At 73.5% G+C, this 56,003-nt stretch carries 53 protein-coding genes and 1 tRNA gene (1 of these 54 running past the window's edge); 23 read left to right on the forward strand and 31 right to left on the reverse strand.

The features are described 5' to 3' along the window. Positions 1–166: 166 nt before the first annotated feature. A complete protein-coding gene (locus ABKW28_RS05355; RefSeq protein ID WP_348607011.1) occupies positions 167–2,866 on the reverse strand; it encodes a penicillin acylase family protein in 2,700 nt (899 codons plus the stop codon). A 120-nt stretch (positions 2,867–2,986) separates the two neighbouring features. Here ABKW28_RS05355 and ABKW28_RS05360 point away from each other — a divergent pair, with 120 nt between their 5' ends. The 3 genes from ABKW28_RS05360 (at position 2,987) to ABKW28_RS05370 (ending at position 4,464) form a co-directional block, all read left to right on the forward strand. Next, positions 2,987–3,325, forward strand: a complete 339-nt coding sequence (locus ABKW28_RS05360; RefSeq protein WP_348607014.1) for an FmdB family zinc ribbon protein — start codon at positions 2,987–2,989, stop codon at positions 3,323–3,325. A gap of 65 nt (positions 3,326–3,390) precedes the next feature. Beyond that, positions 3,391–4,056, forward strand: coding sequence for an SAF domain-containing protein (locus tag ABKW28_RS05365; RefSeq protein WP_348607017.1), 666 nt, complete (start codon positions 3,391–3,393; stop codon positions 4,054–4,056). 48 nt (positions 4,057–4,104) lie between these two features. Beyond that, positions 4,105–4,464 carry an MscL family protein gene (locus ABKW28_RS05370; protein WP_193668603.1) on the forward strand — a complete coding sequence of 120 codons (360 nt, stop codon included), beginning with the start codon at positions 4,105–4,107 and terminating at the stop codon, positions 4,462–4,464. An 11-nt stretch (positions 4,465–4,475) separates the two neighbouring features. On the opposite strand, the gene ABKW28_RS05375 is transcribed toward ABKW28_RS05370, so the two are convergent. From ABKW28_RS05375 to ABKW28_RS05385, 3 genes are all read right to left on the reverse strand, one after another. Next, positions 4,476–4,646 carry a hypothetical protein gene (locus ABKW28_RS05375; RefSeq protein WP_193668604.1) on the reverse strand — a complete coding sequence of 57 codons (171 nt, stop codon included), beginning with the start codon at positions 4,644–4,646 and terminating at the stop codon, positions 4,476–4,478. Continuing rightward, positions 4,643–5,872 carry an LCP family protein gene (locus ABKW28_RS05380; RefSeq protein WP_348607020.1) on the reverse strand — a complete coding sequence of 410 codons (1,230 nt, stop codon included), beginning with the start codon at positions 5,870–5,872 and terminating at the stop codon, positions 4,643–4,645. Before ABKW28_RS05380 ends, ABKW28_RS05375 begins: the two co-directional genes overlap by 4 nt. A 71-nt stretch (positions 5,873–5,943) precedes the next feature. Further along, positions 5,944–6,915: a hypothetical protein gene (locus ABKW28_RS05385; protein WP_348607023.1), complete on the reverse strand. Its 972-nt coding sequence runs from the start codon at positions 6,913–6,915 to the stop codon at positions 5,944–5,946. 97 nt (positions 6,916–7,012) lie between these two features. Here ABKW28_RS05385 and ABKW28_RS05390 point away from each other — a divergent pair. Continuing rightward, positions 7,013–7,085: transfer RNA gene (locus ABKW28_RS05390), tRNA-Arg, on the forward strand. A 24-nt stretch (positions 7,086–7,109) separates the two neighbouring features. Here ABKW28_RS05390 and ABKW28_RS05395 read toward each other — a convergent pair. From ABKW28_RS05395 to ABKW28_RS05405, 3 genes are read right to left on the reverse strand one after another with little or no spacing between them, the layout of a single operon-like run. After that, positions 7,110–8,051, reverse strand: coding sequence for a hypothetical protein (locus tag ABKW28_RS05395; protein ID WP_348607026.1), 942 nt, complete (start codon positions 8,049–8,051; stop codon positions 7,110–7,112). Further along, complete coding sequence (locus tag ABKW28_RS05400) at positions 8,048–9,133, reverse strand: hypothetical protein (RefSeq protein WP_348607029.1); 1,086 nt, start codon at positions 9,131–9,133, stop codon at positions 8,048–8,050. The genes ABKW28_RS05395 and ABKW28_RS05400 overlap by 4 nt, the downstream gene beginning before the upstream one ends. A 59-nt stretch (positions 9,134–9,192) precedes the next feature. After that, positions 9,193–10,404 (reverse strand): saccharopine dehydrogenase NADP-binding domain-containing protein, encoded by a 1,212-nt coding sequence (locus ABKW28_RS05405; protein WP_348607032.1) that lies wholly within the window; start codon positions 10,402–10,404, stop codon positions 9,193–9,195. Positions 10,405–10,476: 72 nt separating this feature from the next. Between ABKW28_RS05405 and ABKW28_RS05410 the strand changes: the two genes are divergently transcribed. Further along, entirely contained in the window at positions 10,477–10,746 is a 270-nt protein-coding gene (locus ABKW28_RS05410) for a DUF2277 domain-containing protein (protein WP_193668607.1), read from the forward strand. After that, positions 10,743–11,558 carry a Sir2 family NAD-dependent protein deacetylase gene (locus ABKW28_RS05415; RefSeq protein WP_348607035.1) on the forward strand — a complete coding sequence of 272 codons (816 nt, stop codon included), beginning with the start codon at positions 10,743–10,745 and terminating at the stop codon, positions 11,556–11,558. The genes ABKW28_RS05410 and ABKW28_RS05415 overlap by 4 nt, the downstream gene beginning before the upstream one ends. Here the strand turns inward: ABKW28_RS05415 and ABKW28_RS05420 are convergent. Continuing rightward, entirely contained in the window at positions 11,555–12,241 is a 687-nt protein-coding gene (locus ABKW28_RS05420) for a metal-dependent transcriptional regulator (protein ID WP_193668609.1), read from the reverse strand. The genes ABKW28_RS05415 and ABKW28_RS05420 overlap by 4 nt on opposite strands. Before the next feature lie 95 nt (positions 12,242–12,336). On the opposite strand from ABKW28_RS05420, the gene ABKW28_RS05425 reads away from it, so the two are divergent. The 3 genes from ABKW28_RS05425 to ABKW28_RS05435 are packed head-to-tail and all read left to right on the forward strand — an operon-like array spanning position 12,337 to position 16,081. Further along, on the forward strand, positions 12,337–13,689 hold the full coding sequence (locus ABKW28_RS05425) for a deoxyribodipyrimidine photo-lyase (RefSeq protein ID WP_348607038.1): 1,353 nt from the start codon (positions 12,337–12,339) through the stop codon (positions 13,687–13,689). Further along, complete coding sequence (locus ABKW28_RS05430) at positions 13,686–14,408, forward strand: hypothetical protein (RefSeq protein WP_193668610.1); 723 nt, start codon at positions 13,686–13,688, stop codon at positions 14,406–14,408. The genes ABKW28_RS05425 and ABKW28_RS05430 overlap by 4 nt, the downstream gene beginning before the upstream one ends. Positions 14,409–14,446: 38 nt before the next feature. Further along, entirely contained in the window at positions 14,447–16,081 is a 1,635-nt protein-coding gene (locus ABKW28_RS05435; RefSeq protein WP_348607041.1) for a glycoside hydrolase family 13 protein, read from the forward strand. A gap of 18 nt (positions 16,082–16,099) precedes the next feature. On the opposite strand, the gene ABKW28_RS05440 is transcribed toward ABKW28_RS05435, so the two are convergent. Together ABKW28_RS05440 and ABKW28_RS05445 are read right to left on the reverse strand one after the other, a co-directional pair. Then, positions 16,100–16,519 (reverse strand): MarR family transcriptional regulator, encoded by a 420-nt coding sequence (locus ABKW28_RS05440; RefSeq protein ID WP_227491592.1) that lies wholly within the window; start codon positions 16,517–16,519, stop codon positions 16,100–16,102. 23 nt (positions 16,520–16,542) lie between these two features. Then, entirely contained in the window at positions 16,543–18,210 is a 1,668-nt protein-coding gene (locus tag ABKW28_RS05445) for an MDR family MFS transporter (RefSeq protein WP_348607044.1), read from the reverse strand. Between the two features lie 357 nt (positions 18,211–18,567). Here ABKW28_RS05445 and ABKW28_RS05450 point away from each other — a divergent pair, with 357 nt between their 5' ends. Further along, positions 18,568–18,762: a GNAT family N-acetyltransferase gene (locus ABKW28_RS05450; protein ID WP_348607047.1), complete on the forward strand. Its 195-nt coding sequence runs from the start codon at positions 18,568–18,570 to the stop codon at positions 18,760–18,762. Here the strand turns inward: ABKW28_RS05450 and ABKW28_RS05455 are convergent, their stop codons facing one another. Further along, positions 18,763–19,335, reverse strand: a complete 573-nt coding sequence (locus ABKW28_RS05455) for an HNH endonuclease signature motif containing protein (protein ID WP_348607050.1) — start codon at positions 19,333–19,335, stop codon at positions 18,763–18,765. It abuts the gene before it with no gap. Positions 19,336–19,423: 88 nt separating this feature from the next. Between ABKW28_RS05455 and ABKW28_RS05460 the strand changes: the two genes are divergently transcribed. Next, positions 19,424–20,110: a hypothetical protein gene (locus ABKW28_RS05460; RefSeq protein WP_348607053.1), complete on the forward strand. Its 687-nt coding sequence runs from the start codon at positions 19,424–19,426 to the stop codon at positions 20,108–20,110. A gap of 170 nt (positions 20,111–20,280) precedes the next feature. Here the strand turns inward: ABKW28_RS05460 and ABKW28_RS05465 are convergent, their stop codons facing one another. The 3 genes from ABKW28_RS05465 to pdxH all read right to left on the reverse strand — a co-directional run bounded on the left by ABKW28_RS05465 (position 20,281) and on the right by pdxH (position 22,032). Next, on the reverse strand, positions 20,281–20,862 hold the full coding sequence (locus ABKW28_RS05465) for a GNAT family N-acetyltransferase (RefSeq protein WP_348607058.1): 582 nt from the start codon (positions 20,860–20,862) through the stop codon (positions 20,281–20,283). A gap of 1 nt (position 20,863) precedes the next feature. Next, positions 20,864–21,133: a hypothetical protein gene (locus ABKW28_RS05470; RefSeq protein WP_348607060.1), complete on the reverse strand. Its 270-nt coding sequence runs from the start codon at positions 21,131–21,133 to the stop codon at positions 20,864–20,866. A 224-nt stretch (positions 21,134–21,357) separates the two neighbouring features. Next, entirely contained in the window at positions 21,358–22,032 is a 675-nt protein-coding gene (gene pdxH, locus ABKW28_RS05475; RefSeq protein WP_348607065.1) for a pyridoxamine 5'-phosphate oxidase, read from the reverse strand. Between the two features lie 125 nt (positions 22,033–22,157). On the opposite strand from pdxH, the gene ABKW28_RS05480 reads away from it, so the two are divergent. Then, positions 22,158–23,261 carry a citrate synthase 2 gene (locus ABKW28_RS05480; protein WP_348607068.1) on the forward strand — a complete coding sequence of 368 codons (1,104 nt, stop codon included), beginning with the start codon at positions 22,158–22,160 and terminating at the stop codon, positions 23,259–23,261. A gap of 48 nt (positions 23,262–23,309) precedes the next feature. On the opposite strand, the gene ABKW28_RS05485 is transcribed toward ABKW28_RS05480, so the two are convergent. Continuing rightward, the gene (locus tag ABKW28_RS05485) at positions 23,310–24,788 is read right to left on the reverse strand and encodes a DUF2252 family protein (protein ID WP_348607071.1); all 1,479 of its coding nucleotides are present in this window, start codon (positions 24,786–24,788) and stop codon (positions 23,310–23,312) included. An 87-nt stretch (positions 24,789–24,875) separates the two neighbouring features. On the opposite strand from ABKW28_RS05485, the gene ABKW28_RS05490 reads away from it, so the two are divergent. Next, the gene (locus tag ABKW28_RS05490) at positions 24,876–25,484 is read left to right on the forward strand and encodes a class I SAM-dependent methyltransferase (RefSeq protein ID WP_193668620.1); all 609 of its coding nucleotides are present in this window, start codon (positions 24,876–24,878) and stop codon (positions 25,482–25,484) included. Here the strand turns inward: ABKW28_RS05490 and ABKW28_RS05495 are convergent, their stop codons facing one another. From ABKW28_RS05495 to ABKW28_RS05505, 3 genes are all read right to left on the reverse strand, one after another. Next, positions 25,485–25,952 (reverse strand): nuclear transport factor 2 family protein, encoded by a 468-nt coding sequence (locus ABKW28_RS05495; RefSeq protein ID WP_348607074.1) that lies wholly within the window; start codon positions 25,950–25,952, stop codon positions 25,485–25,487. It lies immediately after the preceding gene. Between the two features lie 64 nt (positions 25,953–26,016). Continuing rightward, a complete protein-coding gene (locus ABKW28_RS05500; RefSeq protein ID WP_193668622.1) occupies positions 26,017–26,511 on the reverse strand; it encodes a GNAT family N-acetyltransferase in 495 nt (164 codons plus the stop codon). Further along, the gene (locus ABKW28_RS05505; RefSeq protein WP_193668623.1) at positions 26,492–26,932 is read right to left on the reverse strand and encodes a zinc ribbon domain-containing protein; all 441 of its coding nucleotides are present in this window, start codon (positions 26,930–26,932) and stop codon (positions 26,492–26,494) included. Before ABKW28_RS05505 ends, ABKW28_RS05500 begins: the two co-directional genes overlap by 20 nt. 76 nt (positions 26,933–27,008) lie before the next feature. On the opposite strand from ABKW28_RS05505, the gene serC reads away from it, so the two are divergent. Then, the gene (gene serC / locus ABKW28_RS05510; RefSeq protein WP_348607077.1) at positions 27,009–28,139 is read left to right on the forward strand and encodes a phosphoserine transaminase; all 1,131 of its coding nucleotides are present in this window, start codon (positions 27,009–27,011) and stop codon (positions 28,137–28,139) included. 12 nt (positions 28,140–28,151) lie between these two features. Here the strand turns inward: serC and ABKW28_RS05515 are convergent, their stop codons facing one another. Both ABKW28_RS05515 and ABKW28_RS05520 read right to left on the reverse strand, forming a co-directional pair. Continuing rightward, the gene (locus ABKW28_RS05515) at positions 28,152–28,481 is read right to left on the reverse strand and encodes a DUF202 domain-containing protein (protein WP_348607080.1); all 330 of its coding nucleotides are present in this window, start codon (positions 28,479–28,481) and stop codon (positions 28,152–28,154) included. Then, on the reverse strand, positions 28,478–28,837 hold the full coding sequence (locus tag ABKW28_RS05520) for a DUF202 domain-containing protein (protein ID WP_193668625.1): 360 nt from the start codon (positions 28,835–28,837) through the stop codon (positions 28,478–28,480). Before ABKW28_RS05520 ends, ABKW28_RS05515 begins: the two co-directional genes overlap by 4 nt. A 56-nt stretch (positions 28,838–28,893) precedes the next feature. Here ABKW28_RS05520 and ABKW28_RS05525 point away from each other — a divergent pair, with 56 nt between their 5' ends. Next, positions 28,894–29,814 (forward strand): formylglycine-generating enzyme family protein, encoded by a 921-nt coding sequence (locus ABKW28_RS05525; protein WP_348607083.1) that lies wholly within the window; start codon positions 28,894–28,896, stop codon positions 29,812–29,814. On the opposite strand, the gene ABKW28_RS05530 is transcribed toward ABKW28_RS05525, so the two are convergent. The 6 genes from ABKW28_RS05530 to ABKW28_RS05555 form a co-directional block, all read right to left on the reverse strand. Next, entirely contained in the window at positions 29,798–30,289 is a 492-nt protein-coding gene (locus ABKW28_RS05530) for a macro domain-containing protein (RefSeq protein ID WP_193668627.1), read from the reverse strand. The genes ABKW28_RS05525 and ABKW28_RS05530 overlap by 17 nt on opposite strands. A gap of 8 nt (positions 30,290–30,297) precedes the next feature. Continuing rightward, positions 30,298–31,302: a DNA topoisomerase IB gene (locus ABKW28_RS05535; protein WP_348607086.1), complete on the reverse strand. Its 1,005-nt coding sequence runs from the start codon at positions 31,300–31,302 to the stop codon at positions 30,298–30,300. Positions 31,303–31,363: 61 nt separating this feature from the next. After that, entirely contained in the window at positions 31,364–32,380 is a 1,017-nt protein-coding gene (locus ABKW28_RS05540) for a hypothetical protein (protein ID WP_348607089.1), read from the reverse strand. After that, on the reverse strand, positions 32,373–33,626 hold the full coding sequence (locus ABKW28_RS05545; RefSeq protein ID WP_348607096.1) for an SAM-dependent methyltransferase: 1,254 nt from the start codon (positions 33,624–33,626) through the stop codon (positions 32,373–32,375). Before ABKW28_RS05545 ends, ABKW28_RS05540 begins: the two co-directional genes overlap by 8 nt. 99 nt (positions 33,627–33,725) lie before the next feature. After that, positions 33,726–36,584, reverse strand: a complete 2,859-nt coding sequence (locus ABKW28_RS05550; protein WP_348607099.1) for an FAD-binding and (Fe-S)-binding domain-containing protein — start codon at positions 36,582–36,584, stop codon at positions 33,726–33,728. 69 nt (positions 36,585–36,653) lie between these two features. Further along, positions 36,654–37,922: a hydroxyacid-oxoacid transhydrogenase gene (locus ABKW28_RS05555; RefSeq protein WP_348607102.1), complete on the reverse strand. Its 1,269-nt coding sequence runs from the start codon at positions 37,920–37,922 to the stop codon at positions 36,654–36,656. Between the two features lie 66 nt (positions 37,923–37,988). On the opposite strand from ABKW28_RS05555, the gene ABKW28_RS05560 reads away from it, so the two are divergent. The 8 genes from ABKW28_RS05560 to ABKW28_RS05595 all read left to right on the forward strand — a co-directional run bounded on the left by ABKW28_RS05560 (position 37,989) and on the right by ABKW28_RS05595 (position 47,817). Continuing rightward, positions 37,989–39,155, forward strand: a complete 1,167-nt coding sequence (locus ABKW28_RS05560; RefSeq protein WP_348607105.1) for a cellulase family glycosylhydrolase — start codon at positions 37,989–37,991, stop codon at positions 39,153–39,155. Positions 39,156–39,323: 168 nt separating this feature from the next. Then, positions 39,324–39,578 carry a hypothetical protein gene (locus ABKW28_RS05565; protein WP_348607108.1) on the forward strand — a complete coding sequence of 85 codons (255 nt, stop codon included), beginning with the start codon at positions 39,324–39,326 and terminating at the stop codon, positions 39,576–39,578. After that, the gene (locus tag ABKW28_RS05570) at positions 39,575–41,725 is read left to right on the forward strand and encodes a glycosyltransferase (RefSeq protein ID WP_193668635.1); all 2,151 of its coding nucleotides are present in this window, start codon (positions 39,575–39,577) and stop codon (positions 41,723–41,725) included. Before ABKW28_RS05565 ends, ABKW28_RS05570 begins: the two co-directional genes overlap by 4 nt. Next, the gene (locus ABKW28_RS05575) at positions 41,725–43,416 is read left to right on the forward strand and encodes a hypothetical protein (RefSeq protein ID WP_348607111.1); all 1,692 of its coding nucleotides are present in this window, start codon (positions 41,725–41,727) and stop codon (positions 43,414–43,416) included. Before ABKW28_RS05570 ends, ABKW28_RS05575 begins: the two co-directional genes overlap by 1 nt. Beyond that, positions 43,416–44,132 carry a hypothetical protein gene (locus tag ABKW28_RS05580; protein WP_348607114.1) on the forward strand — a complete coding sequence of 239 codons (717 nt, stop codon included), beginning with the start codon at positions 43,416–43,418 and terminating at the stop codon, positions 44,130–44,132. Before ABKW28_RS05575 ends, ABKW28_RS05580 begins: the two co-directional genes overlap by 1 nt. Next, positions 44,129–45,316 (forward strand): hypothetical protein, encoded by a 1,188-nt coding sequence (locus ABKW28_RS05585; RefSeq protein WP_193668638.1) that lies wholly within the window; start codon positions 44,129–44,131, stop codon positions 45,314–45,316. Before ABKW28_RS05580 ends, ABKW28_RS05585 begins: the two co-directional genes overlap by 4 nt. Further along, entirely contained in the window at positions 45,313–46,755 is a 1,443-nt protein-coding gene (locus ABKW28_RS05590) for a substrate-binding domain-containing protein (protein WP_348607116.1), read from the forward strand. The genes ABKW28_RS05585 and ABKW28_RS05590 overlap by 4 nt, the downstream gene beginning before the upstream one ends. 102 nt (positions 46,756–46,857) lie before the next feature. Further along, positions 46,858–47,817: a hypothetical protein gene (locus ABKW28_RS05595; protein ID WP_348607119.1), complete on the forward strand. Its 960-nt coding sequence runs from the start codon at positions 46,858–46,860 to the stop codon at positions 47,815–47,817. 22 nt (positions 47,818–47,839) lie between these two features. On the opposite strand, the gene ABKW28_RS05600 is transcribed toward ABKW28_RS05595, so the two are convergent. The 5 genes from ABKW28_RS05600 to rpoB form a co-directional block, all read right to left on the reverse strand. After that, positions 47,840–48,682 (reverse strand): lysophospholipid acyltransferase family protein, encoded by an 843-nt coding sequence (locus tag ABKW28_RS05600; protein WP_348607121.1) that lies wholly within the window; start codon positions 48,680–48,682, stop codon positions 47,840–47,842. Further along, positions 48,625–49,893: a geranylgeranyl reductase family protein gene (locus tag ABKW28_RS05605; protein WP_348607124.1), complete on the reverse strand. Its 1,269-nt coding sequence runs from the start codon at positions 49,891–49,893 to the stop codon at positions 48,625–48,627. Before ABKW28_RS05605 ends, ABKW28_RS05600 begins: the two co-directional genes overlap by 58 nt. Positions 49,894–49,941: 48 nt before the next feature. Then, entirely contained in the window at positions 49,942–50,181 is a 240-nt protein-coding gene (locus tag ABKW28_RS05610) for a hypothetical protein (RefSeq protein ID WP_348607127.1), read from the reverse strand. An 81-nt stretch (positions 50,182–50,262) separates the two neighbouring features. Further along, the gene (locus ABKW28_RS05615; RefSeq protein ID WP_193668644.1) at positions 50,263–54,147 is read right to left on the reverse strand and encodes a DNA-directed RNA polymerase subunit beta'; all 3,885 of its coding nucleotides are present in this window, start codon (positions 54,145–54,147) and stop codon (positions 50,263–50,265) included. 121 nt (positions 54,148–54,268) lie between these two features. Next, positions 54,269–56,003 carry the 3' end of a DNA-directed RNA polymerase subunit beta gene (gene rpoB / locus ABKW28_RS05620; RefSeq protein ID WP_341230659.1) on the reverse strand. 1,739 nt of this gene lie beyond the right edge of the window, so only the last 1,735 of its 3,474 coding nucleotides appear in the window; its start codon lies off the right edge, out of view; it ends in the stop codon at positions 54,269–54,271.

Below are 56,003 nucleotides of genomic sequence, written 5' to 3' on the forward strand. Positions count from 1 at the left end.
TCTGTGACCACTCCACACGCCGCAAGCACCCGTTGGTCGAGCAGCGAGGGCCGAAGGCTCGAGCGACGCCGAGACCCCGCAAGCCCCCGGCGTACGGCGACCACGACGGTCACCGGGTCTCGGCGACGCTCCTCGCTGGCGCTCGTCGCTGCTCGACCGACGGGGGTCAGTCGGGGGGCTGCAGGACCAGCCGGTCCTCGGTGGCCGCCTCGACGGCGTCGTCGCTGAAGCGCCAGGGCAGCGTCTCGCCGGCGGCCCACAGGTCGGTCTGGTCGGTGTAGTGGGAGCTGGCGGGGTGCCCGGAGACGCCGGTGAGGTTGATCCAGCGCGAGGCGTCCCAGTCGCCGGGGCTGGTGACCAGGCGCATCGAGGGGGCCGCGGTGACGGCGTAGCCCTCGGCGGCGTCCCACGAGGTGGCGTCGACGATCGCGGAACCGCCGCCCACGCCCCAGTCGTCGCGGTTGAGCAGCGCCTCGACCGGGCCGATGCCCGACTCCCCCAGCGTGGCCGAGCGCAGGTCCAGGCGGTGCAGGTGGCCCCAGGTCCAGCTCTCGGCGTCGCGGGCCTGCCGGCGCACCAGCTCGTCGCGGGCCTCGGTCATGGCCCGGGCGAGGGTGTCGTCGCGGGTCTCGACCTCCTCGGTCACCACGTCGTCCCACCAGGGGTCGTCGGGCTCGTCGAGCAGGTCGGTGACCACGGCCATCCAGCGCTGCCCGCCGTCGGCGGCCAGGTCGGCGGGCAGCTCGTCGTCGAAGACGAGGTCGAGCAGGTTGGCCCACACCACGTTGTAGTACGCCGCCGCGGCGGAGTGCTCGCCCTCGGCGGGCTGGCTGAAGTCCCAGTCGCCGAGCAGCTCCTGCCCGTCGTCGGCGTACCCGCCGTCCAGCGGCACGTCGAGCAGGTGCGGCACGAGCACCGGGGCCATCGGGTTGCGCGTGTCGAGCTGCACCTCGAGCATGTCGTCGGCGTCGACCGGGCCGGCCGCGAGGCGCTCGGTCAGCAGGTCGCGGATGCGCTCTGAGCGCGCTCCGCGGTCCCAGTCGTCGGTGAGGAAGTAGGGGTAGCCCGGCCCCACGACCGCCTGGTTGGCGGTGACCACGAACCCCTCGTCGGGGTCGAGCACGCTGGGCAGCGCGTCGTACGGCACGACGCTGCCGGTCCAGTCGTTCTCGGGCAGCCAGCCGGCCGAGGGCACCGTGCCGTCGTTGCCCGACTTGCGGATCGGGATGCGCCCGGGCGCCTGGTAGCCGATGTGGCCCTCGGTGTCGGCGTAGACGAGGTTCTGGGCGGGCGCCTCGAAGTCGGCGGCCGCGGCACGGAAGGAGTCCCAGTCGGTGGCCAGGTTGAGCGCCAGGATCGCGTCGGCGGTGGTGCCTGGCTGCAGCGCGGTCCACTGCAGTGCCACGGCGGCCTCGCCGCCCTCGGGCACGATCGTGCCGAGCCTGCCGGAGGCGACGTCGGCGACCTCGGCCAGCTGCTCGGCGACGTCGGAGACCAGCGGGCCGTGGCTGCCGGTGCGCACCGTGATGCGCACGTCCTCGCCGCCCTGCACGCGGATCACCTCCTCGCGGATCCGCAGCGGGCGCAGCTCGCCGTCACGGAGCACGTCCTCGCCGCTGACCCGCTCGACGAAGAGGTCGGCGACGTCGGGGCCCAGGTTGGTGAAGCCCCAGGCGACGTCGGCGTTGTGGCCGATGATGACGCCGGGCACGCCGGAGAAGGTGAAGCCGCTGACGTCGAGCGGGCACTGCGGCCCGACGTCGCGGCAGTGCAGCCCCATCTGGGTCCACACCCCCGGCAGGCTGGTGCCCAGGTGCGGGTCGTTGGCCAGGAGCGGGTCGCCCGACTCGGTCAGCTCGCCGGAGACGACCCACGAGTTCGAGCCGATGCCCTCGCCGCGGCCCAGCCAGGCCGGCATCCGCTCCAGCCCGTCGCGCAGGTCGCGCAGGGCAGCGCGCTGGTCGGCCTCGAAGCCCGGACGCAGCGGCAGCCGGGTCTGGCCGCGCTCGGCGTCCTGCTCGTAGACCTGGTCGACCACGGCGCCCTGGGTGACGATCGGGGTCACCTCGTCGTAGGGGTAGGCGGGGAAGAGCCCCGCCGCCCGCTCGGTGCCCACGGCGTCGGCGCTGAGCACCCGGTCGATCTCGTCGCCCATGTTGCCGCGCAGGTCCCAGGCCATCGCCTTGAGCCAGGCCAGGGAGTCCACGGGCGTCCAGTCCTCGGGCTGGTAGTCCAGGCCGCCCAGGCGCAGCACCGTGTACTCGACGGAGATGCTGGAGGTGCCACGGTCGTCGAGGTAGGCGTTGACGCCGTCGGCGTAGGCCTCGAGGAAGGCGCGGGTGTCGGGGGTCAGCAGCGCGACCTCCTTCTCGGCCACGCGGCGCCAGCCCATCGTGCGCACGTAGGCGTCGCTCTCGACCGCCTCCTCGCCGAAGAGCTCGGCCAGCCGGCCGGCCGTCGCGTGGCGGCGCACGTCCATCTCGAAGAAGCGGTCCTGGGCGTGCACGTAGCCCTGCCCGCGGGCCAGGTCGCCCATCGTGTCGGCGTAGACCTGCGCGATGCCGTGCTCGTCGCGCAGCACCTCCACCTCGCCGTCGAGCCCCGCGATCTCGACGCTGCCGGCGGTCTGGGGCAGCGGACGGCGTACCAGCACGGTCGTGGTGGCCGTCGCCAGCACCAGCAGCAGCACCAGCCCGAGGGCGACGTACGCCGTCAGGCGCATCGGCAGCGGGAGCGAGCGGAACCCGCGCCAGGTGCCGACCACGAACGCCGCCACCGCCCCGGCCGGGCCGCCGGGCGCCGCGGGGCTGGGGCCGGTGGCCGGGTCGGGCTGCTGGGCGCTGGCGCTCGAGGTGGTGTCGGTCATGGTGGCGGCCATTCTGCCCTGACGTAGGATTAGCAGTCGGCGCAGCCGAGTGCCAGCGCCGCGTCACGATCGACCGTCACAGTTCCACGCGCCCACGGGCGCCACCCCTGCGGAGACACGATGCCGACCTACCAGTACGCCTGCACCGAGTGCGGCCACGCCTTCGAGCAGTTCCAGAGCTTCTCCGACGACGCGCTGACCACGTGTCCCGAGTGCGAGGGCCGGCTGCGCAAGCTCTTCAACGCCGTCGGCGTCGTCTTCAAGGGCTCCGGCTTCTACCGCACCGACAGCCGCAGCGAGTCGGGCTCCGGCAGCAACGGCTCGAGCGGCTCGTCGGCCCCGTCGACGTCCCCGAGCAAGGAGTCGACCTCGAGCAGCGGCTCGTCCGGCTCGACCTCGTCGGGGTCGGCGGGGTCGTCGAGCAGCACCTCGAGCAGCACCCCCGCCGCCTCCTCCTGAGCCGCGCCTGTCGGGGCTGTGGAGGAGCAGAGCGGCAGCGGCCCCGCACGGCCTAGCGTCGCCGGGTGCTCTCCGCCGACCCGCGCCACCCCGACCCGCCGCTGACCCGCCTGCGTCGCGCCGCCCTCAGCGTACGCCGCTCGCTGCTGGCCCGGCGCCGCCCACTCGCCGCCCTGCTCGGCGCGGTCGCGGTGCTGGCCGGGCTGCAGGCGGCCACCCAGCCTCCCCCGCCCGGCGTGGCGGTGCGGGTCGCCGCCCACGACCTGCCCGGCGGCGCGGTCATCGCGGCCGACGACCTGACGACGGTCGACTTCGCGCTCGACAGCGTGCCCTCCGACCTCGTGGCGGAGCCCGTCGGGGAGGTGCTGGCCTCGCCGCTGACCCGGGGCGAGCCGGTGAGCCGCGCGCGGCTGGTCGGGCCCGGGTTGGGCGAGCACGCCGGCGCGGGCGTGGTCGCGCTGCCGGTGCGCCTGCCCGACCCCGAGGCGGCCGCACTGCTGGCGGTGGGCGACCGCATCGACCTGGTGGCCACCGACCCCGCCGAGGGCGGCTCGGGCGTGGTCGCGCCCGGGGTCACGGTGCTCGCGCTGCCGGAGCCGTCGGTGACCGCGGGCAGCCCCGCGACCGGGCTCGGCGGGCGGGTGGTGGTGCTCGGCGTCGACCCGGCGGGCGTCCCCACGATCAGCGAGGCCGCGGCGAGGTCCTTCCTGTCCTACGCCTGGTCGCACTAGGGTCGAGGTGGCCCAGACGGGCTGCACGCACACAGAAAGGCTTCGTCAATGGGTGGGTTCAAGAGCTTCGTCCTGCGCGGCAACCTGGTCGACCTCGCGGTCGCCGTCATCATCGCCACATCGTTCGGTCTCGTGGTCACCACGTTCACCAACTGGCTCACCGCACAGCTCCCCGACAGCGCCAGCGACATCTTCACCAACGACGAGAACTCGTTCGGCGCCTTCATGAACGCGGTGATCTCGTTCCTGATGCTGGCCGCGATCGTCTACTTCCTCGTCGTGCTGCCCTACACCAAGGCCAAGGAGAAGTACTTCCCCAGCCCCGCGCCGGGCACGCCGGAGGACACCGTGCTGCTGCGCGAGATCCGCGACGCGCTCCTCGCCGGTCGGGACACCCCGACCGCCTGAGGCTCGCGCCGCTAGTCGCCGTGGTGCGGCGGCACCTGGGCCCGCAGCCAGGCGTCGCCGTCCCGGCGCTCGCGCTCGTCGTCGGAGCGCTCGTCGCTGGTCGTCTCGGGCAGCGCGTCGCCGAAGACCTCGGCCAGCCGCTTGCGGCGCTCCCAGGCGCTCTCGCGCTCCGGCGCGCTCACGTGCACAGCCCCGCGGCCTCGAGCGCCTCGTCGCTCGCCAGCCCGTTCCCGCCGCCGTTCCCGCCGCCGGAGCCACCCGAGTCGCCCGAGTCGCCCGAGGAGGAGCCGGGCACCTTGCCGGCACTGATGACGTCGCTGCGCAGCTTCTTGGTCAGCGGCTCGTCCTCGGCCAGGGCGTTCCAGACCCCGGCGGCGTCCTCGGTCCACACCAGCTTGTTGGGGTCCTGGGGGTCGACGGTGTTGGGGATGGTCATGAACTGGACCTTGTCGGCCCCGATGCCGCGGAACTCGTAGCCGAGCCGGGCGATCCTCACCAGGTTGCCGAGCCCCTCGTCGAGGGTCAGCGACTCGGTGGCGGCCTCGAGGAAGGCCAGCAGCCGGTCGGGACGGGCCAGGGTGTCGGAGGAGAGCACGGTGCTGGCCATCGAGGCGATGAACGCCTGCTGGCGCTTCATCCGGCCGATGTCGGAGCCGCCCGAGAGCGCGTAGCGCTCGCGCACGTAGTTCAGCGCCTGGATGCCCTCGAGCTTGCGGGTGCCGGCCTCGAGGTAGATGCCGTGCGCACGGTCGTCGATGGTCTCGGGGATGCACACCTCGACGCCGCCGACGGCGTCGACCATCCCCTGGAAGCCCTCGAAGTCGACGACGACGAAGTGGTCGAGGCGGATGCCGCTGAGCTCCTCGAACTGCTGGATGGTGCAGGCGGGCCCGGCGAGCTGGAAGGCCTCGTTCCACATCGTGTAGGACTCGGCCGGGATCTCGGTGCCGTCCTCGGTGCGGCAGGTGGGCCGGTCGACCATCGAGTCGCGCGGGATGCTGACGCCGTACGCGCGCTCCCGGTCGGCCGAGAGGTGCAGCAGCAGCGTGGTGTCGGAGCGCTCGCCCCCGCCGGTGAGCCCGTCGATGTTGTTGCCCTCGCCGTCGCGGCTGTCGGAACCCATCACGAGCACGTTGAGCGGCTCCTGCGGCCCGGCGACCTCGACCTTGTCGGGGCGCTCGCCGACCAGCTGGTCCTCGATGTCGAGGACGGTGAGGTTGTCGCTGTAGTGCCGGTAGAGGTAGGTCACCGAGAGCCCGGAGACCATGCCCAGGACGACCAGGGTGGCGACCAGCACCCGGCCCACGGTGTGCGAGCGGCGTGGCTTGGCCCGCCGGCGACCGGCGCGGGCACCGGCGGCGACGGGGGTCGCCACCTCGGCGTGCGGCGTCGGGTCGGGGTCGGTCACGCCTCGATTGTGCGGCGCGCCCCATCGCTGGTCCAACTCCGCTCAGCGACCTCTCAGGCTCGCGCGAGACGTCAGCGGTAGAGGCGCACCGTGGCCTGCAGCGGCCGGTGGTCGGAGCGGAAGCCGCCGAGGCTGCGGTGGGCGGCCAGCTGGGCCCGACCCTCGTCGACGGTGCGCTGGGCCAGGAACACGTAGTCGACCCACCGGCCGGCCAGGGTGGGCTTCACACCGGCCAGGCCGAGCGCCTCGTACGAGGACACCGCGCGGCCCTCGAACTCGCGGGTGATCCCGCCCCGGGGCCGGGCGTCCCGGTCGTCGGCGTGGTCGAAGTTGTAGTCGCCGGTGCCGACCACCACGTCGCCGGACCAGGTGTCCCACCGCTCGGCCAGCCAGGCGAGGTGGGTCTTGGCGTAGCGGGCGTTGATGTTGCGGCGGAAGCGCTGGCCGGTCTCGATGAAGTGGTTGACGTGGGTGTTGACCACGCGCACGGTGAGACCGCTCTCGCGGTGGCGCAGCAGCACCGTGGTCACCCAGCGCGCCGCGAAGGGTCGCTGGGTGGCGCGCGGACCGGCCCCCGGGTGCATCGGCCAGGCGTCGCGCGAGACGAGCGCGAACCGGTCGCTGCGCCACGAGATCGCGTCGCCCTGGCTGCCCTTGGCCTGGTCGAAGTACGCCGTGCGCCACCCCTGGGCGCGGTAGCGCGGGTGCAGCGCCACGAAGTGCTCGGTGTGCGCCTCCTGCCAGGCCACGACGTCGACGCCGCCCCGGGCGAAGATGCGGCTCATGTCGTGCTCGGTGTCAGCCCGGTCGAGGTCGTGGAAGACGTTCTGCGAGACGACCCGGATGGTCGCGGCGAGCTCGTGCCCCTCCAGCCGCGCCACCCGCTGGCGCCCCTCGGGCTCCGGCTCCGCCTTGCCCGCCGGCACCAGTCCCGCCACGGACACGCCGACGACCGCACCCACCAGCACCACCGCAGCGACCACGGCAGCCAGCACGGCCCACGGCCGCCCCGAGGCCGCTGGGGCTCCTTCTCGCTCGCTCACCTGACCATCATCGCCCATCTCTTTACCTGCGGCACGGCCGCCCGGTGCCCGCCCTGCTTTCGTGCCAGGCACGCGGTGCTGCCAAAATAGCGGCGCAGCCCCAGTAGCTCAGCGGATAGAGCAGCCGCCTCCTAAGCGAAAGGTCGCAGGTTCGACTCCTGCCTGGGGCACCCACTTCTTCGTGACGCGTGGCCTCACAGGTCGAGGTGCAGCTGCGCGTCGGGCTCCTCGGCGCGGGCCGCCAGCGCCTCCCCGGGCACGCTGACCCCCGGACCGTCGGGCAGGGGGCCCTCCAGCAGCCCGTGGCGAACGGCGGCGGCGTGCAGGTCGGCGCGGAAGGCGTCGAGGTCGGCCAGGGCGTAGAGCCCGTCGATGCGGTGCTGCTCGAGCAGGGCGTGCATCCGCCGGAAGTCGCCCTGGCGGCTGAGCCAGCCGATCCCGTCGACGACGGCCAGCACGTACTGGTGGGCGAAGGAGACGCTCGCCATGTCCATCACCTCGGTCACGGCCGCGGTGAGCTTGGAGCCGGTGGAGTCGAAGCCCTTGCAGGCCACCGCGATCAGCGCGCCGTCGAAGCCCGGCACCGCCAGGTCGGCCGGCCCCGTCTCGCCGTTGCGGCCCACGAAGCGCCCGCGCATCTCGTAGGGCAGGCCCAGGTCGCGCACCACCTGCTCGACGGCGTCCTCGATCATCTTCCCCGCGACCCCGGCCCTGCTGGCGGTCTGACGGCTGGTGCCGCGCGCGGCCAGCACGTCGCCGAAGGTGTAGGTGCGGTGCCGCTGGGCCTCGAGGGCCTCCAGCAGGCCGAGCTCCTCGTCGAGCCACACCACGACCCCGCGGGCGTCGGCGGCGACCGCCTTGACCCACGAGGTGGTGCCGAACGCGACCCGCAGCAGGTTCTTCAGCTTCTCCTGCGACAGCCCCACGGCCAGGCCCAGGGCGTAGACGTCGGCCGGGCGGGCGCGCACCCAGCGGGTCAGCGACTCGACCGAGACCTCGTCGAGCTCGCTCAGGCTCGCGCCGGCGGCCACGATCGCGTCGGCCTGCTCGGAGGCCTCGTCGACCGCGACGTGGGTGGTCAGGCGCCGCAGCCGGGTCAGGTAGGCCTGCATCGCCTCCGTGTCGGCGGCGCTCATCGGGCGAGGAAGAGGTACTCGTCGACCGAGCGGCGTACGGCGGAGCGGTGGGTGCCGTAGTGGTAGGTGTGGGGCACCCGGCGCACCTCCACCTCGTCCTTGACCTCGCGCAGCAGCCGCACCAGCGTCTCGAGGTCGGGCAGCGCGTTGGAGGAGTAGGAGAGCACCAGCGGCGAGTCGTGGAACTGCTTGAACACCTCGCGGAAGGCCTCCTCGATGGTGCGCCGCGAGGAGTACTTGGTGACCCGCTTGGGCAGCTTGCGGCTCTTGGTGTCCCACATGATCGTGTCGCCCACCCAGTAGCGCGAGAGCCCCTCGAGGAAGTGGAAGCGCTTGGTGTAGTCGTTGTCGTCGGCCGGCGGCGCGTACGGGGGGTCGAGGTAGACCAGGTCGTGGCGGCGCTGCGGCAGCTCGCCGACCTCCAGCGAGGAGACCGTGCACTCGCGCGGCCCGGCGAAGACGGCCGCGTTGTAGTCGGCGACCCGCTCGACGAAGTGCTCGCGCAGGCTCAGCCGCAGGTCGCGGCGCCCGTCGTCGTAGCGGCTCAGGTCACCGGTGAGCGTGAAGACCCCGCGGGGCTGCTTGCGCGCCGCGGCCAGGCACAGCGCGGCGATCGCCACCGCGCGGCCCCCGCCGCTCATCGTGTCGATGTGGCTCCACGCCGAGTCGAGGAAGGCCAGGTCGTCGGGGGTGAAGTAGACGCCGGTGAAGGTGCGGCGCACGAAGTCGCGCTCGTCGGCGGCCGGGCCCAGGATGCGCTCGACGTCGTCGCCCGAGAGCACCGTGTCGTGGTTGACCACACCGGCGCTGGCCACCACGCCGGGGAAGCCCAGGTAGTCGTTGCTGTGCACCGACCAGCCCTGGTGCTTGAGCAGGTAGGACACCACGCCCGAGCCGCTGAAGGCGTCGAGCGCCGAGCCGGGCCCCGCCGCGGGCGCGACGTCGGCGAAGGCCTGGGCCAGGTGCGGCAGCAGCTTGTGCTTCGAGCCCATCCAGCGCACCCGCGGGAAGATCGCCGCCCGGGCCGCCGCGTCGGAGGCCGCCGGCGTGGTGAGCGGGGCGGTGGGCAGGCGGGGAGGCACGAGGACCATCTTGCCGCAGCGCACCGACAGTCCCCGCCAGCCGCGCCCCGCGCGGCCGCTCAGCCCTCGCGCTGGCCCTCGACCGTCTCGAAGCGGATGCCGGCGGCCATCAGCCGGGCGGTGAGGTTCTCCCCCATCGCCTGGGCCGTGGTCACGCAGCCGGCGGTGGTCGGGTTGTCGTCGTGGAGCAGGCACAGCGCCGACTCCGCGAGCATCTTGGAGGTCTCGCCGTAGCCGGGGTCGCCGCCGGAGACGCGCGTGTGGATGGTGCGACCGTCGCCCTCGCCGACGAAGTCGACGGTGAACCAGCTCTTCTCCCGGCGCGCCGCCGAGGGGCCCTCGCCCTGCTTGATGCGGCTCTTGAGCAGGTTGCGCACGGGCGGCACCTGCGCGGCCACACCGATCCCGACCAGGCCGGCCATCCCGCCCACCGCGTAGCGCAGCGTCCTGGTGCCGATGTAGTGGGAGTAGCGGAAGTCGGGGCCGTAGGAGTCGAGTGCTGCGCCGCTGCGCGCGACCACCATCGGGTCGAGGGTGGGCAGCGGCAGCAGGTAGTAGCCCAGCTCGCCGTCGCGGTGCGGCTTGCCGGCGACCGGGCGGCTGCGCCGGCCCTCGGGGCGCTTCTCGACCTCGCGGCGCTGCTTGGCGGCCTCACGGGTCTGCTTCATCCGCGAGGTCGCCCCCATCGCGGAGTGGAAGGTGCCGCCGGAGAAGGTGCCCGAGGCGCGCACCACGCCACGCACCGTGACCGGGCCGGTGGCCTGCAGCTGCTGGACGGTGTACCAGGCCCCCAGGTCGTGGGGGATCGAGTCGAAGCCGCAGGCGTGCACGATGCGCGCGCCGGTGCGCTCGGCGGCCTCGTGGTGGGCCAGGTACATCCGGTCGACGAACTCGGGCTCGCCGGTGAGGTCGACGTAGTCGGTGCCCGCGGCGGCGCAGGCGGCCACCAGCGGCTCGCCGTGCTCGAGGTAGGGCCCGACGGTGGTGATCACGACGCGGGTGCTGCCGGCCAGCGCGGCCAGCGACGCGGCGTCGCCGGAGTCGGCGGTCACCAGCGGCAGCTCGCCCAGCGCCGGGTCGATGGCGGCCAGGTCGGCGCGCACCCCCGCCAGCTTCTCCGGGTTGCGTCCGGCCAGCGCCCAGCGCAGGCCGGCGGGGGCGTTGCGCGCCAGGTACTCCGCGGTCAGCCGACCGGTGAAACCGGTGGCGCCGAGCAGCACCAGGTCGTGCTCGCGCTCGGAGCGGGAGGCGGGATCAGGGGTGGCAGCCATGTCCCCATCGAACCAGCACGGCCCTCCTCGCGGCAGCACCGGTCCACGTGGCGGCGACGTACTCTCGTGGGCATGTGCCGCAACATCCGCCAGCTCCACAACTTCGAGCCGCCGGCGAGCACCGACGAGGTCGAGGCCGCGGCGCTGCAGTACGTGCGCAAGGTCAGCGGGTCCACCAAACCGTCCCAGGCCAACCAGGCCGCCTTCGACCGGGCCGTGGCCGAGGTCGCCGAGGCCACCCGGCACCTGCTCGACGCCCTGGTCACCACCGCACCGCCCAAGGACCGCGAGGTCGAGGCCGCCAAGGCACGGGCCCGGGCCGCGGAGCGGTACGCCCGGTGAACGACGCGCTCGGGCTGCTGGCCGGCCGGCCGCTGGTGGTGCTCACCGGCGCCGGGCTGTCGACCGACTCGGGCATCCCCGACTACCGCGGCCCGGGCGCCCCGCGGCGCACCCCGATGACCTACCAGGAGTTCGTCTCCGGGCCCGGCCCGCGGCGTCGCTACTGGGCCCGCAGCCACCTGGGCTGGGGCCGGATGCGCCACGCCGAGCCCAACCCCGGCCACCTCGCGGTCGCCCGGCTGGGCGCCGACCTGGTGATCACCCAGAACGTCGACGGCCTCCACGAGCGCGTCGGCACCCTGGGCCTGGTCGCCCTGCACGGCCGGATCGCCGACGTGGTGTGCCTCTCGTGCCGCGCCACCAGCTCACGCGCCGACCTGCACCAGCGCCTGACCGCACTCAACCCCGGCTTCGCCGAGCAGCACGCCGACGTGGCCAGCAACCCCGACGGCGACGTGGCCCTCGAGGAGACCGACGGCTTCGTCGTGCCCGACTGCGAGTGCGGTGGGCTGCTCAAGCCCGACGTGGTCTTCTTCGGCGAGAACGTGCCGCCGGCGCGGGTGGCGCGCTGCTACGAGGCCGTCGAGGCGCTCGGGCCGAGCGGCGGCGCGCTCCTGGTCGCCGGCTCCAGCCTGACGGTGATGAGCGGGCTGCGCTTCGTCAAGCGGGCCGCCAAGGCCGGCACCCCCGTGGTCGTCCTCAACCGGGGCGCGACCAGGGGCGACGACCTGGCCACCCGCACGGTGCACGCCGGCTGCAGCGAGTTCCTCACCGCCCTGGCCGACCTGCGTGCCGAGGCGGTCCCGGCCTAGAGCCTGCGCACGAAGATGTGGTCGGCGGCCTCGGGCACGATCTCGGCGCTCTCGCCGGCCGCGCCGACCAGCACCCCGGCCTCGGTGGCCACGATCGTCACGGTCTTGTCGGGCAGCGCGCCGACGCGGCGCAGCGCGCTCATCAGCTGCTCGTCCTTCTGCATCTCCTCCGAGATGCGGCGCACCAGCACCCGGCCCTCCTCGGGGCTGGCGGCGCTGGTCAGCGACTCGACGCCGCTCATGAAGGTCTCAGCGGTGCTGGTCTGGCCGAGCTCGTCGAGGCCCGGGATCGGGTTGCCGTACGGCGACTCGGTGGGGTGGTCGAGCAACTCGAGCAGGCGGCGCTCGACGGTCTCGGACATCACGTGCTCCCAGCGGCACGCCTCCTCGTGCACCAGCTCCCACTCCAGGCCGATGACGTCGATCAGCAGGCGCTCGGCCAGGCGGTGCTTGCGCATCACCCGGGTCGCCAGCCGCAGCCCGTCCTCGGTCAGCTCGAGGTGGCGGTCGCCCTCGACGGTGAGCAGCCCGTCGCGCTCCATGCGCGCCACCGTCTGCGACACCGTCGGCCCGCTCTGGTGCAGCCGCTCGGCGATCCGGGCGCGCAGGGGCACGATCCCCTCCTCCACGAGCTCGTAGATCGTGCGGAGGTACATCTCGGTGGTGTCGATCAGGTCGCTCACCCGACCATTGTCCACCACGGGGTCCACACCCCCGCCCCGCGGGCCGCGACCGCTCGGGTGTGCTGGCCCCACCGCCGCGCTGGCAGGCTCGTGGCGTGGTCAGCGTGATGTGGTTCCGCCGCGACCTGCGGCTCTCCGACAACCCAGCGCTCGTCGAGGCAGGCGCCGACGGGGAGGTGCTGCCGCTCTTCGTGCTCGACCCCCGCCTGTGGGGTCCGGCCGGTCCGAGCCGGCAGGCCTACCTGGCGGGCTCGCTGCGCTCGCTCGACGCCACGCTGCGCCAGCGACGGGGCACGCTGTCGGTGGTGCGCGGCGACCCGGTGCGCCGCGTGGTGCTGGCCGCCCGGGCGGTCGGCGCCGAGCGGGTGCACGTCAGCGCCGACTTCGGCCCCTACGGGCGCGAGCGCGACGAGGCCGTCGAGCAGGCCCTCGCCGAGGCCGGCATCGAGCTGGTGCGCACCGGGTCGCCGTACGCCGTCGACCCCGGGCGGGTGCGCAACGGCTCGGGCGAGCCCTACAAGGTCTTCACCCCGTTCTCGCGGGCCTGGAACGACGTGGGCTGGGACGCGCCCGCCGACGCCCCGACCGGGGTCTCGTGGCTGCGGCTGGACGAGGGCACCACGGAGATCCCGGAGCCGCGCGTCCCCGCGGGCCTCGACCTGCCCGAGCCCGGGGAGGCCTCGGCCCAGCGGCAGTGGGCGGAGTTCCTCGACCGCGTCGACGACTACGACACCGACCGCGACCGGCCCGACCGCGACGGCACCAGCCGGATGTCGGTGCACCTGAAGTACGGCGAGGTGCACCCGCGCACGCTGCTGGCCGACCTGGGCGCGAAGCGGAGCAGGGGCGCGCAGACCTACCGCACCGAGCTGGCGTGGCGCGAGTTCTACGCCGACGTGCTCTACCGGCGACCCGACTCGGCCCGCGACTACTACAAGCCCGAGTTCTCGCGCATGGACTACGACCGCCCCGGCGACCAGCTCACCGCCTGGCAGGAGGGGCGCACCGGCTTCCCGGTCGTCGACGCCGGCATGCGCCAGCTGCGCGCGACCGGCTGGATGCACAACCGGCTGCGGATGATCGTGGCCAGCTTCCTGGTCAAGGACCTGCACGTGGAGTGGCAGCACGGCGCCCGGCACTTCCTGCACTGGCTCGTCGACGGCGACCTGGCCAGCAACAACCACGGCTGGCAGTGGACGGCCGGCAGCGGCACCGACGCCTCGCCGTTCTTCCGGGTCTTCAACCCCACCACGCAGGGCCGGCGCTTCGACCCCGACGGCGCCTACGTGCGCCGCTGGGTCAGCGAGCTCGCCGACCCCGACCAGGTGCCCGACCCGCACGAGCCAGACGCCGACACCCGCGACCTGGTCGGCTACCCGGCGCCGATGCTCGACCACAAGGAGGAGCGCCAGGAGGCCCTCGACAGGTACGAGAGGATCAAGGGATGAACCCCTCCTCCTCGACCCTCGAGGCCCTCGTGGTCCCCGCCCGCTTCAACGGCCCCGCCGGCTCCGGCAACGGCGGCTGGTCGGCGGGTGCCCTGGCGGCGTACGTCGACGCCGACGGCGGGGCGGTCGAGGTGACGCTGCGCCAGCCGCCGCCGCTCGACACCCCCATGGAGGTCGTCGAGGACGACGGCGTCGTGACCGCGCTGCACGAGGGCGCGCCGGCCCTGGTGGCCCGCCGGGCCACGCTCGCGCCCGAGGGTGTGGCCGCGGTGTCGACGGCGCTCGCCCGCGAGGCCGCGACCCGCTACCCGGGGCTCGAGCAGCACCCCTTCCCGACCTGCTTCAGCTGCGGCACCGCCCGCGAGCCGGGCGACGGCCTGCGGATCTTCCCGGGGCGCGTCGACGACCTCGACGGGCGCCCGCGGGTGGCCGCGCCCTGGGTGGCCGGGGAGGCCGACCTGCGCGTGGTCTGGGCGGCGCTCGACTGCGCCGGCGCCTGGGCGGCCGACATGGAGGACCGGATGATGGTGCTGGGCCGGATGACCGCCGAGGTGCTGCGCACCCCGGTGGCCGGCGAGGAGCACGTGGTGGTCGGCCTGGCGCGCGGCAGCGAGGGCCGCAAGCACCGCACCGCGACGACCGTCGTGGACCCGCGCGGAGCGGTGGTCGGGCGCGCCGAGCAGGTGTGGATCGAGGTCTCCCCCGACGCGTTCGCCTGAGCGTGCCCGGGCCGGGAGCGTGTGGAACACTGGAGGACATGGCTTTGAACGATCCAAACCAGGGCGCCGGCGCCGAGTGGTGGCGCCACGCCGTCATCTACCAGGTCTACCCGCGCTCCTTCGCCGACGCCGACGGTGACGGCGTGGGCGACCTGCCCGGCATCACCGCCCGGCTGCCCTACCTGCGCGACCTGGGCGTCGACGCGGTGTGGATCTCGCCGTTCTACCGCTCCCCGCAGAAGGACCACGGGTACGACGTCAGCGACTACTGCGACATCGACCCGCTCTTCGGCACCCTCGAGGACGCCGACACGCTCGTGGCGACCGCCCACGAGCTGGGCCTCAAGATCATCGCCGACCTGGTGCCCAACCACTCCTCCGACCAGCACGTGTGGTTCCAGGCCGCGCTGGCCGCCGAGCCCGGCAGCCCCGAGCGCGCGCGCTACCTCTTCCGCGACGGCCGCGGCCCGCAGGGCCAGGAGCCGCCCAACAACTGGCAGTCGGTCTTCGGCGGCGCCGCGTGGACCCGGGTGGCCGAGCACCCGGACGGGCGCGACGACGACCCGCAGTGGTATCTGCACCTCTTCGACTCCACCCAGCCCGACTTCGACTGGCGCAACCCCGAGGTCGGCGACATGTTCGTCGACGTGCTGCGCTTCTGGCTCGACCGCGGGGTCGACGGCTTCCGCGTCGACGTGGCGCACGGCCTGCTCAAGGAGGAGTCGCTGCGCGACCAGGTGGTCGCCGAGGGCGAGCAGCCCGACAGCGCGGCGCCGATCAACGAGGAGCGCTCGATGGTCGAGCGCACCCTGCGCGACGAGCCGATGTGGGACCAGCCCGAGGTGCACGACGTCTACCGGCGCTGGCACGACGTGCTCGCCGAGTACGACGGCGACCGGATGCTGGTGGCCGAGGCCTGGACCCAGACCCCCGAGTCGATGGCGCAGTTCGTGCGCGACGACGAGATGAGCCAGGCCTTCAACTTCTCCTGGCTGCTGGCCCCGTGGTCGGCCGAGGCGTTCGAGGGGGTCATCACCGGCACCTTCACCGCGCTCGCCGACGTGCAGGCCAGCCCGACGTGGGTGCTGAGCAACCACGACGTCGTACGCCACGTGACCCGCTACGGCGGGGGCGCGCAGGGCCTGGCCCGGGCGCGCGCCGCCACGCTGACGATGCTGGCGCTGCCCGGCTCGTCGTACGTCTACCAGGGCGAGGAGCTGGGGCTCGAGCAGGTCGACGTGGCCCCCGAGCACCGCCAGGACCCGTCCTACCTGCGCACCGGCGAGGTCGGCCGCGACGGCTGCCGGGTGCCGATGCCGTGGTCGGGCGAGAAGCCGCCGTTCGGCTTCGGGCCCGGCGAGGGCCAGCCGTGGATTCCCCAGCCCGAGGGCTGGGCCGACGTGACCGTCGACGCCCAGCGGGTCGACCCCGACTCGACGCTGGCGTTCTACCAGCGCGCGCTCGCGGCGCGCCGGGCGCTGAGCAGCGCCGCCGGCGAGGTCGAGATGCTCGACCTGGGCCGCGACGTGCTGGCCTTCCGGCGCGGGCCGGTGACCGTGGTGCTCAACTGCGGCTCCACCCCGGTCAGCCGCCCCCAGGGCGAGGTCGTGGCCAGCAGCGGGCCGGTCTCCGACCTGCTGCCCGGCGACACCGCGGTCTGGGTGCGCTCCTGACGCTGCCCGGCGGGGCCCTCAGCTGCGGTTGAGGGCCTCGTTGTAGCGGCCCAGCACGCGGGCGAAGTCCTCGAGCTCCTCGGCGTCCCAGTCGTCGAGCCGCTCGTCGAGCCAGCGCCGCCGGTGCTCGGCGACCGCGGTCAGCCGCTCGACGGCCGACGCGGTGGCCGAGATGAGCGAGGCGCGGCCGTCGTCGGGATCCTGGGTGCGCTCGACGAGGCCGAGGTCGACGAGGTGGGCGACCTGGCGGCTGATGGCGCCCTTGTCGATGTTGAACATCTCGGCCGCGACCGAGGCCCGCATCGGGCCGTGCTGGCCCAGGTAGGCCAGCATCAGGTACGACGCCGGCTGCAGATCGGGGTGCACGGCGTGGGCACGCTCCCCGATCACCCGCTTCACGCGGCGGATCATCACGCCCACCTCTTGCTCCAGGCGCATGAGGGACTCTGCTCGTGAGGCGGTCATCGTGGCGGCAGCGTAGCCGCCGCCCGGGTGTCGACGCCCTCGGCGTCCTCGACCAGGTCGGCGGTGGCCTCGGGCGCGGAGTCGGCGGGCGCGACCGGGACCATGTCGTGGGTGGTGCGCAGCGGCACCTCGCGGATGGCCACGACGCAGACCAGGGCCAGCAGCGCCAGCGGGGTGGCGACCAGGAAGATGTGGCCGAAGGACTCGCCGAAGGCCTGCTCGAAGACCGCGCGCACGGGGGCCGGCAGGGTGGCGAGGTCGGGGATCTCGTGGCTGCTGTGCCCGGTCTCCTCGATGCCGAGGTCGCTCAGCCCGGCGGTGACCTTGGTGGCGACCTGGGTGCTCAGCAGCGCACCGAGCACGGAGACGCCCACCGAGCCGCCCAGGGAGCGGAAGAACGCGACGACCGAGCTGGCCGCGCCGAGCTGGCTCAGCGGCACGCTGTTCTGCACCGCCAGCACCAGGTTCTGCATGGTGGCGCCCAGGCCGACGCCCAGGACCGCCATGAAGAGGCCGACCACGCGCAGGTCGGTGGTCTCGTCGATGGTGCCGAGCAGGGCCAGGCCGGCCACGGTCAGGGCCATGCCCGAGACCAGCCAGCGCTTCCACCGCCCGGTGGTGGTGATCCGCCTGCCCGAGACGATGCTCGAGACCAGCAGCCCACCGACCATGCAGATCGACATCAGGCCCGCGTGGGTCGGGCTCATGCCGCGGGCGGTCTGGAAGTACTGCGACAGGTAGACGGTGGAGCCGAACATGGCCACGCCGATCAGCACCGAGGCCGTGGTGGCCAGGGCGATGGTGCGGTCGCGGAAGAGGCCCAGCGGCACCACCGGCTCGACGGCCACGCGGGCCTCGACGTACACCGCGGCGGCCACGACCACGAGGCCGGCGACGACGAGCAGTGCCGAGACGGGCGAGACCCAGTCGAACTGGTTGCCGGCCAGGCTGACCCACACCAGCAGCAGGCTGACGCCGGCGACGATGAGCGTGGCGCCGGTGTAGTCGATGTGCACCTCGCGCTTGACGACCGGCAGGCGCAGGGTCTTCTGCAGCAGCACGAAGGCCACCACGGCGAAGGGCAGGCCGACGAAGAAGGTGCCCCGCCAGCCGAGCGGGGAGTCGACGATCAGGCCGCCGATGAGCGGGCCCGAGACCGTGGCGAGGGCGAAGGTGGCGCCGATGTAGCCGGAGTAGCGCCCGCGCTCGCGCGGCGTGATCATGCTGGCGATCACGACCTGCACCAGGGCGGTCAGCCCGCCGACACCGAGGCCCTGCACGACGCGCGCGCCGATGAGCACCTCCATGCTGGGCGCGAGCGCCGCGATGAGCGAGCCGATCGCGAAGATCACCAGCGCCAGCTGCACGAGCATCTTCTTGCTGAAGAGGTCGGAGAGCTTGCCCCACACCGGCGTGGTGGCAGTCATGGCCAACAGGGTGGCCACCACGACCCAGGTGTAGCCGGTCTGGGTGCCGTCGAGGTCGGCCACGATGCGCGGCAGCGCGTTGGTGACCACGGTGCTCGAGAGCATGGCCACGAACATCGCCAGCAGCAGTCCGCTCAGCGCCTCGAGCACCTGGCGGTGCGTCATGGCCACCTCGGACTCCGCCGGGGCGGCTGCGGTGTCGCCGGGGCTGCCGGTCGGGTGGGGGGCCTGGGTCACGGACTCTCGATTCACGCTGGGACTAACGGTTGACTTGCGCAACCTTATTCCCGGAGCCCTCCCCGAGCAACCCGCGAACGGGTCCGGACATGCAGCGACCCGCAGGCGTGACCCTCGAGACGAGGGCCGTGCCCGGCGGACGGAGCCGGGCCACCTGCGGGTCGGGCAGCTGCTTGGGATTCGCCAGCAGCGTCAGGGGCACTCCTGCCCCGTCGTCCTGCTGGGGCTGCTAGCGGGCAGCCACCTCACGCGTCCTGGAAGAACTCATTCTCCGGACCACCTCCTTTCCCGTGTGCGAAAAACCGTACGCCGGGCCTCGGGGCGGGACAAGAGGTTTTCTCACCACGTGCGGGCGCCGTGACCGGCTGGTCGCGGGCGGGGCAGCCGCCTGCGCGAGGACGAGTCATCGGCGACGGCGGCTGGTACTTCCACATCGCCGACATGGCGACCCTCCCCGAGCACCAGGGCCGGGGACTGGGGCACCGCCTCTACGAATCGATGGGCTTCGAGAAGACGGCACCCGAGTCGCTGGGCATGCGCCGAGCACCCTGATCAGGCGGCGGGGTCGAGGACGAGCTGGATGTCGGGTCGGTAGATCTCGAAGGTGCTGGTGGGTCGTCGCGGTGGCGGCGGCGGGGCCCCTGCTTGTTGGCCGAGGGGTCGGGTGCCGGTGTGGTCGACGAGGTAGGTGGCGCCGTGGGGGTCCCGCCACAGGTGGATGCCGGGGAAGGGTTGTCGGACCTGCCACTGCCCGTGGGTCTTGAGGCGGTGGTGGCTGGTGGTCAGCGGACCGTAGTTCCCGATCTTGCTGGGACCGCCCCGGCCGTGGGGGTCGGTGTGGTCGACCTGCAGGTGCTCGCTGGTGCAGGAGCCGTAGGGGAAGGTGTCGGCCGGGGAGAGCAGGCGCACGGCTCGGCGGTGGCGGGCGGGGATCTCGTAGGCGTCGACGGGGGCCTGGTGGGCCAGGTCGAGGACGGGGCGGATGGTGAAGCGGGCGTGGGGGCCGAGGGTGTCGCGGACCCAGGCGCGGGTGACGGGGCCGTGGCCCTCGAGGCGAGCGACCGGCTCGAGGGGGTGGCCGTGCTCGTCGAGCTCGACCTGGTCGCGGCCGTCGAGGTGGACCACCAGGTCGACCCGCGGCCCCGTGTCCGCAGCGCCGGGCTCGGTGGTGCCGGTGGTGAGCTGGAGGGCGGCCAGGACGCGGCGGTCGTCGATGGTGACGCTGCGTTCGTCGGTGCGGGCCGTCGTCCTCGCGCAGGGCGCCGGGCTCGTCGGGCAGTGCCGCCTGGAGCGTCGTGGCGTGCGCGGTGACGGCGCGGTCGATGCGGGTGATGGTGGCGACGTCGGCGCGGATGAGGAAGGAGGCCACGCCGTGCTCGGGTCGCCCGATGATCTTGGCGAAGCGGGCCTTCTTGGCGCGCTCTTCCTTCTCGCGGGCGATCGCGGGGGCGGCGGAGGCGACCTTGCCGGCCACGAGCGCCTCGAAGCGGGTCCAGGGGATGCGCCCGTCGGCCGACTCGGCGACCTCGGCGTCGACGTGGGCGGCCTCGGCGCGGGAGAGCTCGCGGGTCTTGGTGACCACGTGGCGGGCGTAGGAGGCCCGGACCTCGAGGGCCTGCACGCGCGCCCACAGCGCGGGGTGGCGGTGGTGGAGGTCCTGGGCGTCGCCGATCAGGCGGGCCGCGGCCCAGGTGGTGAGCCCGATGCGGGCGCCGAGCTCGGCGGCGGCGAACTCGGTGACCTCCGCGACCCCCTCGCCGCCGTAGCGGCGGGCCTGCTCGCGCCCGGGCCGGCGCCGCTGCTGGGGGTCGAGCCGCTCCGCGGAGTGCATCACCGCCCAGTGCTGGGCGAGGACCAGCAGCTCCACCTCGGCCTCGCGGACGGAGCGCGCGCAGGCTGAGGCCCGGTCGAGGACCTCGGCCTCGCTCAGGTCGTCCAGCGGCGTCTGCATACCCCCGACTTTACTCGAGCTGGTGTTCTAGTCAGGGGTGATCGGTCCTTGTGGATGGCCACCAGGAGCCACCGACGGCCCACTGCGGACCGACGACGGACGCCGGGACCTCCTCCCCCTCAACGCAGGTCGCGCCGCACCACGAGGCGCGGCATCCGGCTGGCCACGGCGGCCGTCGTGCCGACGACCTCGAAGCCCACCTTCTCGAACATCGCCCGGGTGCCGACGAAGGCCATCGTCAGGTCCATCTGCTCCCCCACCGGGTCGACCGGGTAGGCCTCGACGGCCGGCGCCCCCTCGGACGCCGCCCAGGCCACCGCGCCCTCGAGCAGCGGTGTCGTCACCCCCTGCCGGCGGTGACCACCTCGTACGACGACGCAGATGATGCTCCACACGGGCAGGTCGTCCACGGGCCTGATCAGCCTCGACGCGGCCAGCTTGGGGTTGTCGACGCGGGGACCGATGCTGCACCAACCCACGGGCTCGCCGTCGCGGTAGGTGACCACGCCCGGCGGGTGCTCGCGCTCGCACAGCGACCGCATCGCCCGCTCACGGCTGCCCCGGCCCAGCTCCTCGACCTGGAAGGAAGGGAGCCGGTGCGACAGGCACCAGCAGTGCGAGGCGCGCCGGTTCGGGTTGACGACGTCGGCGAAGTCCTCGAACCGGTCGGGGGTGACCGGGTGCGTCTCCCAGGTCACCACGTCACCGCGCTGGACGACCGCTCTCGTGCTGCCACCGGCGCATCCCCACCAGCACGCCCTCGGCGACGACGCCGACACCGGCCACGACGATCCCGAGGATCCAGAGCAGACCACCGACGAGCGCCTCCCCGCTGTCCTCCGGCCCGGCCCCGAACCACATCAACCGGCCGAGGCCGGTGACGAGCAGCCCGACCACCACCCAGACCCAGCCCCTGATGGGCTTGTCTCCGGAGCCTTCCGCGTCGCGCAACGACCCTCCGTCGCCGCACATGGGGCAGAGGGAGGCGGCGCCGGGCACCTCGTGACCATTCCGGCAGCGACGCAGATCCGAGACCATGGGCCCAGGGTGCCAGCCGGGTACGACCCCGGGCCAGCACCGCGGCGGGGGCTCGCTCCGGTCTGCTGCGGCTGCTCGGCGACCCGGTCGTGTGCCTGGGGACGCGCCATGCCGCGGCCAGGGGCCACGACCCAGACCACGACCCAGACCACGACCGGTCAGGGCGCCAGCCGCTCCACCGACCACCCGGCGTCCGAGCGGCGGTAGACCAGCCGGTCGTGCAGGCGGCTGGGCCGGCCCTGCCAGAACTCCACGGCCTCGGGCAGCACGACGTAGCCGCCCCAGCCGTCGGGCACCGGCACGGGGGCACCGGCGAAGCGCTGCTCGGCCGCGGCGTACGCCGCCTCGAGCTCCTCGCGGCCGGCGACCGGCGAGGACTGGGCCGAGGCCCAGGCACCGAGCTGCGAGCCGCGCGGGCGCTCGGCGAAGTAGGCGGCGACCAGCTCGCGCGAGAGCCGCTCGACGACGCCGTCGACGCGCACCTGCCGCTCGAGCGGGTGCCACGGGAAGAGCAGCGCGGCGCGGGGGTTGGCCTCGAGGTCGGCGCCCTTGCGCGAGCCGTGGTTGGTGTAGAAGACGAAGCCCTGCCGCCCGGCCCCGTCGTCGAGCCCCTTGAGCAGCACCGTGCGCGCGGAGGGCGCGCCGTCGGCGGAGGCGGTGGCCACCACGACCGCGTTGGGCTCGTGCAGCCCGCCCGCCCGCGCCTCGTCGAACCAGCGCCCGAACATGGTCCACGGGTCGGGGGCGAGCCCGGCCTCGGTGAGGCCGGCGGCGGCGTACTCCTGGCGCAGGGCGCGCAGCTGCGGGGACGTCACGTCGGTGGGCTCGGGCATGGTCCTCACGGTAGCCAGCGGGCGACCACCCCGCGGGGTCCTGGACCGCCGCGTGCCGCGCGGGCAGCATCACTGACACAATGCGACGGTTTGGACGCAGCCGCACACGACACAGGAGTCATGCGATGACCGAGGTACACCACGGGCTGGAGGGCGTCGTCGCCTTCGAGACGGAGATCGCCGAGCCCGACAAGGAGGGGTCCGCGCTCCGCTACCGCGGCGTCGACATCGAGGACATCGTCGGCCGGGTCCCCTTCGAGAACGTCTGGGGCCTGCTGATCGACGGTGCCTACACCCCGGGCCTGGCCCCGGCCGAGCCCTTCAACCTGCCGGTGCACACCGGTGACGTCCGCGTCGACGTGCAGGCCGCGGTCGCGATGCTCGCGCCGGCCTTCGGCTTCGGCCAGACCTACGACATCTCCGACGAGCAGGCCCGCGACGACATCGGGCGCCTGGCCGTCATGGTCCTGTCGTACGCCGCCCAGTCGGCGCGCGGTCTCAACAAGGCCGTCGTGCCCCAGAAGGAGGTCGACGAGGGCGCGACCCTCGCCGAGAAGTTCCTGATCCGCTGGAAGGGCGAGGCCGACCCCAAGCACGTCAAGGCCATCGACGCCTACTGGAGCAGCGCGGCCGAGCACGGCATGAACGCCTCCACCTTCACCGCCCGCGTCATCACCTCCACCGGTGCCGACGTGGCCGCCGCCTTCTCCGGCGCCATCGGCGCGATGTCGGGCCCGCTGCACGGCGGCGCCCCGAGCCGCGTGCTCGGGATGATCTCCGACGTCGAGGAGTCCGGCGACGCCGAGGCCTACGTCAAGGGCCTGCTCGACCGCGGCGAGCGGCTGATGGGCTTCGGCCACCGCGTCTACCGCGCCGAGGACCCCCGTGCCCGGGTGCTGCGCCGCACCGCCAAGGAGCTCGACGCGCCGCGCTACGCCGTCGCCGAGGCCCTCGAGCAGGCGGCCCTCAAGGAGCTGCGCGAGCGCCGCCCCGACCGCGTGCTCGAGACCAACGTGGAGTTCTGGGCCGCGATCGTCCTCGACTTCGCCGAGGTGCCGGCCAACATGTTCACCTCGATGTTCACCTGCGCGCGCACCGGCGGCTGGTCGGCGCACATCCTGGAGCAGAAGCGCACCGGTCGCCTGATCCGCCCCTCCGCGGTCTACACCGGCCCGGGCTCGCGTCCGGCCTCGGAGATCGAGGGCTGGCAGGAGGCCTGGGGCGCCTGAGCCCCCGCTCCGGCCGGCCCGCCCTCGCGGGCCGGCCCGGAGCACCCCTCAGCGGAAGACGCGGTCGACCATCGCGAAGGCCCCCAGCTCCTGGTCGGAGCGGAAGTGCCGGTGGTCGGCCCGCACCCGGTCGGCCGCCTCGGCGGCGTACTCCACGATGTCCTGCACGAACAGCTCCTCGGGGCCGATCGCCTCCAGCACGTCGGGCTCGATGTCGTGGTCGACCAGGCCCGCCTCGTCGGAGAGCGCGTGCGACTGCGCGAGCGAGGCGCCGCAGATGGCGGCGTACCTGCGCCACTGCTTGTCGGAGAGCTCGTCGAGGTCGATGTCGTCGCGGTACGGCGAGCGCTCGCGCACCATGAAGCTCAGCCCGTCCATCTCGACGGCCCCGTAGAACCGGTCGCCGCGCACCAGGTGCACGCCCTGGGCGTGCGAGATCCGGTCGGCGTTGCCGTCGACGACGTACTCCGAGGGCGGCACCAGCCCGGCCAGCGCCGAGCGCCGTGCCTGCTTGAGCTCGAGCAGCAGGTCGTCGGTGCCGTCGGCGTTGGGGCCCTCGACCATCAGGTAGTAGCGCGGCAGGCCCAGCGAGGCGGTGCCCTGCCCGAGTCGCTGGCACACGTCCTTGACCCGCATCGAGCCGGCCCGCGCCGGCACCTCGATGTCGTTCTCCCGCACGAAGCGCTCGAGCGCCTCCTGGAACTCCGGCACCCGCGAGGTCACCGGCACGTGCTCGTCGTCGGCGCGGAAGCCGCGGCGGTACTCGTCGTGGTACTTGCGCGCCAGCCAGCCGTCGCGCTCCTCCCTGGCAGACTCGAAGAGCCGGCGGATGATCTTCGGCGCGTTGTCCTCGCGCATCTGGCCCTGCTGCTCGGTGGCGTCGGTGGCGTAGCCGCGCATCGCCTCGACGTAGCCCCGCACGAACGCGGCGGCGATCCTGCGCTGCTGCTTGCGCCCGTGGCCGCCCTCCTCCTGCGCGGCGATGACGAAGCCGGTGGCGCCGCGCTTGAGGTCCCAGGTGAACGGCGCGTAGTAGGCCTCGTCGAAGTCGTTGACGCCGAAGATCGGCACGTCGTCGGCGCTGGGCATCACCCCGAAGTTCTCCGGGTGCACGTCGCCCAGGGTCAGCACCGTCGGCATCCAGGCGTCCTCGCCGGCCAGGTCGCGGTAGAACAGCAGGCAGGTGCCGCGGAAGAACGAGAACAACGAGTCGTGCAGCTTCTCGAACTTCTCCTCCGCGTCCTGGCTGCGGCTGGAGATCCGGGTCTCGTGGTCCTCGCGGATCGTCTGGCGCACGTGGCGGCGGCGCTCCAGGCCGCTGAGGTGGCGGGGCAGGAAGACCATCTCGCCGCGCGCCCGCTGCAGCGCCAGGGAGCGGAAGGCCTCGACCCGTGAGCCGGTCTGCGTGCCGGCCCCCACCGCCTGCGCCAGCTGCTCCTTGGTCATCGTGGACCGGCCGGCCACGTCGGCGTCGCGGGCGCGCTGCATCAGCTCGGCACGGGTCAGGGCATCGGCGTCATCGCTCATCGTCCCTGTCTACCCGTCCGCACCGGCCGGACCCACTCCCCGGCACCGCTCGCCCGAAGGGGTGGCGATGGCCTAGGGTCGTCGGCCATGACCAGCCGCGATGCTGTCCGACTATGGGACGCCGAGGCCCCCGGCTTCGACCTCGCCGCCGACCACGGCCTGCTCGACCCTGCGGTGCGCGCTGCCTGGTCGCGGCTGATGCACGACCTGCTCCCCCCGCCCGCGAGCCGGGTCGCCGACCTCGGCTGCGGCACCGGCACGCTGGCGCTGCTGCTCGCCGAGCACGGCCACGCCGTCGACGGGATCGACTTCTCCCCCGAGATGGTGGAGCGGGCGCTGACCAAGACCGCCCACGAGCCCGACGTCAACGTCACCGAGGCCGACGCCTACGACCCGCCCCTGGCCCCCGGCGACTACGACGTGGTGCTGTCGCGCCACGTGCTGTGGGCCATGCCCGACCCCGTCGAGGCGCTGCGGCGCTGGTCGGCGCTGCTCGCCCCCGAGGGGCGCCTGGTGCTGGTCGAGGGCTACTGGTCGCAGGGCGACGGCACCCGCGGCGGGCTGACCGCTCAGGAGGTCGTGGCGGCGCTGGGCGCCGTCGGGCGCACCGGCTCGGTGCACCCGCTGCCCGACCCGCAGCTGTGGGGCAAGCGCATCGACGACGAGCGGTACGCCGTCGTCAGCCTCGCCCCCTGATCAGCCGGCCCTGACCAGCAGCTCGCGGCTGGGCGAGACCGGCTGGGCGCCGTTGAACAGCTCGAAGCGCCAGCGGCCGTCGGTGGCGCTGAGGATGCCGGAGAGCTGGAAGCGCACCCGCTCGCGCAGCCCGTCGGGGTAGTCGAGGACGGCCTCGGCCTCGGAGACGAACCACAGCACGTCGCCGCGGCGCCGCGACCAGGTCCCGCCGCTCTCCCCCGTCTCCCCCGTCGCCCCGGTCTCCCAGGTGATCGTGAAGGCCTCCTCGAAGAGCTCGGCCAGGAAGGGCCGCAGCTCCTCGGCGCCGTGCGCGTGCTCCCCGAGGTCGTCGCCGTAGACGGCACCGTCGGGCGAGAAGCAGTCGACCGCGGCCTCCACGTCGCGGGCACCGAACGCCTCGGACAGGCGCTCGAGCGCACCCGCCACGATCTGGTGGGGCTGCTGGGGGAGGTCGGTGGTGCTGCTCATGCTCCCTCAACGACCCGCCCGCCGCCGGGGTACGCCCCCGACGGGTGAGGTCCGGCCGGGCGCGTCAGAGCAGCTTGCCGAAGCACCGCGAGAGCGGTGCGTCCTTGTAGAACCCGAAGCCCGGCACCGGCTCGTAGCCCGAGGACGTGTAGAGCGCGATCGCCTCCGGCTGCATGGTGCCGGTCTCGAGCACCACGGCCCGGGCTCCGCTCTCGGCGGCGCTGCGCTCGAGGTGGGCGAGGATGCGCCGCGCGAGGCCGCGCCGCTGGGCCCGCGGGGCGACGTACATGCGCTTGACCTCGACCGTGACCAGGCCGGGGAAGGTGACCACGTCGCTGCGCCGCCACGCCCCGGTCGCGACCGGCTCGCCGTCGAGCCGGCCGACGTAGAAGCTGCCGGTGGGCGGCTCGAACATCGCGGGGTCGAGCGGCGTCTCGTCGGGTCCGCCGTAGCGCTCGGTGTAGAACGCCTGGACCTCGGTGACCAACCGCGTCACGTCGGGGTGCGCGAAGCCGACCCGCTCCAGCTCGAAGGTGCCCTCAGGCGAGGGACGCGCCACACCCGTCACAGAACCTCGCGTCCTCGTCGTTGCGCACCCCGCACGAGCGGCAGTACGGGCCGCCGGCGGCAGCGGTGCCGCGCTCCCGGTCGTCGACCGTGCGTCCGACGCCCATGATGCCCTCCCCGTCGGAGAGGTAGGCCGCCGACTGCTTGAGCGTGGGCATCGTCTCGCCCGCGACGTAGCGCGACTGCGCACCGATGGTGCTCGCGTTGAGCATGCCCAGGCCGACGACCGCGACCGGCATGCCACCGAGGAAGGCGGCGATGGCCAGGCCCGGCGGCGAGTCGTAGCCGTCGTAGCCGAAGACGGTGGTGATGCCCCAGGCGAAGACCGCACCGCCGACCAGCAGCAGCACGCCCCCCAGGACGCGCAGCCCGATGCGGGTGCGCGCGGTGTCGGGCAGGTCGTTCCTCGTCATCACGGCTCCTCGCCTCGGGCCGCCGCTGCCACCACCCGTTGCGGGCAGCGTGCGGTCAGCAGGGACAATAGGTCCTGTGAGCGACCCCGTGGTGGACCTGCGCATCCCCGACGACCTGCTGCCCGGCGACGGCCGCTTCGGCTCCGGGCCCTCGAAGGTGCCCACCGCCCACCTCGACGCGCTCGCCGCGACCGGGGCGACGCTGATGGGCACCTCGCACCGGCAGGCACCGGTGCGCTCGCTGGTGGGCCGGGTGGTCGAGGGCGTGCGCGCCCTGCTCGACGTGCCCGAGGACCACGAGGTGGTGCTGGGCAACGGCGGCTCGACCGCCTTCTGGGACGTCGCCACCCACGGGCTGGTCGAGCGGCGCAGCCAGCACCTGACCTACGGCGAGTTCACCTCCAAGTTCGCCACCGCGGTCGCCGGCGCGCCCTGGCTGGAGGAGCCGTCGGTGCGCAGCGCCCCCGCGGGCTCCCTCGCCGAGCCGCTCGCGGAGGCCGGCGTAGACGCCTACGCCTGGGCGCACAACGAGACCTCCACCGGTGTGATGGCGCCCGTCGTGCGGCCCGAGGGGACCGACCCGGGCGCCCTGGTGCTGGTCGACGCGACATCGGGGGCCGGCGGGCTGCCCGTCGACCTCCGCCACACCGACGTCTACTACTTCGCCCCCCAGAAGGGCCTGGCCTCCGACGGCGGGCTGTGGGTCGCCGTCATGTCGCCCGCGGCGCTCGAGCGGGCCGGGCGGATCGCGGCCTCGGAGCGCTACGTGCCGGCCTTCCTCGACCTGCCGACCGCCATCGACAACTCGCGCAAGCAGCAGACCTACAACACCCCGGCCGTGGCCACCCTGTTCCTGCTCGCCGAGCAGCTCGACCGGCTCAACGGCCTGGGCGGGCTGCCCGCGGCCGTCGAGCGCACCACCCGCTCGTCGCAGCACCTCTACGCCTGGGCCGAGCAGCGGGCCTGGGCCAGCCCGTTCGTCACCGACCCCTCCCACCGCTCGCTGGTGGTCGGCACCGTCGACCTCGACGACGCGGTGCCCGGCGCCACCGTCAGGTCGGTGCTGCGCGCCAACGGCGTCGTCGACGTCGAGCCCTACCGCAGCCTGGGCCGCAACCAGCTGCGGGTGGGCATGTTCCCCGCGGTCGACCCCGACGACGTCGTCGCGCTCACCCGCTGCGTCGACTGGGTCGTCGAGCGACTCTGAGGTCGGGCGGGCTCAGCCGAGCAGCAGCGCGGCGAGCTCGGTGAGCGCCACCAGCACGACGGTGCCGGTCAGCAGCAGCGTCGCCCGGCCACCCCGGCCGGGGCCGGGCCTCGGCTCACCGTGGCGTGCGCGGTAGCGCGCCAGCCCCTCGAGCGCCACCCACCCGCCCAGCACGGCACCGGCGGCCCCCAGCAGCACCACGCCCAGACCGACCCGGCCGATGGTGAGACGAGCCACCACCAGCGCCGCGACCACGACGGAGAGCGCCGTTCGCTGCCAGGCCAGGGCGGTGCGCTCGTTGGCCAGCCCCGGCGGCTCCGGTCGACCGGCGACCGGGCTCACAGCACGAGGACCAGCACGCCGGCGGCCACCACGACCGCGCCCGCCAGCGCCGCCGCGGCACCGCCCGACGGCAGCGGGACGCCGCGGCGCATCGCCCGCTCCGAGCGCGCCCAGCGCACCCACGCCAGCACCGCGCAGGCCAGGCCGGCGACGACGAGCACGGTCGCCAGCGCGCGCTGCAGCGCGGCGGAGGCGTCGAGGTCGATCACGTCGACCGCCACGCCCGCGGCCACCAGCGCCAGCGCGGTGCGGATCCAGGCCAGGAACGTGCGCTCGTTGGCGAAGCTGAAGCGCGGGTCGGGCTCGACGCCCTCGTCGTAGACCCACCCCGGCCAGCGGTCCTCTGCCTGCCCCACGTGTCCTCCTCCGCCACGGCCCGGGCCACTGCGGCCCCGGTAGATTGTGACCTGTCATGTCGTCCTGCTGCAGCCCCGGCCGTCCCGGCGGTCCCCCCGATGCGGCCGCACCCCCGCCGCCGGCGCCAGCCAGCGCCGGCGCCGCGCCCGCGCTGCCGGCGCTCGTCGACCTGCCCGGCGGCATCTTCGCCATGGGCAGCGAGGACCCCGAGGGCTCCCCGGACGACCACGAGGGCCCGGTGCGCCCCGTCCAGGTCGCCCCGTTCGCGATCGGGCGCACCAGCGTCACCAACGACGAGTACGCCGCGTTCGTCGACGCCACCGGCTGGGTCACCGAGTCCGAGCGGCTGGGCTGGTCGTTCGTCTTCGCGGGGTTCCTGCCCGGGCCGCTGCGCAAGGTCTCGCCGCGGGTGCCCGGCACCCCGTGGTGGTGCGGCGTCGACGGCGCGACCTGGCGCTCCCCCGAGGGCCCCGGCAGCGACCTGGCCGGGCGCGGCGACCACCCCGTCGTGCACGTGTCCTTCCACGACGCGGCGGCGTACGCCGCGTGGGCGGGCGCGCGCCTGCCCACCGAGGCCGAGTGGGAGTACGCCGCGCGCGGCGGGCTGGAGCAGGCGCGCTACCCGTGGGGCGACGAGCTGACCCCCGGCGGCGAGCACCGCTGCAACATCTGGCAGGGCGCCTTCCCGAGCCGCAACACCGCCGACGACGGCTACCGCGGCACCTCCCCGGTGACCGCGTTCGCGCCCAACGGCCACGGGCTGCACGACATGGCCGGCAACGTCTGGGAGTGGGTCAACGAGGTGTGGGACCGCCCCGGGGCCCCGGGCCAGCGGGTCATGCGCGGTGGCTCCTACCTGTGCCACGCGTCGTACTGCACCCGCTACCGGGTGGGCGCGCGGACCTCGAACACCCCCGACAGCGCGAGCGGCAACCAGGGCTTCCGGATCGCCGCGAGCCCTACAGGGCCGCGCTGACCACGTCGTAGGCCGCCTGGCCGAACGCCACGAAGCGGGCCTCCTCGAGCCCGGAGTCGCAGGTGCGCAGCACCTCGAGCGCGGCGGTGACCGAGTCGGAGGCCGACCAGCCGTAGACGCCCGCGCCGACCAGCGGCAGCGCCAGGCTGCGGGCGCCGAGCTCGTCGGCCACCTCCAGGGCCCGGGCGTAGCACGAGACCAGCAGCCGGCGGTCGGTCTCGCCCGCGGTGCGGTCGGGGCCGACGACGTGCACCACCCACCGTGCCGGCAGCTCGCCGGCGGTGGTCCAGCCGGCGTCGCCCGTGGCCAGGCCGTCGGGGAAGCGGCGCCGGCAGTCCTCGAGCACCGCGGGGCCGCCTGCGGCGTGGATCGCGCCGTCGACCCCGCCGCCGCCGCGCATCCGGCGGTTGGCGGCGTTGACGACCGCGTCGACGGCCTGGGTGGTGATGTCGTCGCGCACGACGGTGATCTGCATGCCCCTCCTCAGGAGTCGCGGATCAGCCGCAGGGTCGCGCGCTCGAGCGCGGCCTGCCGCTGGTCGGGGGTGTCGTGGTGGAGGCGGGTGGTGCCCGCGATGGTGCGGCCCTCCTCGTAGGCCTCGACGACCCGCGGGTCGACGTACGAGGACCGCGCCAGGGTGGGGGTGTTGCCCAGGAAGCCGGAGACCTCCTTCATCGCCCCGGCCACCGCCCGCTTGCGCGAGGCCGCCGACTCGCCGTGCTCGCTGGTCTCGGCGAGGGCCGCGGCGGCCAGCACCGTCGCGTGCCAGGTGCGGAAGTCCTTGGCGGTGGCCTCGAGCCCGGTCGAGGCGCGCACGTACTCGTTGACCAGGTCGGGCAGCACGCTGCGCCACGACCGGCCCTGCTTGTAGGACAGCAGCCGCAGGTCTCCCCCGCGGCGGCGGCGCATGACCTCGAGCGCCTCGATGACGGTGGCGTCGTCGATCTCGATGCGGTGGTCGACCCCCGACTTGCCGGTGAAGGTGAAGACCAGCCGGTCCTGGCGGCGGCGCACGTGCCGGCGCTCGAGCGTGGTCAGCCCGAAGGAGCCGTTCTCGTCGGCGTAGACGTCGTTGCCGATGCGGAAGTAGCCCAGGTCGAGCAGGCGCACCGCCGCGGCGCACGCGCGCTCCAGCGGCATCCCCTCCGTGCCCAGGTCCTTGACCACCAGCTCGCGGGCCCGGGTCAGCCCCTTGCCGAACTCGAGCATCCGGTCGAACTTCTCCGCGTCGCGCTTCTCGCGCCACGCGGGGTGGTAGAGGTACTGGCGGCGACCGGCGTCGTCGGTGCCGACGGCCTGCAGGTGGCCGTTCTCGTGCGGGGTCACCCACACGTCCTTCCACGCCGGCGGGATGACGAGGTCGCGGACCCGCTGGGCGTCCTCGTCGGGCAGGCGCTCACCGCCCGCGTCGAGGTAGACGAACCCGCGCCCGGCACGCCGCCGGGTCCAGCCCGGCTGGTCGGGAGAGGTCCTGCGCAGCCGCACCATGGGCCAGAAGGTAGCCAGCGCGACGGCCGCGCCGTACCACCCGCACGTGTGACGGCCCGCGTCAGCGGCGGCGCACGGCGCGGGCGAGCAGCAGCGTGGCCAGCACCACGGCGGTGAGCGCGCCCAGCAGCCAGGCCAGCGGGACCGTGCGCAGGCTCTCGTCCTGGGCCCGGTCGACCGGCTCGGCGTCCGGCTGCCCCGGCTGCTCCGGCGCCGCCTCGGGGGTGGGCTCCGGCTCCGCCTCGGGCGCGAGCGCTTCTTCGAGGTCGGCCGGCAGCGGCACCTCGAGCACGTCGGTGAACTGGCCCTCGGTGCTCACCAGCACCCGGCCGTCGTCGGTCACGGCGATGCCCTCGCCCTGCTGCTGGTCGGGCAGCTCGAGCTCGCCGACCTCGGCCAGCGAGGGCCACGCGTAGACCACCGCGTCGGCGTAGCCACGGACCACGAGGTGGCGGCCGTCGGGCCAGAACGCCCCGTCGGTGGCGATCGGCAGCACGCCGCCGACCTCGCGCAGCTCGTTGGGCGCGTCGGGGTCGAGCCGGGCCGGCGCCTCGTAGAGGGCGCCGCCGAAGAAGCTCTTGGAGGCCACGTAGAGCCGCCCGGTGCGCGGGTGGCTCAGCAGCGTCTCGGCGTCACGGGCACCGCCCGGGTAGACCAGCTCGTACGTCGCTCCCGCGGCCTCGGTGCGCGCGTCGATCACGCCGCGTCCCACGGGCACCCGCGCCACCGTGACCGAGCCGCGCGAGCCCGGGTTGTCGCCGATGTCGCCGACCCACACCTGCCCGGGTCCGGCCGGGGCCAGGGCCTCGACGTCGGTGGGCTCGTCGGCCCACGTGGTGACCCCGACGGTGCGGCCCTCGGGCCCGACGGCGAAGACCCGGCCGCTGTCGCCGGAGTCGTTGGTGGTCAGGAGCAGCCCCTCGGCGGCCACCAGCCCGCTGGACTCCAGGATCTCGGGGTCGGCGAAGGTGAGCACGACCTCGGCGTCGTCGCCGCCGGCGGCGTGCGCGGCCAGCCCCACCGCGAAGGGGGCGGCCAGGGCGAGGGCGACCAGCGGCCCCCGCAGCCGGTCAGGCACCCGCATCCTGCTGGTCCTGCTGCTGGTCCTGGCCGAGGAGCACCGCCAGCCGGGGCGTGAGGCCCCAGGTGGCGACCAGGTCGTCGTACTCCGTGCGCAGCGTGCCGCCGCGCACCGGCGAGCCGGTGCGGGTGGCGCGCAGCAGGGTGTTGCGCGGGGTGTGCTGGCTCTCCACGAACTGCACCACGTCGACCTTGTAGCCGGCCAGGCGCATCAGCGAGGCGCGCAGCGCGTCGGTGAGGGTGTCGGCGAAGCGCTCGCGCAGGATGCCGTGCCGGGTCAGCGCGGCGTACGGCGACGGCGTGGGCGCGCGGCGCAGCTGGGCGGCGACGTCGTGGTGGCAGCAGGGCGCCGCGAGCACGACGGGCGCGCCCCAGGCCACGGCGCGGGCCAGCGCCTCGTCGGTGGCGGTGTCGCAGGCGTGCAGGGCCAGCACCACCTCGGGGGCGGGGTCGACCTGTGCGTCGGCGATGGTGCCGACGACGAAGCTGGCGTCGGCGCCGAGGCGGCCGGCCACGGCGCTGTTGTGCTCGCGCGACTGCTCCTTGACGTCGACGCCGGTGATCGCCACCGGCAGCGAGCGCACGTGGGAGAGGTAGCGGTGCGCGGCGAAGGTCAGGTAGGCGTTGCCGCAGCCCAGGTCGACCACGCGCAGCGGCTCGGCCTCGGTGGGCCGGCGCAGGTGGCCCTTCTCGACGGCCTCGACGACCGTGGTGTCGAGAAGGCGCAGGAACTCCTCGACCTGGCGGTACTTCGCCTGGCGGCTCGGCTTGAGCCGGCCCTGGGCGTCGGTGAGGCCGAGCTCGCGGAAGAGCGGGTCGTCCTCGGGCAGCAGCCGCTCCTTGCCGCGGTCGTGCCCGCGGCTGGCCTCGAGCGCCTCCTTGCGGTCGCTGGTGTGCACCAGCGCCTCGCCCTTCTTGGTCACCCGCAGCTGGTGGCTCTGCGTGGTGGTCTCGACGTGCCAGTTGCCGAAGGGCTCGTCGAGCAGCGCGTCGACGGCGTCGCGGGCCGGGCTGGGCTGCCTCGGCTCGCCGACGGCGTGGTTGGCGGTGTGCGCCTGCTGCTCGTCGTACGACGTGACCTGCAGGTGGCGACCGGCCTTGAGGTCGACGTAGCGCAGCTCGACGCGGCGCCACTGCGGCGTGCCGCCCTTCTGCCGCCCGGAGGCGACCGCGCGCACGAGCGCGTCCGAGTCGAGCAGGTGGCTGCGCATCCGGGCCAGGCCGCGGAGCAGGGGCTCGCTCATGGTGCTCCTCAGACCAGCGAGGCGATGACGACGATCAGCAGCAGCGCGCCGAGGGCCACGGGGATGACGAGGCGTCGCTGGCGGGGGTTCACGGGCACATCACCGCCCCAGCCTAGAAGCCCACAGCTCGGCCAGGTGCATCGTCGGCACGCCCGCCAGGTCGTCGAGCTGGACGCGGCAGGACATGCCGTCGGCGAGCACCACCGCGTCGGGCTGCGAGCGCACCGCCGGCAGCAGGTGCGTCTCGGCGACCGCGACCGAGACGTCGTAGTGGCCCTTCTCCATGCCGAAGTTGCCGGCCAGCCCGCAGCAGCCGGCGACCCGGGTGACGGTGGCGCCGGCGCGCTCGAGCAGCGCCTGGTCGGCGTCCCAGCCGAGCACGGCGTGCTGGTGGCAGTGCGGCTGGGCCACGACCTGCACCCCGGCGAGGTCGGGCAGCGGCAGGTCGAGGCGGGTGGCGAGCTCGGCGAAGGTGAGCACGCCCTCGGCGACCTGCTGGGCGCGCGGGTCGTCGCTGAGCTCGACGAGGTCGCTGCGCAGGGTGGCCAGGCACGACGGCTCGAGGCCCACGACCGGCGTGCCGGTGGCGACGTACGCCGCCAGGGTCGCCGCGGTGCGCGCCGCGATCGCCCGGGCCCTGGTGAGCTGGCCGGTGGTGATCCAGGTCAGCCCGCAGCAGGCGGTCTCGTCGATGACGCGCACCCGCAGCCCGGCGGCCTCGAGCACCTCGATCGCGGCGTGGCCCGAGCCGGGCAGGAAGTGGTCGGTGAAGGAGTCGGCCCAGACCCACACGTCGGGGGCCTCGTCGGGCCGGGTGTCGCGCAGCCGGGCGGTGGTGGCGCCACGGCGCAGCGTGCGCGGGGCGAAGTCGGGGATGGAGCGGCGCTGGTCGATGCCGCCGGTGGCCTTGGCCAGGCGCGCCAGCGGCCGCAGCCGCAGGCTGCGGTTGACCACCGGGGCGAGCGGGGCGGCCAGGCGCGCCCACATCGGCAGCCGGCCCAGGGTCAGGTGGCTGCGCGGACGGCGCTCGGTGGCGCCCTCGCCGTCGTGGCGCTGGTGCAGCGCCTCGGCCTTGTAGCTGGCCATGTCGACCCCGGTCGGGCAGTCGGAGGCACAGCCCTTGCAGGCCAGGCACAGGTCGAGCGCCTCGGCCACGGCCGGGTCGCCGAGGCCCTGCACCAGCTCGCCGTCGAGGGCCTCCTGCAGCACCCGGGCACGCCCGCGGGTGGAGTCCTTCTCGTCGCGGGTGGCCTGCCACGACGGGCACATCACGCCGCTGGTCGCGGTGTGCGGGGCCACGCACTTGCCGACGCCGGTGCAGCGGTGCACGGCCGTGCCCAGCGAGCCCTCGTCGTGCAGCAGCCGCAGCACCGTGCGCGGCTCGTGGCGCGGGCGGGCCGGGCGCAGGTGGGCGTCGAACGGATCGGGGTCGACCAGCACCCCGGGGTTGAGCAGGTCGTCGGGGTCGCACGCCGCCTTCGCCGCGCCGAAGAGCCGCAGCGACTCCTCGTCGTACATCACCGACAGCAGCTCGGAGCGGGCCCGGCCGTCGCCGTGCTCGCCCGAGAGCGAGCCGCCGTGCTCGCGCAGCTTGTGCGCGCAGGCGGTCAGGAACTCGCGGAAGCGGCGGCGCCCGGCGTCGGGGTCGCTGTCGCGGTCGGTGAAGTCGAAGTCGATGCGCACGTGCACGCAGCCGTCGCCGAAGTGGCCGTAAGGCACGCCCTGGAGCTCGTGGCCCTCGAGCAGCTCGTCGAAGTCGCGCAGCCACGCCCCGAGACGCTCGGGCGGTACCGCGGCGTCCTCCCAGCCCGAGAGCGCCTGGCGCTCGAGCGAGCGGGCGGCCAGGCCGGCGCCGTCCTCGCGGATGCGCCAGAGGGCGGCGGACTCGCGGGCGTCGGTGACCAGGCGGTGCTCGAGCGGCTCGGCGGCCGCCAGCACGGGCCCGACGAGGCCGGGGTCGGTGAGCTCGACGAAGAGCCAGCCGCCGCCGCGCGGCAGGTCGGGCACGCTGCTGCCGCGCCCGCGCACCAGGTCGACGATGCGGGCGTCGAGGCCCTCGCAGGCCACCAGCGGCGAGCCGCTCGGGCTGCCGTGCGCGTCGGGACCACCGGGGGTGCGTGCCGCGGCCAGGATCGCCGGCACCGCGTCGGCGGCCTCGACCATCGAGGGGTAGCCCAGCACCAGCATCTGGCGCACCGGCTCGTCGGGCACCAGCCGCACGGTCGCGCCCAGCACGACGCCGAGGGTGCCCTCGGAGCCGGCGAGGAACCGCTCGAGGCGCCGGCCGTTCTCGGGCAGCAGGTGCTCGTAGGAGTAGCCGCTGACCTGGCGGGTGAAGCGGCCGAACTCGGTGCGCACGTGGCCCAGCGAGGCGTCGGTGATCGCGGCCAGCGCGTCGCCGGCCGCCGACGGCCCGCCGCCGGTCCACACCTCGCCGGTGCCGAAGGCGACGTCGAGGCCCACCACGTTGTCGGCGGTGCGGCCGTAGCCGAGCGCGCGCGAGCCGCAGGCGTTGTTGCCGATCATCCCGCCGATGGTGCAGCGCGGGTGCGTCGAGGGGTCGGGCCCGAAGCGCAGGCCCTGGGCCAGGGCGGCGCGCTGCAGGGTGGCGTGCACGGTGCCCGGCTCGACCACGGCCGTGCCGGCCTCGGCGTCGATGGCCAGCACCCGGTCGAGGTGGCGCGAGGTGTCGACGACGATGCCGGGCCCGACCGCGTTGCCGGCGATCGAGGTGCCGGCGCCGCGCATCGTCAGCGGCACCCCGGTCGCCCGCGAGGCGTCGAGCGTGGCGAGCAGCTCGTCGCGGTGCCGCGGTCGTACGACGACGCGGGGCGGCACCCGGTAGAGCGAGGCGTCGGTGGAGTAGAGCGCGCGCGCCAGCGTCGAGTCGTCGACGTCGCCCACGCCCCGGCGGCGAAGCTCGGCGACGACGTCGGTGCTGCTCAGCGTCTGGCTCACGCCTCCATTGTCGCGGAGGGCCGGTGAGCCGCGGCGCCCGGTCTCACGGCGCCCGGTCTCACCAGTGGCTCACCAGTGCTGCATCGAGCTGCGGAAGATCGCGGCGAGGTCCTCGGCGTGCACCTCGCGGGGCGCGGTGGCCAGCAGCCGCTGCTGCTTGAGGGCCCCGTCGACCAGGTCGTCGACGTCGCCCTCGCCGTAGCCGACCTCGGCGAGCCCGTTGGGGATGCCGATGTCGCGCATCAGGGTGGCCAGCACGTCCGGCAGCACGTCGGGGCCGGTGGCCGAGGAGCCCAGCGTCGGGTCGAGCAGCCGGGCCGCGGCCAGGTGCCGTTCCGGGGAGGCCTCGTAGGTGAAGCGGAACGCCTCGGGCGCGGTCAGCGTGACCGCCATCCCGTGCGGCACCATCGCCTCGTCCTGCGGGTAGCCCTCGGGCCGGTAGTCGCGCACCCGGCCGGCGACCGGGTAGGCGTTGGCGTGCGGGATGTGCACGCCGGCGTTGCCGAAGCCCAGCCCCGCGAAGGTGGCGGCCAGCGCCATCTGCTCGCGCGCCACCACGTCGCTGCCGTCGGCGACCGCGGCGCGGAACGACGTCGCCAGCAGCGACATCGCCTTCTCCGACCACAGGTCGGCGATCGGGTTGGCCCCGCAGTAGGGCACCCGCTGCTCGGGCGTCTTGGCGTCGAAGTCGGCGAACCACTTCGCGGTCCAGCTCTCCAGGGCGTGGCACAGGATGTCCATCCCGGCCGCCGCGGTGACCATCGTCGGCTGGCCCATGGTCAGGGCCGGGTCGACCACCGCCATCGTCGGGCGCAGCGCCGGGTGGCTGATGCCGGTCTTGACGTGCAGCGAGAGCACGTCGAGCACGCAGATGGTGGTGCTCTCCGAGCCGGTGCCGGTGGTGGTCGGCACCGCCACGAGCGGCAGCAGCCGGTTGACCGGCGCCTGTGCCTTGCCGACCGGCGCGTTGACGTAGTCCATCAGCTCACCGGGGTTGGTGGTGAGCAGGTTGACCGCCTTCGCGGTGTCGATGGCCGAGCCGCCGCCGACGGCCAGGATCGCGTCGAAGGGCCCGGCGTCGCGCGCGAAGGCGATCGCGTGCGCCATCGACTCGTCGGTGGGCTCGACGTGCACGCCGTCGTACGTCGTCACCTCCAGGCCGCGGGCGGTGACCTGCTCGGCGATGCGTGCAGGCGCCCCGGTCGCGGCGACGCCGGGGTCGGTGACCAGGAGCACCCGGCGGGCCCCGTGGCCCAGCAGGTCGTGGCCGATCTCGGCGGAGGCGCCGGTGCCGAACTTCAGCGCGGGGGCGGCGTAGGTGAAGACGGTCTCGCTCATGGGCCACACCCTAGGCCCGGTTCGGTCGTAGGATCTCCCGAGCCGACGGCACAGGAGGGGGGCGTCGTGCGCCGACCGCCCGTGCGCGTCCTGCTGGTGCTGGGCGCTGCCCTGCTGCTGCTCGTTGCGGCCGTCTCGGCGGTGGTCGTGGTCCGCGTCCTCGACCGCGAGCCGGCCTCGGCCCTCTCCGCCGCGCCGCGGCCGGTGGTCGAGGGCAACCGCCTCGTCGACCAGCGCACCGGGCGTCCCTGGGTACCGCGGGGGGTCAACTGGAGCAGCCTCGAGTACGCCTGCGCCCAGGGCTGGGGCTTCTCCTCGCTCGAGGCCGGCGGCACCGACCCGATGGCCACCCAGGCCCGTGCCATCGCCGCCTGGGGCGCCGACACGGTGCGCCTGCCGCTCAACCAGGACTGCTGGCTGGGCACCCGCGCCGCCCCGGTCAGCGACGAGTACGCCGAGCGGACACCGGCGGGCTACCGCGCCCACGTCGGCGCGTTCGTCGAGGCCCTCAACGCCGAGGGACTGGTGGTGGTGCTCGACCTGCACAGCCGCAAACGCATCGGCACCCCCGAGTTCGGCAACCTGGCGATGCCCGACGCGGAGTCCCTGGCGTTCTGGCGCTCGGTGGCCGAGACCCACGCCGACAACCCGTCGGTGATGTTCGACGCCTTCAACGAGCCGTACTCCCGCTACGACGCCACCGACCGGCTGGTCTTCGACCTGACCTGGGAGTGCTGGCGCGACGGCGGCTGCGCCGCGCCGGCGGAGGACGACCGGACCGCCACGACCGGCCGCACGACGTACGCCGCCCAGGGCATGCGGGCCGTGGTCGACGCGATCCGCGCGGCCGGTGCGGAGCAGCCGGTGCTGCTCGGCGGGCTGGACTACGCCAACGACCTGTCGCGCTGGGCCGAGTTCGCCCCCGACGACGACCAGCTGGTGGCGGCCTTCCACGCCTACGACTTCAAGGAGTGCGCCGACCGCGGGTGCTGGGACGACGTGCTGGCCCCGCTGGCGCGCACCGTCCCGGTGCTGACCAGCGAGCTCGGCGCCACCGACCCCCTCGACGGCTGGGTGGAGGGCTACCTCGACTGGGCCGACCAGCACGACGTCGGCGCGCTGTTCTGGGTGTGGGCGGACCACGCCGGCGACCCGATGTCGCTGGGCCGCGGCCTCAGCGGCGAGCCGACCGCGTGGGGACGCCTGGCCCGCTCCTGGATGCGCGCCTCGTAGGAGCCCGCGCCCGGGCGTTGCCACCTTGGTGGCCACGGGCCCCGTCCTGTTACCCGGGCGTGGACGATCTGTTCCCAGCACGCAGCACCGGCCGCCCTACGTTGGGTTCGCGGTCCCGGTCGGGGCCGCGGCGTCGGCGGCAGGCCGGGGCCGGGAGGGAGAGGTCCGATGGCGCTCCAGGTGTCGACATCAGCACCCAGCGGCAAGTCCGTGGGAGCAGCAGCGATCGGGGTCGTGGCGACCCTGGTGGTCTTCGTCGCCGTCTTCATCGGCTTCCTCATCGCCCCGCTGCTCGTGCTGCTGCTGGCCTTCCTCGGCTGGTCGGCGACCAGGTCGCGCGGCGAGCGCGCCGGCGGCGGAGCCTCGGCCGCGCACGTCGACGACGAGGCGGCCGCGCACGGCTTCGGGACGGGCACGCGATGACCACCACCCAGAGCCGCGCGGCGACGCAGACCGCGTCGGCCCGGCTCAGCGACGGCGTCGACGCCGAGCTCACCCGGCTCCTGCCCGAGGGCATCTGCCGCACCTTCCGGGTGCTGGCCTACGCCGTCGTCGACGGACAGGTGCTGGTCGCCGCCGCCGACCCGACCGACCGGATCACCGAGCACGTGGTGGCCGAGCGCGTCGACGCACCGGTCCTGCTGGTGCGCCACACCGCCAACGAGATCATGGCCGCCATCGATGCGGCCCACCCGCCCGTGGACGGCGACGTGGAGAGCCCCGCGGCGCGCCGGGCCCGGGTCCAGATGGCCCAGATGCTGACCCGCAGCGGCCTGGTCACCGACGAGCAGCTGCAGCGCGCGATGGTCGAGTACTCGCGCACCGGCGACCCGCTCGGCGACATCCTGGTGGCCCACGAGGCCATCGACGAGGACGTCCTGGTGGCCGCCCTGTCGGAGCTGCACCAGATGCAGCGCGTGGGCCTGGCCGACTTCGAGCCCGACCCCGACGTGGCCCGCCGGCTGCCCGAGCCGCTGGCCCGGACCCTCCAGGTGGCTCCCGTCGCCGAGACCGACGGCGTCGTGCTGCTAGCGGTGGCCCGGCCCATCGCCGGCACGGCGCTGCGCGACGTGGAGTCCGCCCTGGGCCAGCCCGTGCGCCAGCTGCTGGCCAACCGCACCGAGCTCGACCAGCTCCTGCAACGCATCCACTCCGAGCACTACGCCGACGTCTCGACGCTGCACCTGATGGAGAACGCCCCGGAGTCCTCGGCGCACGTGGTCATCTCCTCGACCCAGAAGGCCGTGCTGGTCATCGCGATCGTCGTCACCGTGCTCTGCGGGCTGCTGTGGCCGATGGGCACGCTGATCGGCCTGGTCGGGATCGCCAGCGTCGTCTACCTGCTGGTCTCGGTCTACAAGCTCCGCCTGACGCTGCGGGCCCTCGGCACGCACCTCGAGACCGACATCACCGACGAGGAGGTCGCCGCGATCGACGAGCGGCAGCTGCCCGTCTACACGATCCTGGTGCCGCTCTACAAGGAGGCCGCGATCGTCGGGCGGCTGGTGCGCGACATCAACGCCCTCGACTACCCCCGCACCCGCCTCGACGTGAAGCTGCTGTGCGAGGAGGACGACCTCGAGACGATCGAGACCATCCGCGGGATGCGGCTGCCGCCCCACTTCCACCTGGTCGTGGTCCCCGACGCCCAGCCCAAGACCAAGCCCAAGGCCTGCAACTACGGCCTGCAGCTGTCCACCGGGTCGCTGTGCGTCATCTTCGACGCCGAGGACCGTCCGGACCCCGACCAGCTCAAGAAGGCCGTGAAGGCCTTCGAGCGGGTGCCCGGCAACGTCGTGTGCGTGCAGGCCAAGCTCAACTACTTCAACCAGGGCCAGAACATGCTGACGGCCTGGTTCGCCAACGAGTACTCCATGCACTTCGAGCTGGTGCTGCCGGCGATGGGTGCCTCGGAGTCCCCCATCCCGCTGGGCGGCACCTCCAACCACTTCAAGACCGACGTGCTGCGCGACCTGGGCGCCTGGGACCCCTTCAACGTCACCGAGGACGCCGACCTCGGCATCCGGCTGCACCGCGAGGGCTACCGCACCGCGATGATCGACTCCACCACGCTGGAGGAGGCCAACTCGCAGGTGCCCAACTGGGTCCGTCAGCGCAGCCGCTGGATCAAGGGCTACATGCAGACCTGGCTGGTGCACATGCGCAACCCGGTGGCGCTGCTGAGCCAGACCGGGGTGCGCGGCTTCCTGTCCTTCAACCTCACCATGGGCAGTGCCTTCGTGCTGCTGATGAACCCGGTCTTCTGGGGCCTGACGACGCTCTACGTGCTCACGCAGGCCGGCTTCATCCAGCAGCTCTTCCCGGGCCTGGTCTTCTACGCCGCCAGCGCGATGCTCTTCGTGGGCAACTTCGTCTTCGTCTACCTCAACGTCGCGGGCAGCCTGCAGCGCGGCGAGTTCGGCATCACCCGCACCGCCCTGCTGTCACCGCTGTACTGGGGCCTGATGAGCTGGGCCGCCTGGAAGGGCTTCATCCAGCTCTTCACCAACCCGTTCTACTGGGAGAAGACCGAGCACGGCCTCAACGAGCCGCAGGCGGGTGGGCACTGATGAGCCTCACCGTCGAGCCGGGTCCGCCCACCCCGAGCACCCCGGTCGTGGCCCACCGCGACCGCCTGGCCGGCATCGTGCAGTCGGTGGGCCGTCGGCCCGTCGACGTGCCGCGCCGCCCGTGGGAGAGCCTGCTGGTCTTCGCGTTCTTCTCGCTGGCCTACGCCTGGTTCGGCTACTGGCTGGTGGTCCAGCAGCACGTCGTGGGCTTCGAGAGCCTCGACCGGCTCAACCGGGCCCTGATGATCTGGCACAACGACCCCGCCAAGCTCTCCGCGCTCGGCTTCGACTACCCGCCCCTGGCCACGCTGCTGGTCTCGCCGCTCACGCTGGTGCCGGCCCTGGCCCGCTCCCTGGTCATCGTGCCGTTGACCTCGGCGTTCTTCGCCGCCTTCACCATGGTCGTCCTCAACACGATGCTGCGCCGCGCCACCGTGGCGGCGCCGCTGCGGGTCGCGGTGCTCCTGGCGCTCGGCGCCAACCCGCTGCTGGCCCTGTACGCCGCCGGCGGCGCGCGCCACATCATCTGGATGTGCTTCGTGGTCGCCGCCCTCGGCGCGCTGTTCGCCTGGTACGTCACCGCCGACATCCGCTTCGTCATGATCGCGGGCCTGGCCTACTCGGTCGCCGCGCTGGCCGGCTACAGCAGCCTGCTGTGGTTCCTGGTCAGCGCCGTGCTCATCGGTGCGGTCCTGGCCCGGATGGGCGCCGACGGCACCGAGGTCGAGGGCACCACCATCGGCTTCGCCGCCCCGACGGTCTACGTGATCGCGCTGTGGACCGTCTTCAACCTGCTGCTGCTCGGCAACCCGATCGCCTGGATCACCTCGGCCAGCGACGCCTCGACCGCGCTGACCGAGAGCTTCACCTTCGTCGAGCTGGCCCGCCACACCGGCGAGCTGGTGCTCTTCGGCGCCCCGATCGCCATCGTCGTGCTGCCCGCGCTCGTCTTCGCGGGGCTGGCCCGCGCCAACACCTTCGCGCTCTGGCTGGGCGTGCTGCTGGCCGTGGCGGTCCTCTCCCCCGGCTTCGCGGTGGTCCTGGGGCTCTCGGACTCCCCGATGGCGATGCGCAACGCGCTGCCGATCCTGCTGCTGGCCACCGTGGGCGCGATCTGGCTGGCCCGCTCGGCCGGCGCCGGCGCCACGCTGGTGGGCGCGCTGCTGGTGGTCGGGCTGCTGCTCAGCGTGCCCTGGACGCTCCAGGCGATGAAGAGCTACCAGCACCAGAACCTCGAGGCCGTCTTCGCGGCCGCGGTCTCGACCGGCCAGAGCCAGGAGGGCGCCCGGACCCTCGACGGCCAGGTCGTGGGGGTCGTCGACGAGCAGGCGATGGCCGCCTTCATCCGCGACAACGTCAAGCGCACCGGCTCGATCCTCACCGACAACGCCCAGACCTACGCGGTGATGCTCTTCACCGGTCGACCGGACCTGTTCTTCGACCGGGTGGACGCCTCCGACGGGCCCTGGCAGGAGGCCGCGGCCGACCCGGTCGCGCACGTCGACTACCTGCTGCTCTCCACCAGCGACGCCGACCTGCTCACCAAGCGCTACCCCGAGGCGGCCCGCGGCGACGACCCGGCGCTGACCAGCGTCTACCGCACCGAGCGCTACACCCTGGTGGCCGTGCCGCCGGGCTTCGACCCCGACCCCGCCCCGCCGGTGCTGCCCGAGGACGAGGAGGCCCCCTGATGGAGACGACCACCGCGGTGAGCCCGCCGCCCTCGCTCGACGACATCCTCGCTGCCGCCCGCAGCGCCCGGATCGGTCGCGTCGACTTCACCCACCGCCTGGTGCCCGAGGCACCGCCCGAGCCCCAGCCGGAGCCCCAGCCGGAGCCCCGGTCCGAGGCTCCGCCCGAGCCCGCTGCGGACGCCGAGCCTCCCGCGGAGCAGGACGCTGCCCCCGAGCCCGAGCCCGAGCCCGAGCCGGACCCGGAGCCCGGCCCCGAGCCGGAGCCGGACCCGGAGCCGGAGCCCGTGGTGGTCCCCCCGGACGCCCTGGAGACGATGCTGGCGCACCTGCCCCGTCTGGCACCGGTCCCCGACCCGGACCGCCGCACAGCACCCGAGCCGGTGCTCCACGTCGACGTCGCCGAGGTGGCCAGGGTCGCCGTGCAGCGCATCGAGGCCGCCCGCGCCGCCACCCTGGCCCACCTGGCGGCCGTCGAGGAGGAGGTCGCCCGGCGCTGCGAGCTGATCACCGCCCAGGCCGAGCTCGACGCAGAGCTGCTCCGGCTCCAGGCGCGGCGGGAGGCGCACTCCATCGTGACGGCGGCCCGCGCGCGCACCGGCCGAGCAGAGCCCGACGACGAGGGCGCCCGCCTGGCGGCCATCGCCGACGTGGTCGCGCGCCTGGGCGCCGACCTCGACCTGGGCGGCCCGCCGCCTCCCGGAGGAGAACGATGAGCACCACCCGCCGCACCCGCACCCGTCTGGGCGCCGCCGGCCTCGCCACCGGGCTGCTCGCCGGGCTCAGCGCCTGCGGCGGCTCCGACGGCACCGACTCGGGCCGCTCCCCCGACGGCGACGTCGTGGTCACCGCGGGAGCCACCTCGGGCCCGGCCACCGTGGTGGGCGCCGACGGCGGGGTGGTGGTGGCCGAGCGGCGCCACTTCGGTGCCGACTCGCCGTGGAACGAGCGGGTCGACGGCGCCGCGGTCGACCCCGCCTCCGACAAGCTCATCCTGCGCGCGCAGGTCCGGGAGGGCGTGGTGGAGGACGGCGACTCGGTGCGGGTGCAGACCGAGACGATCACCGACCCGATCTACATCAACACCGAGGCCTGGACCGTGCCGGTCGTGGCCGGCGGCGACCCCACCGCCGTGGTGTGCCGGCAGTCCCAGTGCGGCGACGGCGACGACGAGATCACCCTCGACATCCCGGACGACATCCATCCCGACCCGAGGTACGACGGCTGGTTCACGGTCTTCGACACCACCGAGTCGGTCGCCTACGACCTGTGGCGCGCCCGGCGCGAGGACGACGGGTCGATCTCCTACCACTACATGAAGCGCTGGGACCTCGACGGACCCGGCTTCAGCGACCCGCAGGAGGTCAGTGCCCGCGGATCGGGGCTGCCGCTCTTCGCCGGCCTGATCCGCCCCGGCGAGCTCGAGGCGGGCCTGATCGAGCACGCCCTGGCCATCAGCCTGCCCGGCCCGGCGCAGAACGTCTTCGTCCAGCCGGCCTCCTCCACCGACGGCAACGGGTCGGCCGACTCGCTGCCCGAGGGCGCCCGCATCCGGCTGCGGGCCGACGTGGTGCCCGAGCGCCCGCGCGACCCGGCGACCGGCAAGCTGATCCCGCTCAGCGACCAGCAGCGCCGGATGGCCGACGCGATCGTGCTGGCGCTGCGCACCTACGGCGCCATCGTGGTCGACCGCGCCGAGGTCCCCACCCTCTACGCCCAGCGCGACGTCACCTCGGGCCTCATCGACGGCAACGAGCTGCAGGGCCTCGACCTGACCGACTTCGAGGTCGTCGAGCTGGGTGAGCGCTACCGCTACCCGCCGGCCCAGGGCTCCGACGACTCCGGACTGGTGACCTCGCGGTCCTCCCGCACCCAGACGACGATCGAGGAGCAGCGATGACCGTCCGCCACCGTGCCCGGGCCGTGGTCCCGCTGCTGGCGCTGAGCGTCCTGGCCGCGGGGTGCTCGCAGGAGCCGGGCCAGGACGCCACCGACCTGGTGGCCGACGCCCAGGCGCGCGACTACCGCGACGGGCAGGCCGAGGCGCAGCGGGTGCGCCAGGCCAACCGGGCCCTGCCGTCGCCGAGCGCCGGCGTCGTCGAGATCGACGGCATCAACGGCGCCCTGACCAGCGAGGAGGTCGCGGCCTTCTCCCGCAGCGGCACCTCGACGCAGGTGCAGGTGGCCAGCCGGGGCGAGGACGCGGCCTTCGCGTCGCTGTGTGCCGGCGAGGTCGACGTCGTCGACTCCACCCGGGCCATCGCGCCGGCCGAGTTCGAGGCCTGCCGCTCGGTCGGGCTCGACGTCGTGCAGCTCCAGGTCGCCTCCGACGCCGTCGTGGTGGCCATCAAGAACGAGACCGACGTCGGCGGCGACTGCCTGAGCACCCAGCAGGTCCGCGAGGTCTACCGGGCCGGCTCCCCCGTGACCTCGTGGGCCCAGCTCGGCGGCGGCTACGACGACGTCCCGCTGGCGGTCGCCGGGCCCAACCGCGAGAACAACGCGTTCCAGTTCTTCGGGCGCACGGTGCTCGACGCCCCGGACCCGTCGTTGATCAACCTGCGCTCCGACTACCGCACCTTCGACACCGACCAGGGCTCCCGGCTCTTCGTCGTCGGCCGGGAGCGTGACGAGGACCTGGCGCTGAAGCTGCGCGACCGGGCCCGGGAGCGCGACCTGGCCAAGAGCCGCGTCGAGGAGCAGCGGCAGGTCGTCGACGACGCCCGGGCCGAGGTCGAGGTCGCTGTCGCCGAGGTCGAGAAGGGGGTGCGCGACCAGCGCCCCGCCGACCAGCAGGCCGCCGACCGCGAGCGCGTGGTGCGCGCCGAGCAGGCGCTGGCCCGTGCCCAGGCCGAGCTGTCCGTGCTGACGCGCCAGAAGGACGCCGTGGTGACGCGCTACGACGCGGCGGCCGACGCCCGGGCGCGGGTGCAGCGCACCCGGGGCCACGTGGGCTACTTCCTCTTCAGCTACTACGAGCTCTTCGAGGACCAGCTGCGCCCGTTCGAGGTCACCGACCCCGACGGGGAGCGCAACTGCATCTTCCCCTCGCAGCGCACCATCACCAGTGGCGAGTACCCGCTGTCCCGACGCCTGCTGCTGACCACGACGACCCGGTCGATGGAGCGCTCGGAGGTGGCCGACTTCCTGCTGCACTACCTCGACCGGGCGAGCGAGGCCGCCGTCGACGCCCAGCTGGTCGCCCTGTCCCAGGCCGAGATCGAGCGCCAGAAGGACTGGGTCAGCGGACGCGAGGCACCCGACCTGGTGACCGCCGACGAGACCCCCGCGACCGAGGAGCCGGCAGCGCCGACCCGACCCGCGGAGCCGGCCCGGTGAACGACCGCACGCCGCGGGTCCGCACGAGGGCCACGGCGCTGCTGCTGGTCGCGCTGGCAGCGCTGCCGGCCGCCTCCCTCGCTCCACCGGCGCTCGCCGGCGGTGGGCGGCGCCTCGGCCACTCCCGGCGAGCGGGTGGCGAGCCGTCGGGTCGAGGACGCCACCCGCCGCAAGGTCGTGCTCGACTGGGACGGCCGCAACGGGGGTCGGCGGGTCCGCTCCACCCCGGTCCCGGGTGTCGGCGTCCTCAAGCTCGTCTGCAAGCCGCGCAACACCATCGTCAGGCTGACCCCCTACGACCGGTCGGCGGAGACCCAGATGTGGCTGGCCAAGCACGAGGACAAGGCCGGGCCGGCCGTGGCGGTCAAGAACGTGCGGGTCTACCGCTGGGCCTCGGCCGACGACGACGGCCGGGGCGGCACCGGGCGCAGCGCGCACGAGGGGCTCAACCAGCACACCCCGGTCGAGAACTGGTCCAACGGCTACATGCACGGGGTCGTCAGCCAGCGCCCCGGCCGCCACCAGCCGGCGGCCTCCGCCGCGCGCGTGCCCTCGACCTCCCTCGAGATCACCTGGTGGTGGAACGGCTTCCACCACCCGCGCCAGTACCGCTCCTGCCGGATCGCGGCCACCCTGCAGACGGTGACCGGCACCTCGATCGGCGTCGACTGGCACGGCGACGCCGACGGGCTGGCCGCACCCGCCACCCAGGTCACCGCGCTCGACGGGCTCGGCGACCTCGAGCTCAGCTGCACCCCCGACGGGGGCGACGGTGGTCGCCAGGAGGTGCTGCTGCGCACCGACGACCCCTCCGCGGTCCTCTACTACGAGCGGATCGAGGGCGAGGGCGCGGTCGACGACCACGTCGAGACCGACACGCTCGACCACGACCCGGTGCTGGGCGCCGTGCCTCCGGTGAGCCTGCCCGAGAACGGGATGCTGCGCCTGTGGTGGACCGCCCACGGGCACACCCGCCGCTTCATCCTGTCCTCGTACTACGTCGTCAACGACGCCGAGCACCCGCACCTCAACCTCTGCGAGGTGGCCGCGGCCGAGTTCTGACCCGGACGGCCGGCCGTGCTGCCTAGCCCAGCGGTCCCCAGGTCGGGCGCACGGCGGTGCGCGGCACCTCGTCGAGCCGGTGCGCCTGCGCCCGCGTCGGCGCCGTCCCACCCAGGTGGTGCGGGTGCCAGCGGGCCTGCTCGCCCGGTCGGGGCCGGTGCTCGGGCAGGTGCTGCAGCTCCTCGAGGAGCCCCGTCAGGCGCGCGCCGAGCGCGGCGGTGCTCGTCGACAGGTCGGCGTCGGGCGCCACGTGCAGCGCGGGCCCGAAGCGGACGTCGACCGTGCGGCCCCGGGCCAGGGCCGGGCGCGGAGCCGGCTCGTGGGCCTCGCGGCGCAGCGGCCAGAGCCGCTGGGTGCCCCACACCGCCACCGGCACCACCGGGAGGGCCAGCTCGCGGGCCAGCGCCGCCACGCCGGGCATCAGCGCCCGCACCGTGTAGGAGTGCGAGACGCCGGCCTCGGGGAAGGCGCACACGGCCTCGCCCTCCCGCAGCAGGGACCGGGCGGCCAGGTAGGCGCCCGCGGGCGCGCGGCGGTCGACGGGGACGTGGCGCATCGCGGTCATCGCGCGTCCCACGACGGGCGGGTCCCAGACGTCGTGGCGGGCCAGGAAGCGCAGACGCCGGCCCCGCGCCAGGCCGGCCTGGCCGACGAAGAGGAAGTCGGGGTAGGCGACGTGGTTGCTGGCCAGCAGCGCCGGTCCGCGCTCGGGCAGGTGCTCCTCCCCCGACCACCGGCTGGTCACCTGCAGGGCGCGCAGCGCCAGCCGGCCCAGGCCGACGGTCGCGCCGTAGGTGCGCTCGCCGCTCAGGAGAACGGAGGACGGGCGTCGAGGGCCAACGAGCGTCGTCCGGCCCAGCGCCACACGCGCGCGGCCCGGTCGCGGTCCTCGTCGGTGACCAGGTTGCCCATCCAGCGCAGCGCCAACGTCATCAGCCAGTCCGAGCGCATGCCTGCGGGGCCGAGCGCGGGCAGCAGCCGCGGCACGGTGACCAGGCCCGCGAGCCGGCGGGCCACCGAGAACGCCTCGCCGTAGTGCGCCGAGAGCAGCGCCGGCCACTCGGTGCCCAGCCGGTCGCGGTCGGGAGCGAGGTCGGCCATCAGCTCCGCGACCATCCGGCCGGTCTCGAGGCCGTAGTCGATGCCCTCGCCGTTGAGCGGGTTCACGCAGCCGGCGGCGTCGCCGATCAACGCCCAGTTGGGCCCGGCCACGCCCGAGACCGCGCCGCCCATCGGCAGCAGGGCGGAGGTCGGGGCGCGCAGCTCGCCCGAGAGCCCGAAGGCCTCGCGTCGCTCGTCGGCGTAGAACTGCATCAGCGGCTTGACCGCGATGCTGGCGGGTCGCTTCGCGGTGGCCAGGGTGCCCACGCCCAGGTTCACCTCGCCGTCACCGAGCGGGAAGATCCAGCCGTAGCCGGAGAGGATCGCCCCGTCCTCGCCGCGCAGCTCGAGGTGGGAGCTGATCCAGGGGTCGTCGGACTCGGTGGAGGCGACGTAGGAGCGCCCGGCGACGCCGTACACCGTGTCGCGGTGCCACTCCCGGCCCAGCACCTTGCCCAGCGGCGAGCGCACCCCGTCGGCCACCACCAGGCGGCGGCAGCCGATCTCGAAGCGCTCCACGTCGTCACGTCCACCGGGGCCGCGGCGCTCCACCACGACGGCGCGCACCCGGTCGCCCTCGCGCACGACGTCGACGGCCCGCACGCCGTCGAGCGCCTGGGCGCCCGCCTTGATCGCGGTGGTGCGCAGGTGGTCGTCGAGCTCGGTGCGCGGCACGGCGCTGCCCCACGAGGGCAGGGTGCCGCCGGGCCAGGGCAGCAGCAGCGTCTGGCCGAAGCCGTGGGCCCGCAGACCCTGGTTGACGGTGTGCGTGCGCAGCCAGTCCTCGAGCCCCAGCAGCGACAGCTCGTGCACCGCGCGCGGGGTCAGCCCGTCACCGCAGGTCTTGTCGCGCGGGAAGAGCGCCGCGTCGAGCAGCAGCACGTCGAGGCCGGCGCGCGCGGCCCAGGCGGCGGCCGCCGACCCGGCCGGTCCGGCGCCGACGACGAGGACGTCGGTCTGGGTCGGGAGGCTCACGCCCTGATTCTCCCAGGTGGGCCCGCACCCCCCAAGTCCGGCCGCGTGCTAGGAGTCCTGCTCCTCCAGGGGCGGGTAGGTGCGCCCGGTCGACGCGTGGTCCTCCCGGTCGGTGAACATGCCCTTCTCGGGGTCGAAGTCGCGTCCGGTGTTGTCGACCTCGGCCCCCTCGGGCCGGTTCTCCTCGGCCAGGCGCTCGGCGCGCTCGCGCTCGAGCTGCTCGACCTCGGCCTCGCTGGGCTGCTCGTCCTCGTCCATGGCGTGTCCCTCCCGGTAGGTGGCCTCCACGCCACCACGGGACGGCACAGGGCCCCTCCCCCGGACGGGGGAGGGGCCCTGGCTACGTGCTGCGTCGTGCTGGACGAGCGGTCAGCTCTGGTACGACCCGAAGTCGAAGTCGTCCAGGGCCACGGCCTGGCCGCCGGCGTTGCCGCCGAACTCGTAGTCGTAGGAGTCGTAACCGGTCACGGAGTACGCCGCTGCGCGGGCCTCCTCGGTCGGCTCCACCCGGATGCTGCGGTACCGCTCGAGGCCGGTACCCGCCGGGATCAGCTTGCCGATGATCACGTTCTCCTTCAGGCCGCGCAGCGAGTCGCTGCGCCCGTGGATCGCCGCGTCGGTGAGCACCCGGGTGGTCTCCTGGAAGGAGGCCGCCGAGAGCCACGACTCGGTCGCCAGCGAGGCCTTGGTGATGCCCATGAGCACCGGACGTCCCGAGGCCGGCTTGCCGCCCTCGGAGACCACGCGCCGGTTCTCGGTCTCGAAGATCACGCGGTCCACGAGGTCGGAGGGCAGCAGGTTGGTGTCGCCCGACTCGATGACGGTGACCCGACGCAGCATCTGGCGCACGATGATCTCGATGTGCTTGTCGTGGATCGACACGCCCTGCGAGCGGTAGACCTGCTGGACCTCGTCGACGAGGTGCTCCTGGGCCCGGCGCACACCGAGGATCCGCAGGACGTCCTGCGGGTCGGGCGTGCCCGAGGTCAGGTGGTGGCCGACCTCGACGTGCTGGCCGTCCTCGACGTTGAGGCGCGAGCGCTTCGAGACGGGGTACTCCTGGACCTCGGAGCCGTCGTCGGGGGTGACCAGGACCTTGCGGGCCTTGTCGGTGTCCTCGATCTCGATCCGGCCGGCCGCCTCGACGATCGGCGTGCGTCCCTTGGGCGAGCGGGCCTCGAAGAGCTCGACCACGCGGGGCAGACCCTGCGTGATGTCGTCGGCGGAGGCCACACCACCGGTGTGGAAGGTACGCATCGTCAGCTGCGTGCCGGGCTCACCGATGGACTGGGCGGCGATGATGCCGACCGCCTCACCGATGTCGACCAGCTTGCCGGTGGCCAGCGAGCGACCGTAGCACTTGGCGCAGGTGCCGGTCTTGGCGTCACAGGTCAGCACGGAGCGGACCTTGACCTCCTCGATGCCGGCGGCCACGAGCTCGTCGATCTTGACGTCGCCGAGGTCCTCACCGGCGACGGCGAGGGTCTCGCCGCTCTCCGGGTGGGTGACCTCGGTGGCCGCCGCGCGGGCGTACGCCGCGGTCTCGGCGTTCTCCGCCTTGACCACGCTGCCGTCCTCACGACGCTCACCGATCCGCTTGGGCAGGCCACGCTCGGTGCCGCAGTCGTCCTCACGGATGATGACGTCCTGCGAGACGTCCACCAGACGACGGGTCAGGTAGCCCGAGTCGGCGGTGCGCAGCGCGGTGTCGGCCAGACCCTTGCGAGCACCGTGGGTGGAGATGAAGTACTCCAGGACCGAGAGGCCCTCACGGAAGTTCGCCTTGATCGGGCGCGGGATGATCTCGCCCTTCGGGTTGGCCACCAGGCCTCGCATGGCGCCGACCTGACGGATCTGGTTCATGTTTCCGGACGCGCCCGAGGCGACCATCATGTGGATGGGGTTGGCGTGGTCGAACGCCTCCTCCATCGCGTCGCCGACCTTGCGGCTGGCGTCGGTCCAGATCTCCACGAGCTCCTGGCGACGCTCGTCGTCGGTCATCAGACCGCGCTCGAAGTCCTTCTGGACCTTGGCGGCCTGCTTCTCGTACGGCGCCAGGATCTCCAGCTTGTCGGCCGGGGTCGTGACGTCGTCGATCGACACGGTGACGCCCGAGAAGGTCGCCCAGCGGAAGCCGGCGTCCTTCAGCGCGTCGAGCGAGGCGGCGACCTCGACCTTGGTGTAGCGCTCCGCGAGGTCGTTGACGATCGCGCCGAGCTGCTTCTTGCCGACCTCGTAGTTCACGAACGGGTAGTCGGCCGGGAGCGTCTCGTTGAACAGCGCGCGACCCAGGGTGGTCTCGACCGTGGTCGTGGTCGCAGCCGGGACCGGCTGCTCCGCGAGGTCGGGGTCCACCATCGGCACCACGTCGTCGAGGCGGATCTTCACCTTCGACTGCAGGGTGATCTCCTGGCGGTCGAAGGCCATGATCGCCTCGGCCGGGCTGGAGAACGCGCGGCCCTCGCCGGGCTCGCCCTCGCGGTCGGTGGTCAGCCAGAACAGGCCGATGATCATGTCCTGCGAGGGCATGGTCACCGGACGGCCGTCCGAGGGCTTGAGGATGTTGTTCGTCGACAGCATCAGGATCCGCGCCTCGGCCTGGGCCTCGGCCGACAGCGGCAGGTGCACCGCCATCTGGTCACCGTCGAAGTCGGCGTTGAACGCGCCGCACACCAGCGGGTGGATCTGGATGGCCTTGCCCTCGATCAGCTGCGGCTCGAAGGCCTGGATGCCCAGGCGGTGCAGGGTGGGTGCACGGTTCAGCAGCACCGGGTGCTCGGTGATGACCTCCTCGAGCACGTCCCACACGACCGGGCGCGCGCGCTCGACCATCCGCTTGGCGGACTTGATGTTCTGCGCGTGCGAGAGGTCGACCAGGCGCTTCATCACGAAGGGCTTGAAGAGCTCGAGCGCCATCTGCTTGGGCAGACCGCACTGGTGCAGCTTGAGCTGCGGACCCGACACGATGACCGAACGGCCCGAGTAGTCCACGCGCTTGCCCAGCAGGTTCTGGCGGAAGCGACCCTGCTTGCCCTTGAGCATGTCGGACAGCGACTTCAGCGGACGGTTGCCCGGCCCGGTGACCGGACGACCACGGCGACCGTTGTCGAACAGCGAGTCGACGGCCTCCTGGAGCATCCGCTTCTCGTTGTTGACGATGATCTCGGGCGCGCCCAGGTCGAGCAGGCGCTTGAGCCGGTTGTTGCGGTTGATCACCCGGCGGTACAGGTCGTTGAGGTCGGAGGTCGCGAAGCGGCCACCGTCGAGCTGGACCATCGGACGCAGGTCCGGCGGGATGACCGGGACGGCGTCGAGGACCATGCCCCGCGGCTCGTTGCCGGTCTTGCGGAAGGCGTCGACGACCTTGAGGCGCTTGAGGGCGCGGACCTTCTTCTGGCCCTTGCCGTTGGCGATGGTGTCGCGCAGCGACTCCACCTCGGCCGGGATGTCGAAGTCCTGGAGGCGCTTCTGGATCGCCGCGGCGCCCATGTGGCCCTCGAAGTACTTGCCGAACCAGGCCTTCATCTCGCGGTAGAGCATCTCGTCGCCCATCAGGTCCTGGACCTTGAGGGACTTGAAGGTGTTCCACACCTCGTCGAGGCGGTCGATCTCGCGCTGCGCACGGTCGCGCAGCTGCTTCATCTCGCGCTCCGCACCGTCGCGCACCTTGCGGCGCGCGTCGGCCTTGGCACCCTCGGCCTCGAGGGCCGCGAGGTCCTCCTCCAGCTTGCGGGTGCGGTCCTCCAGCGACTGGTCGCGACGCTTCTCGAGACGCTCGCGCTCGAGGCCGACCTTGCCCTCCAGCGAGGACAGGTCGCGGTGGCGGGCGTCCTCGTCGACGGAGGTGATCATGTAGGCCGCGAAGTAGATGACCTTCTCGAGGTCCTTCGGGGCCAGGTCGAGGAGGTAGCCCAGCCGGCTGGGCACGCCCTTGAAGTACCAGATGTGCGTGACCGGGGCGGCGAGCTCGATGTGGCCCATCCGCTCGCGACGCACCTTGGAACGGGTCACCTCGACGCCGCAGCGCTCGCAGATGATGCCCTTGAAGCGCACGCGCTTGTACTTGCCGCAGTAGCACTCCCAGTCCCGGGTGGGACCGAAGATCTTCTCGCAGAAGAGACCGTCGCGCTCGGGCTTGAGCGTGCGGTAGTTGATGGTTTCCGGCTTCTTGACCTCGCCGTGGCTCCAGGTGCGGATGTCGTCCGCGGTGGCCAGGCCGATCTGAAGCTGGTCGAAGAAGTTAACGTCGAGCACCTTGGCTGCAACCCTTCATTGTTCTTGAAAAAAGTCAGACGGGGGGAGGACGAGCTGGGAACGGCGGAGCGCCGTGCTGTCTAGCCGTTCCGGGGAACAGGCGCTCCGCGCGTTCCCCGGCTCACACCTCTTCGACCGAGCTCGGCTCGCGACGCGACAGGTCGATGCCGAGCTCCTCAGCGGCGCGGAAGACGTCCTCCTCCGCGTCGCGCAGCTCGATGCTGGTGCCGTCCTGGGAGAGGACCTCCACGTTCAGGCACAGCGACTGCATCTCCTTGACGAGCACCTTGAACGACTCCGGGATGCCCGAGTCGGGGATGTTCTCGCCCTTGACGATCGCCTCGTAGACCTTGACGCGACCGGGCACGTCGTCGGACTTGATCGTCAGCAGCTCCTGCAGGGCGTAGGCGGCGCCGTACGCCTCCATCGCCCAGACCTCCATCTCACCGAAGCGCTGGCCACCGAACTGGGCCTTGCCGCCGAGCGGCTGCTGGGTGATCATCGAGTAGGGGCCGGTGCTGCGCGCGTGGATCTTGTCGTCCACGAGGTGGTGCAGCTTGAGGATGTACATGTAGCCCACCGAGACCGGGTCCGGGAACGGCTCGCCGGAGCGGCCGTCGAACAGGTCGGCCTTGCCGGTCGCGTCGATCATCCGCACGCCGTCACGGTTGGGGATCGTCGAGCCGAGCAGCCCGGTGATCTCGTCCTCGCGCGCACCGTCGAAGACGGGGGTGGCCACCTTGGTGTCCGGCTCCGCCTTGTCGACGTGGATCTTCATCAGCCGCTGCTTCCAGTCGGCGTCCGAGGTGTCGTCGGCGAGGTCGAGGTTCCAGCCCTGCTTGGCCAGCCAGCCCAGGTGCAGCTCGAGGATCTGGCCGATGTTCATCCGTCGCGGCACGCCCAGCGGGTTGAGCACGACGTCGACCGGGGTGCCGTCCTCCATGAACGGCATGTCCTCGATCGGCAGGATCTTGGCGATGACGCCCTTGTTGCCGTGGCGACCGGCGAGCTTGTCGCCCACCGAGATCTTGCGCTTCTGGGCCACGTAGACGCGGACCAGCTGGTTGACGCCCGGGGGCAGCTCGTCGCCGTCCTCGCGGTCGAAGACGCGCACGCCGATCACGGTGCCCGACTCGCCGTGCGGGACCTTCATCGAGGTGTCGCGCACCTCTCGCGCCTTCTCGCCGAAGATCGCGCGCAGCAGCCGCTCCTCGGGGGTCAGCTCGGTCTCGCCCTTGGGCGTGACCTTGCCGACGAGGATGTCGCCGGTGACGACCTCGGCACCGATGCGGATGATGCCGCGCTCGTCGAGGTCGGCCAGGCCCTCCTCGGAGATGTTCGGGATGTCCCGGGTGATCTCCTCGGGGCCCAGCTTGGTGTCGCGGGCGTCGACCTCGTGCTCCTCGATGTGGATCGAGGTGAGGACGTCCTCCTGCACCAGGCGCTGGGAGAGGATGATCGCGTCCTCGTAGTTGTGACCCTGCCAGGGCATGAAGGCGACGAGCAGGTTGGTGCCCAGCGCCATCTCGGCCTCGTCGGTGCAGGGACCGTCGGCGATCGGGCTGCCGACCTCGAGGCGGTCGCCCTCGGCCACCAGCGGGCGCTGGTTGATGCAGGTGCCCTGGTTGGAGCGGCGGAACTTCGCCAGCTTGTAGCTGGAGTAGCTGCCATCGTCGTTCATGGTCTCGACCAGGTCGGCGGAGACGTCCTTGACGACACCGGCCTTCTCGGCCACGACCACGTCACCGGCGTCGACCGCGGCGCGGTACTCCATGCCGGTGCCGACCAGCGGGCTGTCGCTCTTGATGAGCGGGACGGCCTGGCGCTGCATGTTCGCGCCCATCAGCGCACGGTTG

It is taken from the genome of Nocardioides sp. 31GB23, assembly GCF_040012395.1.
In the GTDB taxonomy this organism is placed as follows: domain Bacteria; phylum Actinomycetota; class Actinomycetes; order Propionibacteriales; family Nocardioidaceae; genus Nocardioides; species Nocardioides salarius.

Coding starts and splice junctions, on each gene's coding strand:
- ABKW28_RS05545 (WP_348607096.1), bottom strand. CDS start 33,626: ATGAGCGAGCCCCTGCTCCGCGGCCTGGCCCGGATGCGCAGCCACCTG.
- ABKW28_RS05370 (WP_193668603.1), top strand. CDS start 4,105: ATGGGTGGGTTCAAGAGCTTCGTCCTGCGCGGCAACCTGGTCGACCTC.
- ABKW28_RS05585 (WP_193668638.1), top strand. CDS start 44,129: ATGAGCACCACCCGCCGCACCCGCACCCGTCTGGGCGCCGCCGGCCTC.
- ABKW28_RS05590 (WP_348607116.1), top strand. CDS start 45,313: ATGACCGTCCGCCACCGTGCCCGGGCCGTGGTCCCGCTGCTGGCGCTG.
- ABKW28_RS05460 (WP_348607053.1), top strand. CDS start 19,424: ATGGTGACGCTGCGTTCGTCGGTGCGGGCCGTCGTCCTCGCGCAGGGC.
- ABKW28_RS05485 (WP_348607071.1), bottom strand. CDS start 24,788: ATGAGCGATGACGCCGATGCCCTGACCCGTGCCGAGCTGATGCAGCGC.
- ABKW28_RS05490 (WP_193668620.1), top strand. CDS start 24,876: ATGACCAGCCGCGATGCTGTCCGACTATGGGACGCCGAGGCCCCCGGC.
- ABKW28_RS05395 (WP_348607026.1), bottom strand. CDS start 8,051: ATGAGCGCCGCCGACACGGAGGCGATGCAGGCCTACCTGACCCGGCTG.
- ABKW28_RS05535 (WP_348607086.1), bottom strand. CDS start 31,302: ATGGTGCGGCTGCGCAGGACCTCTCCCGACCAGCCGGGCTGGACCCGG.
- ABKW28_RS05405 (WP_348607032.1), bottom strand. CDS start 10,404: ATGGCTGCCACCCCTGATCCCGCCTCCCGCTCCGAGCGCGAGCACGAC.
- ABKW28_RS05355 (WP_348607011.1), bottom strand. CDS start 2,866: ATGACCGACACCACCTCGAGCGCCAGCGCCCAGCAGCCCGACCCGGCC.
- ABKW28_RS05570 (WP_193668635.1), top strand. CDS start 39,575: ATGACCACCACCCAGAGCCGCGCGGCGACGCAGACCGCGTCGGCCCGG.
- ABKW28_RS05470 (WP_348607060.1), bottom strand. CDS start 21,133: ATGTGCGGCGACGGAGGGTCGTTGCGCGACGCGGAAGGCTCCGGAGAC.
- ABKW28_RS05530 (WP_193668627.1), bottom strand. CDS start 30,289: ATGCAGATCACCGTCGTGCGCGACGACATCACCACCCAGGCCGTCGAC.
- ABKW28_RS05565 (WP_348607108.1), top strand. CDS start 39,324: ATGGCGCTCCAGGTGTCGACATCAGCACCCAGCGGCAAGTCCGTGGGA.
- ABKW28_RS05505 (WP_193668623.1), bottom strand. CDS start 26,932: ATGACGAGGAACGACCTGCCCGACACCGCGCGCACCCGCATCGGGCTG.
- ABKW28_RS05440 (WP_227491592.1), bottom strand. CDS start 16,519: ATGCGCCTGGAGCAAGAGGTGGGCGTGATGATCCGCCGCGTGAAGCGG.
- ABKW28_RS05575 (WP_348607111.1), top strand. CDS start 41,725: ATGAGCCTCACCGTCGAGCCGGGTCCGCCCACCCCGAGCACCCCGGTC.
- ABKW28_RS05435 (WP_348607041.1), top strand. CDS start 14,447: ATGGCTTTGAACGATCCAAACCAGGGCGCCGGCGCCGAGTGGTGGCGC.
- ABKW28_RS05525 (WP_348607083.1), top strand. CDS start 28,894: ATGTCGTCCTGCTGCAGCCCCGGCCGTCCCGGCGGTCCCCCCGATGCG.
- pdxH (WP_348607065.1), bottom strand. CDS start 22,032: ATGCCCGAGCCCACCGACGTGACGTCCCCGCAGCTGCGCGCCCTGCGC.
- ABKW28_RS05480 (WP_348607068.1), top strand. CDS start 22,158: ATGACCGAGGTACACCACGGGCTGGAGGGCGTCGTCGCCTTCGAGACG.
- ABKW28_RS05430 (WP_193668610.1), top strand. CDS start 13,686: ATGAACCCCTCCTCCTCGACCCTCGAGGCCCTCGTGGTCCCCGCCCGC.
- ABKW28_RS05580 (WP_348607114.1), top strand. CDS start 43,416: ATGGAGACGACCACCGCGGTGAGCCCGCCGCCCTCGCTCGACGACATC.
- ABKW28_RS05555 (WP_348607102.1), bottom strand. CDS start 37,922: ATGAGCGAGACCGTCTTCACCTACGCCGCCCCCGCGCTGAAGTTCGGC.
- ABKW28_RS05360 (WP_348607014.1), top strand. CDS start 2,987: ATGCCGACCTACCAGTACGCCTGCACCGAGTGCGGCCACGCCTTCGAG.
- ABKW28_RS05410 (WP_193668607.1), top strand. CDS start 10,477: ATGTGCCGCAACATCCGCCAGCTCCACAACTTCGAGCCGCCGGCGAGC.
- ABKW28_RS05495 (WP_348607074.1), bottom strand. CDS start 25,952: ATGAGCAGCACCACCGACCTCCCCCAGCAGCCCCACCAGATCGTGGCG.